The organism is Streptomyces sp. NBC_01003 (genome assembly GCF_045162695.1).
Taxonomy (GTDB): domain Bacteria; phylum Actinomycetota; class Actinomycetes; order Streptomycetales; family Streptomycetaceae; genus Streptomyces.
Window position 1 is genome coordinate 5,603,907 of the sequence record NZ_CP108707.1, and the last position, 56,052, is coordinate 5,659,958.

The following is a 56,052-nucleotide window of genomic DNA, read 5'->3' on the forward strand; positions in this document are numbered from 1 at the left end:
GGAGCGGCCGGTCCGCGCCCGGCGACCCCGGGGCCACCGGTCTCCTCCAGGCGGCCCGCAGAGCAGGCGAAGGCACGCTGCCCCGGCACGACTTCGAGGGCGGGGAGGGCGGCGCCACCCAGGTCATCCCGCGCATCGACCTCGACAGCGACCTCAGGGACGACGCCACGGGCGAACTGCCCACGGTCGCCGCGCAGGGCACCCGCCTCCTCCCGCAGATGCGCCAGTCCGGCAGCGCCTTCGAAGAGCCGTCGTACGTGGAACCCCCGTACGACGACGGCGAGTTCAGCGACGACGAGTTCGACGACGGGGCCGGGAGCAACGCCTCCCGGCGGCACGGTGCCGACCCGGTTCGGCACGCGTACTACCCCGGCCGCCGGATGAACCTCGGCGTCGTCCTCCTCCCGCTGCGCGTCTTCCTCGGCTTCATCTCCATGTACGCCGGCATGGGCAAGCTCTGCGACCCCGTCTACTTCGACGGCGGCGACCGCGGCTCCATGGTCAAGTGGCTCAACTCGCTGCACCCGTGGGCCCTCGCCGAACCTCTGCGCGACTTCGCCCTCCAGCACCCCGTCGGCGCCGGGCTGTGCATCGCCTTCCTCCAGGTCGTCGTCGGCGTGCTCACCGTGCTCGGCCTCTGGCAGCGCGTCGCGGCCGTCTTCGGCGTACTGCTCTCGGCCGCCCTCATCGTCACCGTCAGCTGGAAGACGGTGCCCGCCTACGACGCGCCCGACATCATCTACCTGGCCGCCTGGTCCCCGCTGATCATCGCGGGCGCGCCCGTCTACTCCATCGACGGACGTCTCGCGGGCGGCGCCTGGCGCCGGCTCGGCCCGCGCGCCGAACTGTGGGAGCTGCGGCGGTACGTGCTGCGCCGCGGCACCGTCGTGACGACCGTGGTCGTCGGCCTGACCCTGCTCATCGGCTCGCTGCTCGGCGGCGCCGTGCGCGAGGCGGGCCGCGTCACCGCCCCGGGACCCGGCGAGGCCCCGCGCAACGAACTGCCCGGCTCCCCGCTCCCGTCGGAGCCCGGTCGCAAGCAGCACCGCTCGCAGAGCCCGTCGGCGTCCAACGCGCCCACGCAGGGCGCCACTTCGGCGAAGCCCTCCGGCGCGGCGAGCACGCCGGGATCCGCCCCGGCCGCGGGTACCGCCGGCGGCGCGGGCCAGCCCAGCCAGACGCAGGGCACCGGCCAGGCGCCCCCGCAGTCGGCCCCGCCGGCCCAGCAGCCCCCGGCGTCCAGCAGCGGGCCCGCCTCCAGCGGCGGCACGGGCACGGCCGGCGGCACCGGTACTGGTGGTGGCACCGGCGGGTCGGGTGGTTCCGGCGGTGGCGGCGGCGGGGACGAGCCGGGGGGTCTCCTCGGCGGAGTACTCGGCGGCTGACCACACCCCGTAGAAGCCTGAAGGGGCCCGCACACGCTTTGTGTGCGGGCCCCTTCCCGTATCGGGACACCGGACATCCGGACATCCGGACATTCGGACTTCGGGAGACCGGGAGACTGGGAACGGCGGGCTCAACGCCCCAGCGCGGCCAGCTCCTTGGCGGCCTCGGTGAGGTCCTTCGCCGTGTCGATGGCCCTCCAGTACGCGCCCTGCGGGATGGGGAAGCCGGCCAGGCGCTTCGCGCGGGCCAGGCGCGGGAACGTGGTGCGCTCGTGGTCACCGCGGTCCGGGAGCCGGCCCGTGAAGTCGGGGGAGAAGACGTAGACACCCGCGTTGATCAGATACGGGGACGGCGGGGCCTCGATGAAGTCCGTGATGTGGCCGAACGCGTCGGTCTCCACGGCGCCCCACGGGATGCGGGGGCGGGCCAGGGCGAGGGTGGCGGTGGCGTCGCGCTCGGCGTGGAAGTCCGCCATCTCGCGCAGCGAGAACCGGGTCCAGATGTCGCCGTTCGTCGCGTACCAGGGGCGGTCGGGGTGCGGCAGGTGCGCGGCGGCGTACTTGAGGCCGCCGCCACGGCCGAGGGGTTCCTTCTCGACCACCGTGGTCACACGCAGCGGGAGTTCGGCGCCGTCGAGCCACTCCTGGAGCACTTCGGCGAGATGCCCGCAGGAGACGACCGCGTCCGTCACGCCCTCTTCGGCGAGCCAGGCAAGCTGATGGCCGATGATCGGGGTCCCCGTTCCGGGGATCTCGACCATCGGCTTGGGCCGGTCGTCGGTGTAGGGCCGCAGGCGCGAGCCCTGGCCGCCGGCCAGGACGACGGCCTGTGTGGGGTGGTGCTGGCTGTGCGTGTGCGGGTCCTGGGCCTGGGCGCTCGTCATGCCCGCACTGTACGTCGGCCCCTTCCCGGCCGGCCGTGAGGGCGTCAGCCGCGCGCTGCCGTGGCGACGCCCGTCGCGAACGCGGTGTCGCAGACGGGGCGGGCGAAGGACTGGGCGCGGGAGGGACCGTAGGCCTGCACGGCGGCGCGGCCCAGGGCGCGGGCGATGTTGACGCAGTGCTTGGCGAGGGACGGCCGCTCGTGCATCTCCTGCTGGAGGTGGGTGAGGGCGATACCGGGGTCCTTGTCCTGGAGTTCGAGCAGCAGCTTGTCGCGCAGGACGTCCTGGGGGGCACGCGACTTGGCGCGCGCCGAGACGTTCTGCGAGGAAGCGGTGAGGATCGAGTCCGGTGAACTCCCGGACCAGTTCACTCGGGTGACCGCGAGTGTGCCGGAGAGCACCAGCATCACCGGCAGGACGAGAGCGAGGGTGCGGCCGACGCGGCGGGCGGGGCCCCGGCCTCGGCGCGGCTTCTGGGTGTAGTTGGCGGAGTGCGTCACGCGAGTGAGCGTAGCGGTCGGTGATGATTTGGCGACATTTAGTCACTCGGTCGAGGGATGGGCAATCCGGTTTTGATTCCCGCGTGTTGACGTACGGGGTCGAAATGGCCGGTGTGCCGGGGTATTTGTCGACAACACCGGCTGCGTTTCGGGTGGGGGAGCGGCCGGGAACGCGGGGAGCCCCGCACCGAAGTGCGGGGCTCCACAGCGGAACAGGCGGTGTGTCAGTCGGTGAGGCGCTCACCGGTCGACGAGGAGAAGACGTGGGTCTCGCCCGGACGCGGCACGACGTGGAGCTGGGTGCCCTTTTCGGGGACCTGGCGGCCGTTGACCCGGACGACGAGGTCCTTGGCCTCGCCACCGACCTGCGCGGTGCCGTAGACGTAGCCGTCGGCGCCGAGTTCCTCGACGACGTTCACCGAGACGGCGAGGCCGGCGGGGGCGTCCTCGGTGTCCTTGGAGAGGGACTTCGCGGCCTCGCCGCCGCCCGCCTCGACGATGTCGAAGTGCTCCGGGCGGACGCCGACCGTGACGGTGCGGTCACCGGCGTCGGAGGCGGCCTTCAGCGCCTCGCGGTTCACCGGCACGACCGAGTTGCCGAACTTCACGCCGCCGTCGGTGATCGGGACCTCGACCAGGTTCATGGCGGGGGAGCCGATGAAGCCGGCGACGAAGAGGTTGGCCGGGCGGTCGTACATGTTGCGCGGGGTGTCGACCTGCTGCAGCAGACCGTCCTTGAGGACCGCCACACGGTCACCCATCGTCATGGCCTCGACCTGGTCGTGGGTGACGTAGACGGTGGTGATGCCGAGGCGGCGCTGCAGCGACGCGATCTGCGTACGCGTGGACACACGGAGCTTGGCGTCGAGGTTCGACAGCGGCTCGTCCATGAGGAAGACCTGCGGCTCACGCACGATGGCGCGACCCATGGCCACACGCTGGCGCTGACCGCCGGAGAGCGCCTTCGGCTTGCGGTCCAGGTACTCGGACAGGTCGAGGATCTTCGCGGCCTCTTCGACCTTCTGGCGGATCTCGGCCTTGTTCACGCCGGCGATCTTGAGGGCGAAGCCCATGTTGTCGGCGACCGACATGTGCGGGTAGAGCGCGTAGTTCTGGAACACCATGGCGATGTCCCGGTCCTTGGGCGGCAGGTGGGTCACGTCGCGGTCGCCGATGCGGATCGCTCCGCCGTTCACGTCCTCGAGACCCGCGAGCATGCGCAGGGAGGTCGACTTGCCGCAGCCGGACGGGCCGACGAGGACGAGGAACTCGCCGTCCTCGATCTCGATCTCCAGGCCGTCGACGGCCGGCTTGGTGGAGCCCGGGTAGATCCGGGTCGCCTTGTCGAACGAAACAGTAGCCATGGCTGTTAAGCCCCCTTCACCGGCAGGAACGTGCCGGACGATCCGAGTAAAGGTGGTGATCCACCGCAGCCGTTGCCGCAGTGGTGTAGTCCACACGGGTGAACTGTTTCTGGACGGTACCTGTCCGGTGTCGGGTCTGTCAGTAGCCGGAGCGAAGTGACCTTCGACGAAATATTCGACGGGGTGCCGCCCGTCGTTGGTTACACTGCTCGGGCTGCTGCCTCCTTAGCTCAGTCCGGCCAGAGCAACGCACTTGTAATGCGTAGGTCGTCGGTTCGAATCCGACAGGGGGCTCCATCGGAAACCCCAGCTCAGACATCGTCTGAGCTGGGGTTTTGCCTTTTACTGGATACGGCGGCGGCGTCGTGCACGGGCCGCGTGGCGGTCCCCAGTCTCAGTTCTAGTCTCAGTCGCGTGCCTAGCCGTCTGTTCCGGGGCGGGCAGGAAGGCGTCTCCCATGCGGCGCATGGCGTCCTTCGAGAGGTGTGACCTGCCTTTCACGTAGCGCCGTGTCTGGCTGATCTGGGTGTGTCGGAGGATTTCCATGATGGTCGGCATGTCCACGCCCAGCTCGTTCAGGATCGTTCCGGCGGTATGGCGGCTCCCGTCGTAGAGGCGGCGGTCACCGATGCCCGCCTCCGCCAGTAGCTCCTTGAACTCTCCCCAGTCGTCGCGCGGATCGATGGGGCGTCCGTCGGGGTGGGTGAACACGGCCTGGTGCTCCTGCCAGAGTTCGCCGGCCGCCACCCGTAGTTCGTCCTGCTGCGCCTTGTGGGCGAGCAGATAGGGGATGAACGCCGGCGGGATCGGCACCGGGTTCGTGCTCTTCTTGGTCTTGGGGCGAGTGAACGCCAGACCTCCGCCCTTGCGCTCGGGGCAGATGCTCGCGTGCTTGACGCACGTCTTGGTGCACGGCTTCGGGCAGCCCCGCTTGTATCCCTTGTGCGTGGCGCAGTCCGGCGGGCAGGGCGCGAAGCGGTGCAGGCGCGCTCCGCAGGCGTGAGCGTCACCGCAACCGTGCCGCCACGTGAGCCGCTGCAACTGCCACCGAGGGTGGAACAGCTCCGCCTCAAGGTCGACGTACGGCCACCGCAGTCCCAGGGTCTCGCCCTGCCGGAACCCCATGCCGACCCCGACGATCCACCGCATAAACGTGGGCCGCTTGGCCGCCGCTTCCAGGAACGCCTTTGCCTCTTCCTGAGTGAACGGGTTCGCCTCGGTCTCGTCGATGCTGGGCGGATCGACCAGGGTGGCGACGTTCTCGCCGATCATCCGCCGGCGGTGGGCAATCTTCAGGGCCCGCGACAGGATGCGGTGCACCTTGACCACGTGCGACGGGGCGCGCCCGGCATCGAGCATCGCCCGGTACATCTGCTCGAGATGCTCGGGGGCGAGCTTGTCGATGCGGTGCTTCCCGACGCCGGGGATGATGTCGTTGCGGGTCTTGGACCAGTAGTCGTCCAGCGAGCGGGGCTTGAGCTTCAGGCTTGCGATGTCGGTCAGGTAGGTCTCCATCCACTGTCCGACCGTGGGCTTACGGCCCGCCTTGGTCGCGCGACCCTCGTCACGGAGCTTCTCCAGTTCACGGACCTTGCGGCGCACTGCCGGTTGGGTGCGGGCCATGCGGTGCCGGCGGTCGGGGCTCCCGTCGGGTAGGACGCCCATGGTGACGCGGCCGTGCCACCAGCCGTCATCGCCGAAGTAGATGGTGGATTCCAGGTTCGACTTGCGGGGGCTCATCTGTTCCTCCATGCGAGAGGCGCCCCGAGCGGAGTGCTCGGGGCGCCTTTGGTGCGGGCTGTGGTCAGTTGGGCAGCGTGGCGAGGCTCTCGACGTACGCCTCGATGTCCGCACGTCGAAGACGGCGTGTGCGGCCCAACTTGATGTACTTCAGGGAGCCTTCGGCCATCAGCCCGTAGACGGTGGAGCGGCCGATGGCGAGGGCTTCAGCCGCCTCCTCGGGCTTGTACAGGAGTCGGTCGACCGGGGCGGCAATCGCGGTGCTCATCCGGGGTGCCTCCAGGGCAGTTCGGCATTGCCAAGGGGAGTTGTGGGCGGGTCCTGGACCGGTGTGTGTCCGAAGCTTGGATTTCTGCGTCACCGCGTCATCTGCGTCATTTAGGGCTTTGACCTGCGGGTTTGGGTGACACGGCAGATCGGGGCTGCGTCACCCGTGCGTCACCGGCTGCGTCACCGCTGTCGGCGCAGGCCAGCGGACGTTTTCCGGCCCGGGTGACGCAGGTGACGCAGCGTCTTCCTACTTAGGACAAAGGAAGGGGCTGCCTGTAGTACTTGGGTGCGCCTTACAGAGCGAAGAACGAGGGGTGTCCGTCGAATCGGCGCTCCTCGTCAGCAAGCCCTACGAGGAGCGGCGGGCCTACGCCACCGCGTGCAAGATCTGGCCGGACGTGACGTGGGTGAGCGCCTCTGCGCGCATGACGTTCGCGGAGTACGTCGACTCGATCCAAGACGCGCGGCTCGTCATCGACATGCTCGTCGGGGCGCAACAGCGACTCGTGGTCTATCCCGAGCAAGGGTTCATGATCTGCCAAGAGATCCCACATACCGTTATGGAGGCGTTCGAACGCCTCAGGGCTGAAGGATTCACGAGCCGACTGATCCCAGGCCGCGTCGCATGAGGCTGCTCTTCCACGACCTCACAAGCCATCTGAGGGTCAGGGGCGCCTGACGCAGGAGCGCGTCGGCGCAACGCTCTTGAGGCCTGGTCGGTGGCGCGGGCGCGGTAGAACTTTCCCTACGTCATCAAGGCCCGCGCACAGCGCGGGCGCGCGCCGCCTCTGCGGCGCGGCCTGCCTCCTGTCTCCGCCCCGGCTGGCCGCGCCCGGCGGCGCGCTCGCGGCTGCGGGCATGAAGTGGGAGACACCCTCTGTAGCTGGGGCGGTCGGCTCCACGACTTTAGCCAGCCACTTTGGCGCGAGCCTCGAAGATCATGGCCCCAACGTCGTGCTTTACCGGGCAGGTCCACAGACTGCCCGACGCGCCGGAGGCTTACGGGGCCATGATCACTCGCGCCAAAGCAGCTCCCGGCCAGAGTCGCTACGCCGACCTACGCGATACAGTGCCCGCCGTTCCGCACCAGCGACCAGGAGAATCCCGTGTCGATGTTCTCAGGCAACGATCTCGGCCCTCTGCCACCACTGGGCGGAACCGTCGACTCCCGCCCGCGTCCGGGTTCCCCAGGCGGCCTCATGCGACGCTGTGCCGCTGTCGCCATCGACCTTCCCCTCGCCATGGCCGTCGTCCTAGGCCCGCTTCTCGCGCTGGACCGGATACTCCAGGCCCTCGCCGTCCCGGACGACCGGGCGGGAACCATCTGGCTCACTGCGGCCGTCGCGTGGTCGTGTGTCTTCGTCCTGGGCTACTCGCCGGTGTGCGTCTCACGCTGGGGTGGCACCTTGGGCAAGCGTGTGATCGGTGTGGAAGTGGTCCGCACAAGTGACGGCGCACGGCTCGGCTATGGAGCCGCAGTCCTGCGGCACATCATCAACCTCGTGGTGACGACTGTGCCGGTATTCCTTGCCGCCAACGTGTCCGCGATCAACCTCAGTTCGAACCGCCAGGGCATACACGACAAGGCCGTCGGCAGTGCGGTGATCCACCGCAGGTAAGGGCGGGTCCGATCGGCGACTGTTCCAACCCAGCGGCGTGCGTTCGGGGTCGGGGAGCGTCTGGTCGGTGGATTGCGGGCGGTATGACGGTGTGTCTGTACGGCCGCCCAGGGTGCGTGTGGCTTGATCGTCGGGCGGTCCCGGCAGGGGCCTGAACACCAACCGACGTCCGTGGCACGTGCTGAGTGCCGCGCTCTGTGTCGAGGAGTCCCCATCGTGAGACCGACCCTGCAACATGCCATGTTCCCTCGACGTGGCGCGGGAGCCGCGGGTGAGCGGAGGCGCCCGGCTGCCAGGCGTGCTGCGGTCCTGCTCGCCACGGTGGCGCTGCCGGCGGCCCTGGTGGTGCCCACGGCCACGCCCGCCGCGGCGGCGCCGACGACCGTCACCTTCAACGCCGGCGCCAACCAGCCCTTCACCGTCCCGGCCGGCGTCACCCAACTGACCGTCACCGCCACAGGCGCCGCAGGCCAAAACGCGCCTAACGGTGGCACAGGCGGGAACGGCGCCACCGTCACCGGCACTGTCACCGCCACCCCGGGCAACACCCTGTTCGTGAACGTCAACACCGGCGGCGGAGACACCAGCGCCAACTACCCGGGCGGCATCGGCGGCGGTTCCAGCGACGTCCGCACCTGCAGCTCGGCCAACGTCAGCTGTGTCCTGACCGGCGTCCCCGGCACCGACCCCCGCCTCATCGTCGCGGGCGGCGGAGGCGGCGGCGGTTACGGCTTTGACCCCCCTTACAACAACCCGGAGGCCACCGGCGGAGACGCTGGCAACACCGGGGGCGACGGCGGCGACAGGCCGGAGGGCGGCGTCGGCGGTGGCGGAGGTACTCAGACCACCGGCGGCACCGGCGGAGCCACCTGCCTGATGTACCCAGGCAGCGCCGGCACCGACGGTGCGGCCGGCGCCGCCGGCACCGGCGGCACCGGCTTCGGGGGAGGCGGCGGAGGCGGCGGCTGGTTCGGAGGCGGCGGAGGCGGCGGCTGCAGCGGCATCGGCCCAGCTGGCACGCTGGGTCCTGGTGGTGGCGGTGGCGGGTCGAACCTCATGCCCGCCGCCGGTACCTCCGGACCCGCCACCGGGTCGGCGCAGGTCACCATCACCTACGAACCGGCCCCGGCGACCTGCGCGACCGCCACGGCCACCATCACCGGCACCAACCGCAACGACGTCCTGACCGGCACTCCCGGCGACGACGTGATCTTCGCTCTCGCCGGGAACGATGTGGTCGACGGCCGCGGCGGCAACGACCTGATCTGCGGTGGTGACGGCAACGACTCCCTCACCGGCGGCGACGGCAACGACCGCGTCGAGGGCGCCAACGGCAACGACTCCCTCATCGGCGGCAACGGCAACGACACCCTCATCGGCGGTGACGGCAACGATTCCTTGTCCGCCGGCGCCGATAACGACGCCAACGATGGCGGACCCGGCAACGATGCTCTCAACGGCGGTTCCGGGAGCAACACCAACAACGGCGGAACCGGCCACAACAGCTGCACCAACCCCACCACCGGAACCGGCTGCAACACCTGATCAACGATCACCAGAAACGGGCCCCGGCACGTCCCTCGCCGCAGCGGCGACCGACGCACGGGGCCCGCTTCAACGCTTTGTCCATCCGAGGCAAGTAAGCCTGCTCGCACGCGGAGCCGAGTCCAATGGCAGGCGTTCAGCAGTGAAGTACCGCAACCCAGCAGCCGCCCCCGAACGGGGCATGTTGCGTGACATCAATAGCTGACATCAACAGAGGCGTACAACCGCGCACCGCGGCACACCCGTGATCGGTGGACGAGCCGACAGATTCCGGCAGGCGAGCCGTTCGTGATGGTGCTGCACCCGCCTACGGATCAGAAGGTTGCAGGTTCGAATCCTGCCGAGTGCACACAGGTGAGAGGCCCCCGGAGAGATCCGGGGGCCTCTTGCGTTATGCCCGTACGGCGGCGAAGTCGTACACGGCCCATTCGGTCAGTGGGACGTATCCGATTCGCTGGTAGAGGGCGTTGCTGGTGGCGTTGGCCGGGTTTGCGTACAGGGCGACCTCCTTGGCGCCTGCGGCCAGGGCGGCTCGGGTCACCTCGACCGTCACAGCGCCTGCGTAGCCGCGACCGCGCAGGTGAGCCGGGGTGTAGACGGGGTCCACCCGGACCATGCCGCCGACCGGCGAGGTCATGCCCGCCATGGAGACCGGGGTGCCGTCGGGGGTCTCCCAGAACGTGTAGTGCTTGTCGCCGAAGCGGGTGCCGGCCCAGGTGTCGGCGTCGATGGTGACGTCTTCCCCGACGTCGGCGGCGAACTCGCGGTGCCAGCGGAAGAGTTGCTCGCGGTCCTGCTCGCCCACGCGTCGGCCCCGGCCCGCCGGGACCGGCTCCGGTGGGGCGCACGAACGTCCAGGCGACCGCCCCGGCCCATGGTCGGGGCGGTCGCGCGTCCCCGCCATACCGAATGTGGCGAACTGTCATAATGCGTCCAATTCTGTCAGTCCGGTCGAGAGGATTGCTGTGACTATCTGTCAAACCGTGAGGGGGGTGGGCGCGCAGGAGGCCCTCCCGTCGTCGGCGCCGCCTGGTCCTCGAGTGCGTCGCTCGTGGCGGGGTGGGTTGCTGCGGGCGCTGGTGGCAGGTCTCGTCCTGGTGGCCGGCCTGGCCCTGCCCATGGTGGCCCCACAGCCCGCCCAGGCCGTGCCGCCCGGCACCTACGCCTACGTCGCCAACTTCCAAAATGCCACGGTGTCGGTGATTGACACAGCGACGAACGCGGTGGTGGTCACGGTTCCCGTCGGCGATACCCCGTGGGGAGTGGCGGTGTCGCCGGACGGCACCCGCGCCTACGTCACCAACCGCGCCGATGCCACGGTGTCCGTGATCAACACCGCGACCGACACGGTCGTCGCCACCGTCCCCGTCGGCCTTGAGCCCCTGGGGGTGGCGGTGTCGCCGGACGGCACCCGCGCCTACGTCACCAACGGCGGAGACGACACGGTGTCCGTGATCAACACCGCCACCAACACGGTCGTCGCCACCATCCCCGTCGGCGATGCTCCCCTCGGGGTGGCAGTGTCCCCGAACGGCACCCGCGCCTACGTCACCAACTTCAGCGCCAACACGGTGTCCGTGATCAACACCGCCACCGACACGGTCGTCGCCACCATCCCCGTCGGCGACTTCCCGTTCGGGGTGGCGGTGTCGCCGGACGGCACCCGCGTCTACGTCACCAATTCCGACGCCGACACGGTGTCCGTGATCAACACGGCGACGAACACGGTCGTCGCCACCATCCCCGTCGGCGATGTGCCCCAGGGGGTGGCGGTGTCGCGGGACGGCACCCGCGCCTACGCCGTCAACGCCGACGCCGACACGGTGTCCGTGATCAACACGGCGACGAACACGGTCGTCGCCACCATCCCCGTCGGCGATGCACCTCGAGAGGTGGCGGTGTCGCCGGACGGCACCCGCGCCTACGTCACCAACGCCAACGCCGACACGGTGTCCGTGATCAACACCGCCACCAACACCGTCGTGGCCACCGTCCACGTCGGCGACCTCCCGTTCGGGGTGGCGATCGGGGTCGTGCCGGCGCCGGCGCTGACCTGCGCGACCGCCACGGCCACCATCACCGGCACCAACCGCAACGACGTCCTGACCGGCACTCCCGGCGACGACGTGATCTTCGCTCTCGCCGGGAACGATGTGGTCGACGGCCGCGGCGGCAACGACCTGATCTGCGGTGGTGACGGCAACGACTCCCTCACCGGCGGCGACGGCAACGACCGCGTCGAGGGCGCCAACGGCAACGACTCCCTCATCGGCGGCAACGGCAACGACACCCTCATCGGCGGTGACGGCAACGATTCCTTGTCCGCCGGCGCCGATAACGACGCCAACGATGGCGGACCCGGCAACGATGCTCTCAACGGCGGTTCCGGGAGCAACACCAACAACGGCGGAACCGGCCACAACAGCTGCACCAACCCCACCACCGGAACCGGCTGCAACACCTGATCAACGATCACCAGAAACGGGCCCCGGCACGTCCCTCGCCGCAGCGGCGACCGACGCACGGGGCCCGCTTCAACGCTTTGTCCATCCGAGGCAAGTAAGCCTGCTCGCACGCGGAGCCGAGTCCAGCGCCAGGCGTTCAGCAGTGAAGTACCGCAACCCAGCAGCCGCCCCCGATCGGGGCGGCGAGAACCCGGCCAGCTCTGGTAGATCTACCGACCTTCGCCGTGGGGGCTAAACAATGAAGCCGCGCAGGGACCATCCCGCGCTAGTGGACTGCCGCGGAGTGAACACACGGAGCACAGCGCCCCGAACCAAGGTCACGTAGGGGCCTCATCGCGTTCGGGACGGAGAGGTCGTAAGGGCAGTCCGTCGGCACGCCGGCAGACCGATTCGGTTTCGGGCGCTTCCCGGGGCACTCGCCGTGCTGGGCCGTCCGTGGGCCGTGACGCAACGGCGGCCGCACATGGGTCAGTCTCAGTTCTAGTCTCGATTGCTACCTAATCCGACGTGGTCTGCACCCGTCCATGAACGTCCGGCACATCACTTGACCTGCGAGGCGAGCCCCCTCCTGGACACCCCCGGACCGTCGTGGAACAAGCCCGGACAGCTTGTAATGCGTAGGTCGTCGGTTCGAATCCGACAGGGGGCTCCATCGAGGTGAAGGCCCAGGTCACAGGTGTGGCCTGGGCCTTCGTCGTTGCTTGTGCCCGGTGGGGGCTTGTCAGCTGCGGCCGGCCACCTTGTCCGCGGCGCGGGCCAGGCGGGAGGAGTCCGTCGTGTGGGTGGTGAGTTCGCGGTGGTCGGCCGCGTTGTAGGTGGCGTACATGCCGTGGACGCCCAGCCAGCGGAAGGGTTCCGGCTCCCACTTGCGGACCTTGTGGTTGACCCAGGGGAGGGTCGTGAGGTCGGTGGGGCCGGACTGGCCGGAGTCCTGCTGGACCAGGTCGCGCAGGGTGCGGGCGGCGAGGTTGGTGGTGGCGACGCCCGAGCCGACGTAGCCGCCCGCCCAGCCGAGGCCCGTCGCGCGGTCGAGGGTGACCGTGGCGCACCAGTCGCGGGGGACGCCGAGGACGCCGGACCAGGCGTGGGTCACGGCGACGCCCGCGAGCTGGGGGAAGAAGCGGGTCAGGAGCGTGGTGAGGGACTCGATGGTGGCGGGCTGGGTGCGGCCGTCGTTGTCGGTCCTGGAGCCGTAGCGGTACGGCACGCCCCGGCCGCCGAGCGCGATGCGGCCGTCGGCGGTGCGCTGGGCGTACATGTAGGCGTGCGCCATGTCGCCGAGGGTCTCGCGGCCCTCCCAGCCGATGGACTCCCACTGGGCGTCGGTCAGCGGCTCCGTGGCGATCATGGAGGAGTTCATGGGGAGCCAGGTGCGGCGCTGGCCCTTGAGGGACGCGGTGAAGCCCTCGGTGCAGCGCAGGATGTAGGGCGCGCGGACCGTGCCGTACGGGGTGACGGCGTGCTTCGGCTTGATCTCCGTGACGGGCGTCGACTCGTGGATCGTGACGCCGAGGGCCTCGACGGCCGCGGCCAGGCCCTTGAGGAGCTTGACGGGGTGCAGGCGGGCGCCGTGCGGGGTCCAGGTCGAGCCGACGGCCCCGAAGACGCGGACGCGCTCGGCGGTCTCGCGGGCGCCGTGCAGGGTGCGGTCCTTCTCGCCGTACGCGAGCTCCGCCGCGTGGAAGGCCTTGAGGCGGGCCAACTGGGCCGGCGTGTAGGCGATTTCGAGTACGCCGCCCTGGTGGATGTCGGCGTCGATCTCCTCTTCGGCGGCCGCGCGGATCACCTCGGAGACCGTGTCGTTCATGGCTTCCTGGAGGCGGACGGCCGCGTCGTGGCCGTGCAGCTTCGCGTAGCGGTCGCGGCCGGCGATGCCGTTGTAGAGCCAGCCGCCGTTGCGCCCGGACGCGCCGTAGCCGCAGAACTTCTGCTCCAGGACGGTGATGCGGAGGAAGGGCGCGGCCTTCTTCAGGTAGTAGGCGGTCCACAGGCCCGTGTAGCCGCCGCCGACGATGACGACGTCGGCGGACGCATCGCCCGGCAGGGGCTCGCGGGCGGTGGGGATGCCGTCGTCCGCGTACCAGAACGATATGCCGCCATTGACGGTGGCCTGGGTGCCGTGGGTGCCGTTCTTGCTGCTCATGGCCCCGGACGTTAGCGCTCCGCAGGGGGGTTCGGGCAGGGGGGACGGCCGCCTTCCTGGGTTTGGGGGTGGTCGTTCCGCCTCGCTGTCCGGTTCCGCCGCAGGAGCGTCAGGGGGTTCAAGGGCTCGCCCCGGTCGCGTACGAGCGGGTGGCAGGCCAGGCCGATGAGGACCGAGACGAAGTGCCCCAGGTCGGTGAAGGTGCGGCCGGTGAGCAGCGGGCCGCCGTAGACGATCAGGACGACGCCCAGATAGACGTAGCGCGAGGGCGGGGCGAGCCGGTACGTGAGGACGCCGACGACGCCCGCGAGCGCGTAACTCACCCCTACGTCAAGGGTGTCGACCGATGAGGTGGGCGCATGGCCCTCGCGGATCGCCCACAGCAGCGCGCCCTCGCTGATCAGCGTCGCGAGGACGTGCGCCGCCCCCGCGACGGCCAGCCAGCGCCAGGTGTCGAGCCAGCGCTCGGCCTGCGCGTGGAACACCGTGTAGAGGACGGCGTACGGCCACCAGCTGCTGTTGTCGATCCAGAACAAGGAGGCGACGAACACGCGGACCGGGTTCGTCGACAGCTCGTGCAGGTTCGTGGAGCGCTGGCGCAGGAACTCGTGCTCGAAGTGCGGGTCCATGTGGTGCATGGCGACCGTGGTGAAGAACAGGGCGGCCAGCCAGAGATAGGTGCCGGGGGCGTGCCGTACGTACGACCACACGGCGAGGAGGAAACGACGCATGGACTGCATTCAGACACGCACGTAGGGTCGTTCGGGTGATCGACATTCCGGACGGCCTGGTCGAGTCCCAGTACACCCACGCGGGTGACCCCGGTCGCGCCTTCATCGCCGGGCTCCCCGCGCGCGTGGAGGAGTTCGTCGAACGCTGGGATCTGCGCGTCGACGGGCCCGCGATGCATGGCATGGCCGCCCTCGTCGTGCCCGTGGTGCGGGGCGACGGGACGCCCGCCGCGGTCAAGTTCCAGGTCCTCGACGAGGAGACCGAGGGTGAGCCGGTCGCGCTGCGCGTCTGGGACGGCGACGGCGCCGTCCGGCTCCTCGACCACGACGACGCCACCGGCACGATGCTCCTCGAACGGCTCGACTCCGGGCGGATGCTGGACTCCGTGGAGGACTCCCGCAAGGCCGTCCTCGTCATCGCCGAACTGCTCGCCCGGCTCACGTCCGGGCCCGCCCCGGAAGGGATGCGGCGGCTGGCCGACATCGCGGCGGACATGCTCGCCCAGGTGCCTTCGGCGCTCGCGGCCGTGGCCGACCCGGCCGACCGCGCGCTGCTCGCGGACTGCGCGGCGGCCGTGCGCGAGGTCGCCGGCGAGGCGGGCGACCGGCTGCTGCACTGGGATCTGCACTTCGAGAACGTGCTGGCCGCCGCGCGGGAGCCGTGGCTCGCCATCGACCCGAAGCCGCTCGCGGGCGATCCGGGCTTCGACCTGAAGCCCGCCATCGACAACCGCTTCGACGCGGACGAGGTGGTGTGGCGGTTCGACGCGATGAGCGGGGTGCTCGGGCTCGACCGGGAGCGGGCGCGCGCCTGGACGCTCGGGCGGGTGCTTCAGGACTCCCTGTGGGAGATCGAGGACGGGCGGCCCCTGGCGCCGGACCACATGGAGACGGCTCGGAGGCTGCTCGGGCGGTGAGCGGACCCGTGCGGGGCGGGACGCGGTGACTGGTCGGCCTGCGTGCGGGGCGAGCCGCCGCGGTGAGGGGTGAACCGGGCCGTCCGGGCCGTCCCGCGGTGAGGGGCGAACCGGGCCGTCCCGCGGTGACTGGTTAGCCTGCCGTCATGATTCGTACCGCCACGCTCGCCGATGTCCCCGTCATCCACGCCATGGTCCGTGAACTCGCCGACTACGAGAAGGCGCTGCACGAGGCGCGGGCCACCGAGGAGCAGCTGCGCGAGGCGCTGTTCGGGGAGCGGCCCGCCGCGTTCGCCCACATCGCCGAGGACGACACGACGGGCGAGCCCGTCGGCTTCTGTCTGTGGTTCCTGAACTTCTCCACCTGGCGCGGGGTGCACGGGATCTACCTGGAGGACCTGTACGTACGGCCCGAGGCGCGCGGCGGCGGCCACGGCAAGGCCCTGCTGACCGAACTGGCGCGGATCTGTGTCGAGCGCGGTTACGAGCGCCTGGAGTGGTCGGTCCTCGACTGGAACGAGCCGTCGATCAACTTCTACAAGGCGCTCGGCGCGGCGCCGCAGGACGAGTGGACGGTGTACCGGCTGACGGACGGGGCGCTGGCGCGGCTCGGGTCGTAGCGCGCTCAGCCGGCCCAGCGCGCCCTTGGACCCGGGCTGCGGGTCACGGGATCAGGACCACCTTGCCGATCGTGCCGCGGTTCTCCAGGGCGCGGTGGGCCGCGGCCGCCTCGGCGAGCGGGAAGCGGGTCACCGCAGGACGCAGGCGGCCGGCCTCGGCCTCCTTCAGTGCGGCCAGTTCCAGCGTGCGGACGGGGTTGTCGCCGCCCGCGCGCCGCATCATCGGCGGGCCGAGGACCTGTTCCTGGGTGATGCCGCGCCGGGTGAGTTCGTCCGCGGAGAAGGTGAGGGGCTCGCCGTCGTGCAGGCCCTTGCCGGACCAGCCGAAGACGACGTGCACGCCGCCGGGGCCGAGCAGGTCCACGGCGGCCAGGCCCGCGTCGCCGCCCACCCCGTCGAAGACGACGGTCGCGGTGCGGCCGCTGAGGAACCGGCGGACCTGCTCGGGCCAGTCGGGGGCGGTGTAGTCGACGGCCAGGTCGGCGCCGTTCGCGCGGACGCGGGCCACCTTCTCGGGGCCGCCCGCGAGGCCGACGACGGTGGCGCCCGCGTGCTTCGCGTACTGGACGAGCAGGGTGCCGATGCCGCCGGCCGCGGCCGGGATCACGGCCACCGACGCGGGGCCGAGCGGGGCGAACTGCAGGATGCCCATCGTCGTACGGCCCGTGCCGATCAGGGCGACGGCCTCGGCGAAGTCCAGGCCCGGCGGGAGTTCGTGCAGGCGGGCCGCGTCGATGACGGCGAGCTCGGCGTAGCCTCCCGGGGCGAATCCGAGGTGGCCCACGACGTGCTTGCCCAGCCAGGACGCGTCGGTGCCCTCGCCGAGCGACTCGGCGGTGCCGGCGACCTCGCGGCCGGGGACGGTGGGCAGCGCGGGCGGCTCGGGCGCGGGGCCCTTCATGCCCTCGCGCAGGGCGGTGTCCAGGAGGTGCACGCCGGCCGCGGCCACGGCGATCCGGACCTGGCCGGGGCCGGGCAGGGGGTCGTCGGTCTTCTCGTAGGTGAGGTTCTCGGCGGGGCCGAAGGCGTGCAGTCGTACGGCGTGCATGGCGGGCTCCCTCGGGCGTACGGCCTCTTGCTGGGCCAGGTGTGCACCACCTTTCAACCTCAAGCTCACTTGAGGTCAAGTGCAAGGGTCAGGCCGCGCGGAGACCCGGGCGGGACGCGGTGAGCGCGAGTGTGGTCGCCTCGATGGCGCTGTTGAACGACACCTCGGAGAGCACGCCGGGCGCCGCGACCTGGTCACCCGCCAGATAGACGCCGTCCCCGCGGTCGATCGCGGGCCGGTCCCGCCAGGTCGTGCCGGGCAGGTCGACCGCCCCCGTACGCCCGTTCGCGAGCGCGTCCCTGCGCCACATCACACGGTCGCGCCAGCCGGGGAATCCCAGGTCGAGCAGGCGTTCGGCGCGTGCCGTGCCGTCGGCCTTCGACTCGTGCGGCGCTACGGGGACATGGCCCTGGACGAGCTGCTGCCCGTGCGGCGCCAGGCTCCGGTCCTGGGCCGTGAACCGCTCGAGCCAGGCCGGGAAGTCGAGCCCGGACACGGCGAAGGCGTCGCCGCGGCGGGTGCGCACGGCCAGGTCGATCAGCGTCGTACGGCCGCTGTCCCACGTCAGCGACGAGTCCCCGAGGAGGCGGCGCGCCGAGTCGAGGGACGTCGCCACGATCACCGGGCCGCCGCCCGTCGGGAGGGTGTCGACGCGGGACAGCGTCTCCACGCGCACGCCCAGATTCCAGGCGCGGGCCGCCATCCGGTCGATCACACAGGCCCAGCCGCCGCGCGGATAGTGCGCCTCTGGCGGCACCTTCGCGGCGCGGCGCAGGCGCTCCTGGACGAAGGTGGCGGACAGGGCGCCCGGGTCGTGGTGGAAGAGCGCGACGGACGTGTAGTGGGCGGCCGCGCGGGCCCCCTCCTCGCCGACGTGACGCGTCGCCCACGTCATGAAGTCCAGGTCCACGGGCGCGTGTTCGGACCGGTGGCGAAGGAGGCGCAGGAGGGCCAGGGGCGGGGTGCGGCGCAGGGCTCCGCGGTGGTGGAAGCGCAGGCGGGAGCCCTCGACGGGCGGGATCGGGGCGAGCGGGCCGAGCAGGTCGCGCTGCTTGAGCCAGGTCCAGTGCGGGCCGCCGTTGTAGAGGGCGTGCGGTCCGTCGTGCGTGCGGTACGGGCCTTCGGCGGTGCGGGCGCGGCCGCCGAGGGTGTGGTGCGACTCGTGCACGGTGACGCGAGCTCCGGCCTCGGCGGCGGTGACGGCCGCGGTGAGGCCGGCGAATCCGCCGCCGATGACGGTGAGGTCGGGCTTGGTCGTTGCCATACCGCTCTTCCCTTCGGGCTGCTTTTGTCTGTACGACGGCCGCGGGTGGCGGAATGTGACATGGGCGGGGGAGAGGCGGCGGTCACCGACTGTCAGTGGGGGCGGGCAGCATGGGGGCATGGCGGAGAAACGAGTGGTGCGGTCGGCGAAGTCGTCGTCGGCGAAACCGGCGGCGGTGAAGAGGGCGCGGCGGCCCGAGGTGCGGCTGCCCCCGCTGGCGCCCTGGACCGGCGGCGACCTCGAGCCGGACGGGGACTACGACGGGGTGGAGTTCACGGCGGCCGACTTCACCGGGCAGGACGGCGGGGGCGCCCGCTTCATGGACTGCGCGCTCGACGGGTGCGCGCTCGACGAGACGCGGCTGACCCGCGCCCGGATCCTCGATTCCACGCTGACAGGGATACGGGGTGTGGGCACGGACCTCGCGGAGGCGACGCTGCGGGACGTCGAGGTGGTGGACGCGCGCCTCGGCGGGGTCCAGCTGCACGGGAGCGTGCTGGAGCGGGTCGTGGTGCGCGGCGGGAAGATCGAGTACCTGAATCTGCGCAAGGCGCGCCTGAAGGATGTCGTCTTCGACGGGTGCGTGCTGGTGGAGCCGGACTTCGGGGGCGCGCGTCTGGACCGGGTCGAGTTCCAGGGCTGTGTCGTGCGGGGTGCGGACTTCACGGGCGCCGTTATGGCTGACGTGGATCTGCGGGGCGTGGCAGAGCTGGGGATCGCCCGCGGGGTGGACCGGCTGGCGGGGGCGGTCATCAGCCCGGCCCAGCTCTTCGACCTGGCACCGGCGTTCGCGGCGCAGATCGGGGTGCGGGTGGAGTAGCCGGGGGGGGGCTTGTGTGCGTCTTTTCCGGGGCTAGCGCTCGTCCGGGACGCGGGGGAAGCGGGCCTGCAGGTCCCAGATCGCCGGGTTGTCCGCCAGGTCCTCGTGCAGGTCGGTGAGGTCGGCGATCAGGTCGTGCAGGAAGTCGCGGGCCTCGCGGCGCAGCGCGGTGTGGGAGAACGTCAGGGGCGGCTCGTCGGCCTCCATCCAGTCGGCCTCGATGTCGACCCACCCGAAGCGGCGCTCGAAGAGCATCCGGTCCGTCGACTCGGTGAAGTCGAGCTCGGCGTACTGCGGCCTCGACGCGCGGCTGCCGCGCGGGTCGCGGTCCAGCTGCTCGACGATGTCGCACAGCGCCCACGCGAAATCCAGTACCGGCACCCATCCCCAGGCTGTGGACAGCTCCCGGTCGGCCTTGGTGTCGGCGAGGTAGACGTCGCCGCAGAAGAGGTCGTGGCGCAGCGTGCGGACGTCCGCACGGCGGTAGTCCAGCTGGATCGGGTCCGGGAAGCGGCGGGAGAGGGCGTAGCCGATGTCGAGCACGTAGCTGATGGTGTCACGGGCGGGAGGTGGTGCCGTCCATGGGCGGGAGGTGGTGCCCGCACGGCTGCCGAGGCCACCACGGTCGCCGTCGCAGCAGTCGCCGTGCTCAGCCCAGCAGCCGCTGCTCCTTCGCCACCGCCACCGCGCCCGCCCTCGTGTCCACGCCGAGCTTGTCGTAGATCCGGCCGAGGTGGGTCTTCACCGTCGCCTCGCTGATGAACAGGGCGCGGGCGATGTCCCGGTTGCCCAGGCCCTGGGCGAGCTGGGCGAGGATGTCGCGCTCGCGGTCCGTGAGGGACGGGCGCGGGCTGCGCATGCGGGCCATGACGCGGCTCGCGACCGGCGGGGACAGCGTCGTACGGCCCTCGGCGGCGGCCTGGATCGCGGCGAACAGCTCCTCGGGACGCTCCGCCTTGAGGAGGTAGCCCGTGGCGCCCGCCTCGATGGCCCGGGTGATGTCCGCGTCCGTGTCGTACGTGGTCAGTACGAGGACGTGCGGGTGCGGGCCCGCCTCGGGCGGCGCGGTCGTGATGCGCCGCGTCGCCTCCACGCCGTCGATGCCCGCGCCCAGCTGGAGGTCCATCAGGACGACGTCCGGCGTCAGCTTCGCGGCGAGCGCCACCGCCTCGTCGCCCGTGCCCGCCTCGCCGACCACCTCGATGCCGGGCGTGCTGCCGAGCAGGGCGAGCAGTCCCGCGCGCACCACCACGTGGTCGTCGCAGACGAGCAGTCGTACGGGGTCACTCACGAGGCCTCCAGCGGAATCGCCACCGACAGCACCGTGCCCTCGCCCGGCGCCGACTCGATCGTCAGGGTGCCACCCAGCTGCCGCGTGCGCGCCCGGACCGCCGGGAGGCCGTGCCCGCGCACGCCGCCCTCCCGCGGGGGCTCGGGCGTGAAGCCGCGGCCGTTGTCCGCGATGTCGAGGACGACCTGGTCGCCGAGGTGCGTCAGCGTGATCGCGGCGGCCGTCGCGTCCGCGTGCTCCCGTACGTTCGCGAGGGCGCCCTGCGCGATTCTCAGCAGCGCGGACTCGACCCGGTCGGGCAGCGGCGCCGGGGTGCCCTCCGCGTGGAAGCGGACCGCGAGCCCCGCCTCCGACTCCCGCGCCGCCAGCGTCCGCAACGCCTCGTCCAGGCCGCCGCCCGCAAGGTCCGCCGGCGCCAGGTCGTGCACGAACCGGCGCGCTTCCACGAGGCCCCGCTCGGTCACCGATTCCGCTGTCCGCACATGGGCGCGGGCCCGCTCGGGGTCGGCGTCCCACAGCCGGTCCGCCGCCTGGAGCAGCATCTGCTGGCTGGAGAGGGACTGGGCGAGCGTGTCGTGGATCTCCATCGACAGGCGCTGCCGTTCGGCGAGCGTGCCCTCGCGGCGCTCCGTCGCGGCGAGTTCCCTGCGGGTGCGCCGGAGGTCGTCGATCAGGGCGCGCTGGCGTTCCGCCTGGCGCTCCATGTGGACGAAGACGGCGGTCGCCAGGGCCGCGACGGCCGGCGGCGCGAGCAGCAGGTTCGGGTCGAAGTTCCCCGCGAGGCGCAGCTGAGCCGCGACGACGAACACCGTGAGCACGCCGATCAGGACGAGCGCGGCGCGGGCGGGCAGGGTGCGCAGGCCCGTGTAGAACAGCGGGACCGCGCACCAGGCGAAGCTCGGCGCGAGGACGACGAGGACCACCCACACGGCGACGACCAGGGCTAGCCAGGTGAGGCGGCGCGGAGTGGGACGGGTGCCCCGGCCCGGGCCGAGCGCGGGGCCGAGCACGTACAGCGCGGCCAGCACCACGGACAGCGCGATGATCCACGGGGTGCGGGCCTCGCCGGGGTGGCGCAGCAGGAACCGGGCGAGGGCTCCGCCGAGCAGCAGGAAGAACGCGGCGTGCATGACCGCGGCCAGCCAGCGGGCGTCCGGATCCCGCGTCTCGTGTCCCACGCCCGTACCCCTCTCCGCTTCCGCCGCTGCCCGGCTGTCGCGCCGCGGAAGCTTCCGCCGCTGTGCCGTGACCGCACCGCTCTCGCGCTGCTGAACTGGTCAAACACCCCCATTGTGGCCCCCTCGGGCGGTACGCGGGTCAACCGATCGGCTGACCCTGACGTCAGCCGAGCCGCGCTCCGGTCGCAGCCGGTACGTCGACGGTGCGGGCCGGTTTCCGGCCGGAGGATCGATAGCAGAGCGACTCACCGACCGCCTCTGACCGACCCGACCGCCTCCAAGGAGCACCCGTCATGAAGAAGATCTCGAAGCGCGCCCGTGTCCTGACCGGTGGCGCCGTCCTCGCCGGCGTCGTCGCCGGTACCTTCGGCGCGGTCTCGGCCAGCGCCGACGCCCCGGCCGTGGCCCCCGCCGCCGTGACCGCGGACGCCCCGGCCAAGAACCTCACCCAGTCCACGCACCTGACGACGGCCGCCGCCACGAAGGCCGCGCAGGCCGCCCTCGACGCCGCGAAGAAGGAGAACCAGCGCGTCTCCGTCGCCGTCGTCGACCGCAACGGCAACACGATCGTCACCCTCCGCGGCGACGGCGCCGGCCCGCAGTCGTACGAGTCCGCCGTGAAGAAGGCGTTCACCGCGGTGTCCTGGAACGCGCCGACGTCCGAGCTCGCCAAGCGCCTCGAGCAGGCCCCGAACCTGAAGGACATCCCGGGCACCCTGTTCCTCGCGGGCGGCGCGCCCGTCGCGGCGAACGGCGCCCCGGTCGCGGGCATCGGCGTCGCGGGTGCGCCCTCGGGCGACCTGGACGAGAAGTTCGCCCAGGCCGGTGTCGCCGCGCTGAACCGCTAGGGCCTGTCGTTCGGATCAGCCGGGCTCGCGGGGTCTGGCACGCACTCCCCCTGCTCGTCTTCGCTCGAGCAGGGGCCCCCAGCGTGTCGCCTCAATCCCCCGCCTGGCAGCTGCACGCCCCCCAAGCTCTCGACTGCGCTCGAGCAGGGGGACCTCCATGACCCCGCTCCCTGATCCAGCCCGAGCCGGACGAAGGACCCTGGTAACGCCATGACCCCCGTGGAGGCGCCTGCCTGTTGGCGGGCGCCTCCACGGCGTTCGCCCCTACGATCGCTCTGTGCCCCGTAGCCCACGAAGTGCCCCCGCCCCCGCGCTCGCCCTCGTCCTGGCCCTCGGCGCCTGTTCCGCCGCCGGTGTGCACGGCACGCCCGGTGCCGCGGGCGTGCGGGACCCGTACTTTCCGAAGCTGGGCAACGGCGGCTACGACGCCACGCACTACGACCTCACCCTCGATGCCGACCGGCACCGGCTGACCGGCACCGCCGACATCACCGCGAAGGCCACCCAGGACCTCAGCGCGTTCAATCTCGACCTCAAGGGCCTGACGGTCGACGGCGTCACCGTCGACGGTCGGAAGGCCCGGTTCGAGCGGGCCGGGCACGAGCTGACGATCCGTCCGGCCGAGACGCTGCGGAAGGGCTCCGCGTTCCGCACGGTCGTGCGGTACTCCGGGAAACCCGTGACCATCACCGACCCGGACGGCTCCGAGGAGGGCTGGCTCCCCACGCAGGACGGGGTTCTCGCGCTCGGCGAGCCGACGGGGTCCATGGCCTGGTTCCCCGGGAACAACCACCCCTCCGACAAGGCGTCCTACGACCTCCACGTCACCGTCCCCAAGGGCCTGAAGGCCGTGTCCAACGGGGAGTTGACGAAGGAGCGGACGGCCGGCGGGCGGACGACGTTCGACTGGCATGTCCCGCAGCCCATGGCCGGCTACCTGGCGATGCTGGCGATCGGGAAGTTCGAGACCAAGGCCTACAAGACGCCCGACGGGCTGCCCGTGTACACCGCCGTGGACCCGGTCGAGGCGGCCGCGAGCGCCAAGGTCCTGGCCAAGATCCCGGCCGTCATGGCGTGGGAGTCCAAGACCTTCGGCCCCTATCCCTTCTCCTCCACCGGCGCCGTCGTCGACCGGCACGGCGACGCCGGGTACGCGCTCGAGACCCAGAACCGGCCCGTCTTCCCCGGCACCCCCGGCCTCGCCACGCTCGTCCACGAGCTGGCCCACGAGTGGTACGGGGACTCCGTCACGCCGGAGTCATGGCGCGACATGTGGCTCAACGAGGGCTTCGCGACCTACGCCGAATGGCTCTGGGAGGAGCAGCACGGCGGCGACAGCGCGCAGAAGACGTTCGACTCCTACTACGCGAAGGGCCGCGGCAACCCGATCTGGGCCTTCCCGCCCGCCAAACCGTCGGGCGCGGCGCACATCTCGGATCCGCCCGTCTACGAGCGCGGCGCGATGGTGCTGCACAAGATCCGACAGACGGTCGGGGACGCCAAGTTCTTCGAGCTGCTCAAGAGCTGGCCCGCCGCGCACCGTTACGGCAACGCGGACACCGCCGACTTCACCGGGTACGTGGAGAAGGAGAACCCGGGCAAGGATCTGCAGCCGGTCTGGGACGACTGGCTGTACGGAAAGGGAAAGCCGGGCCACCCGTAGTCCGGATGGCCCGGCCGAACCTCCTTGCGGACCGGGCTACTTCACGTTCACCGCGGACCACGTCGCCGCGACGGCCTGCTGCTCGGCGCTGTTCGCGCCGTACAGGTCGCTCGCCGCCTGGAGCGTGGCGGTGCGGGCGGCCGCGTAGTTCGTCGTCGACGTCATGTACGTGGAGAGGGCCTTGTACCAGATCTGCTCGGCCTTGGCCCGGCCGATGCCCGTGAGCGAGGAGTTGTCGGAGGTCGGGGAGTTGTACGTGACCCCGTTGATCGTCTTCGTGCCGCTGCCCTCCGAGAGGAGGTAGAAGAAGTGGTTGGCGACACCCGACGAGTAGTGCACGTCGAGGTTGCCGACCTTCTTCGACCAGTAGTCCGCTGAGGAGCCGTCCTTGCTGGGCTGGTCCATGTAGCGCAGCGGGGTGCCGTTGCCGCGGATGTCGATCTTCTCGCCGATGAGGTAGTCGCCGACGTCGCTGCTGTTGTTCGCGAAGAACTCCACCGACGTGCCGAAGATGTCGGAGGTGGCCTCGTTCAGGCCGCCCGACTCACGGCTGTAGTTGAGCTTCGCGGTGGACGCGGTCAGGCCGTGGCTCATCTCGTGGCCGGCCACGTCGAGCGCCGTGAGCGGCCGCTGGTTGTTCTGCCCGTCGCCGTACGTCATGCAGAAGCAGGCGTCCGACCAGAAGGCGTTGACGTAGGCGTTGCCGTAGTGGACACGGGAGTACGCGGCCTTGCCGTCGCCCGCGATGCCGTTCCGGTTGAACGCGCTCTTGTAGTAGTCCCACGTCTCCGCGGCGCCGTACGCGGCGTCGACCGCGGCGGTCTGCCGGTTCGTCACCGTCCCGTCGCCCCACTGGTCGTCGGCGTCGTGGAAGAGCGTGCCCGTGCCGGACGTCCCGCCGTTCAGGTCGTACGTCTTGTGGCCGCCGCGCCCGCCGTCGGTGAGGTCGAACCCGCCGCCGGCCGATGCGGTGCTGCCGACCGAGACGGTGCCGCTGTACTCGCTGGTGCCGGTGCCGTTCTCGATGCCCTCGTACGAGTACAGCTTCTTGCCGGTGGCGGCGTCGGTGACGACGTGCAGCTCGCTCGGCGTCCCGTCGGCCTGAGTGCCGGTCACGACCGTCTCGTAGGCGAGGACCGGCTTGCCGGAGGCGGCCCAGACGACCTTGCGGACGTTCTTCGCGGCGGCGCTCTTGGCGTCCGAGACGGCGAGGGCCGACTTCTTGGCGGCGGTGGGGGCGAGGGAGGCGTCCGTCGACGCCACGGATATCGCGCCCTTGTGCGCCTTGGAGACGCCCTTGAGGTCGCCGTTCTTCGCGGTGTGCGTGACGAGGTCGCCGCCGAGCACGGGCAGACCGTCGTAGGTGCGCTCGTAGCGGGTGTGTGTCGTGCCGTCGGCGTCCTTGACGACATCGCGGGCGACGAGCTTCTCCCCGCTGCCGAGCCCGAGTCGGCGGGCGGCCGCCGGGGCTTCGGTCTGTGCGTCCTTGAGGGCCGTGGCCCGCTGGGAGGCGCTGAGCGGAACGGCGGTGGCGCCGGCGGTGCGGTCGGCGGCGGTCGCCGCGGTGCCGCTCTGCAGAGCCAGGACGACCATCGCGGCCGACGCGGCGAGCGCGGTGGCCCGTGCGGCAGTCCTGCGGCCGGCGGTGCGGGGAGCGGGGGAGTGGCGTGTCACTCGGAACTCCTTCTGTGTCCAACGACCCGTGGGTGATGACCCGTCGGGGGTGGGGGGCGCGGAGGAGAGAGTGACACCAGGTGCACTGTGTTTGACAGGGCGCCGTCAAAGATTTAACAGTTCGTGTCCGAATGCAGGTGGTGGCTATCCGATATTTGCCGCTTGGCAGGGAAGCGTCGGTGGGGAGAGTGCTCGCCGAGCGCACGCAGAAGGGCCCCGGCCGGATATCCCCCGGCCGGGGCCCTTCAACTGCTGTGCTGCGGCGATGACTCCGCTCAGGTCAGACGTTCACACCGAAGTCCTGCGCGATGCCGACGAGGCCCGACGCGTAACCCTGGCCCACCGCGCGGAACTTCCACTCCGCGCCGTTGCGGTACAGCTCGCCGAAGACCATGGCGGTCTCGGTGGCGGCGTCCTCGGAGAGGTCGTAGCGGGCGATCTCGGTGCCGCCGGCCTGGTTGACGATGCGGATGAACGCGTTGCGCACCTGGCCGAAGTTCTGCGAGCGGTTCTCGGCGTCGTAGATCGAGACCGGGAAGACGATCTTGTCGATGTCGGCCGGGAGGCCCGCCAGGTTGACGTTGATCTGCTCGTCGTCGCCCTCGCCCTGGCCCGTGACGTTGTCACCGGTGTGGACGATGGTCTGGTCCGGCGTCGCCTTGTTGTTGAAGAAGACGAAGTGGCCGTCCGAGTAGACCTTGCCCTGCGGGTTCACCGCGATCGCGGAGGCGTCGAGGTCGAAGTCGGTGCCGGTGGTGGTGCGGACGTCCCAGCCGAGGCCCACGGTGACGGCGGTCAGGCCCGGAGCCTCCTTGGTGAGCGAGACGTTGCCACCCTTGGACAGGCTTACTGCCATTGTTGGGAGTCCTTCCCTCGTTAGCGATGCGTGCGCTTCGTAGACGAAGCTACTCGTACCCCTATGAACGCCAAGGGGGGATCCAGGGTTCCAGGTGTCTTTACTTTCTTTACCCGCTTTACCCGGGATGGGTGTGCCGCTCCACCCGCGATGGGTGTATCGCCGGGAAAAGGGGGTGACGCGGTGCGTGTCCAGGCGCGACCATGGAACCCATGTCCGGTCCTTACTTCATCCGCGGCTCGGTGGTCCTTCCGGAGGCCGAGCTCCTCTGGCGATTCTCGCGGTCGTCCGGGCCGGGCGGCCAGCATGTGAACACCAGCGATTCCCAGGTCGAGCTCCGCTTCGACCTCGCCAGGACCGAGGCGCTGCCCGAGGTGTGGAAGGCGCGGGCCCTGGAGCGGCTCGCCTCCCGACTCGTCGACGGTGTCATCTCCGTACGGTCCTCGGAGCACCGCTCACAGTGGCGCAACCGCGAGACCGCCGCCGTGCGCCTCGCGTCCCTCCTCGCGGAGGCCACCGCCCCGCCGCCCAAGCCCCGCCGCGCGACCCGCATCCCCCGGGGGATCAACGAGCGCCGCCTGCGCAACAAGAAGGCACGGTCGGACACGAAACGGGGTCGGTCGGGGCGCGGCTGGGACTGAACGGCCTCAGGGGGTGCGGGCGTCGGGCATCAACCCAACTGCCGGTACTTCCCCTTGAAGTAGGCCAGCGGTCCGCCCTCGTCGCCGGGCAGTGACGCCGCGAGCACCCGGCCGATCACCAGCGTGTGGTCCCCGGCCGTCACCCGCTGCTCCGTGCGGCACTCGAGCGTCGCGAGCGCGCCGCCCACCAGGGGCGCGCCGGCCACCTCGCCGCGTACGTACGGGATGCCCTCGAAGAGCAGGCGGTCGCTGATGCGGCCCTTCATCGCGAAGCGGCCCGCGATGTGGCGCTGGCTCTCGGAGAGCACGGACACCGCCCACAGGGGCTGTTCGTCGAGCAGGTCGTCCATGCGGGAGCCGTTGCGCAGGCTGACGAGGACGAGCGGCGGGTCGAGGGAGACCGACAGGAACGCCGTGGCCGTCATGCCGACGTCCTCGCCCAGAGGAGCCGACGGGTCGTCCGGGTCGAGCGGCACCTCGCGCGCGGTCACCAGGACCACGCCCGCGGCCAGTCGGGACATGGCGGCGCGGAACTCGTCGTTGCTCACCCCCTCAGCATGCCCGGCCGGGGCGGGCGCGGGGACGAAAGCGCCAGTGGGGGATGTGGCGGTCGTGGGGGTCGTGCGGGCGGTGGGGGAGAGCGGGGGATTCTTCAGTGGCGGGGGAGTCTTCAGCACGTCTCGACGCTAGCTTCGGTGCCGTGCCCGCCGCATCGGGCCTTGGGCCGAGTCCGGTCCTAGGACCTGTGGTGGATCTCGTCCGGATATGGAGGTGTTCAGGGGTGTTTTCCGTTCAGGAAGTGCAGGGGGCGTGCGCCGGAGCGCTCCTCAACCCTTCATCTCCTCCTGTGACTTGAGTCACAGGAGCCATATTTTGTTGACCCTGTGTACCGGGTGGACAGCTCGCTGTGATTCAGTGGCGGAGACACTGCAACAAGAGCGTGCATACGCACGTGCGGAATCGGCGATGAGAATTCTGGAGTGCTGTCGAGGTCTCGGGGAGAGCTGAGCATGGAGACCGAGTCGGAGCCGTACGTCCGTCTTGCGACCCTGCGGCAGCTTCACCAGGTGATGGCGGACATGAACACCGCCCGCAGCCTGGCCGACACCCTGCAGACGGTCTCCGACGGAGTCGTGAACGGCCTCGGATTCGAGCTGGCCTGCGTCAATCTCGTACGCCCCGACGGTGACCTCGTCGTCGCCGCCTTCTCCGGCGACTCCTCCGCCGAAGCCCTCATCACCGGCCGGGTCGGCTCCCGCGCCTCCTGGGACCGCCGCCTGTCCATGGGCGAGGCCTGGGGCGACCTGCGGTTCATCCCGCACACCGAGGGCTGGGTCCTCGACGAGGACGACGTACCGCAGTGGTTCACCGACGGGCCGCCGCCCCGCTTCGAGGACGAGTGGCACCCCGCGGACCGCCTCTTCGCCCCGATGTACGCCACCGGCGCCTCCGGCGGCGAACTCCTCGGCGTGATCTCCGCCGACCGCCCGCGCAACGGCAGGCGCCCCGGCGCCTGGGGCCGAGAGGCCCTGCAGATGTACGCCTTCCAGGCCGCCATCGCCATCAGCAACGCACGGCTGCGCGCCAACATGCAGCGCGCCCTCGTCCGGCTCGAACGCGAGCAGCAGGCCCTGCGCGCCAGCGAGGAGTCCTTCCGCCAGGCCTTCGAGTACGCGCCCAGCGGCATGGCCATCGCCGAGATGGGCGGCGACCAGCACGGGCGGCTCCTGCGCACGAACGACGCCCTGTGCCGGCTGCTCAGCCGCCCGGCGTCCGCCATGCGCCGCTACTCGTTCTCCGACCTCGTCCACCCCGAGGACATCGGCACGCTGCTGCGCACCTCCGCCGAGGGCGGCCGCGCCGAGCTGCGCCTCGGACGGCGCGACGGCACCTATGTGTGGGTGTCCCTGCGGAACTCGGTGGTGGCCGACGCCGCCGACGGGCCGCGCTTCCTGCTCACCCACGTCGAGGACATCGAGGAACGCAAGCGCCGCGAGCTGCATCTCGCGCACCGCGCGTCCCACGACTCCCTCACCGGCCTGCCGAACTCGGCGGAGCTGCGCTCCCGCCTCTCGGCCCGCCTGTGCCGCCGCCCCCAGCTGCCCGAGCCGAGCGCCGTGGACTCCCTGGACGCGGCGTACGGGGACCGCGCCGGCGGCTCGTACGACACGAACGGGCACGGATTCGACTTCGCGGGGGCCGCTGCCGCCGTGGCCGAACAGCAGAACGGCGGGTCCGGGCCCTCCGGCGGGATCTACGACGACTATGGCTTCGATCACCACGTCCACATCGACGCGCCCGAGGGGGAGACCGACGACGGCACGAAGGGCCTGGCGGTCCTCTTCTGCGACCTGGACGGCTTCAAGTCGATCAACGACCGGTTCGGGCACCACACCGGAGACGTCGTCCTGATCGAGGTCGCACGGCGACTGACCAGCGGTGTCCGTGACGGGGACACCGTCGCGAGGCTCGGTGGCGACGAGTTCGTCGTGCTCGCCGACGGGCTCGGCCGGGCCGACGCAGAGGACCTCGCCGTCCGTCTGCGGAACGCGATCATTCCACCCATCCGGGTCGACGGAAGAGCGGTTCGTGTGGGCGCGAGTTTCGGCATCGGCTGGGCCCACTGCGGGATGACGGCCGACGAGGTGTTGAAATCCGCTGACCAGCGGATGTACATCGAGAAACGGTCGCGTGCCAAGCAGCACCGACGGGCCGGATGATCTCCTTCCGCGGGTATCGGTGAGGTCAACGCCACCCCTTCGGACCACTCCCACCGGGTACGCTCGCCGGGTAAGCGATACGTAGGGAGTGATCAGGGATGGCGCCCGCTGACAACGGCGAGGGCACGCCCGGGGACGACGATCCGTTCGGCTATCTGTACGCCGACGGGCAGGCGGCCGGGGCGACACCGCCCAGCGGGGGCGGCGGCTACGGCTACCCGGGTCCCCGGTCCTACCACCAGGTCCGGCCGGTCGGTGAGCGCCAGTACGGGCAGCAGCCGCAGCAGGCGCCGACCGCCGCGTACGGGCAGGCGCCCCCGCAGCAGCAGCCCCAGGGCTACGGCCAGCCGAACGCGCACTACTCGGCCCCCGAGACGCTGCCCGGTGGCGCGCCGACCACGGTGACGCCCATGCAGCACGGCGGTGGCGGCGGCCGGGGTCGCGGGCCCAACACCAAGGGCCTCCTCATCGGCGCGCTCGCCGTCGTGGCCGCCGTGGTCATCGGCATCGGCGTCGCGGTCCTCGGCGGCGACTCGAACGACGACGCGAAGGGCGGCGACGCGGGCGGGCAGCCGTCCGGCGGCTCCCAGTCGGTCCAGCCGAGCGAGACGGCCTCCAAGCAGGCCGACAAGCCGGTCAACCTCCCGAAGACGGACGCCAAGGCGCTGAAGCTCGAGGGCGGCACGGCCACCGCGTCGGACGTCCCGGGCGCCAAGGCCGACGGCGGCACCTATGTGGCGGGCTTCAACCAGGTGGGCGCCAAGCTCACCTGGACGGTCAACGGCATCCCGAAGGACGGCGCGTACAGCCTGCGCGTGAACTACGGCGTGCCCGGCAAGGACGCCAACGCGACCATCACGGTCAACGGCAAGGCGCAGACCCGCCCGCTGAACATGAAGAACTTCTCCGGTGCCAAGGAAGGCGACTGGGAGAAGGGCTGGACCAACACCTGGTCCGTCGTCCAGCTCAGCAAGGGCACGAACGCGATCACGATCTCGTGCGAGCAGGGCAACCAGTGCGACGCCAACTTCGACCAGATGTGGCTCGTCAAGGGCACCAACGGCTGAGCGACACAGCCGGTGACACAGGCAGGGCGGCAGCGGCCGGGGCGGGAGCCCTAGGCCGCTGTCGTCGTCTGTCGGGTCACCGCGACCCGGCCGAGCAGTTCCTCGTACGCCGCGCGGTCGAACTCCCCTGCCACCGGCGCCAGTACCGTCGCCGCGGACAGGGCGACCGCGCGGGCCAGGCGGTCCGGCCACGGCAGGTCTTCCACGTAACCCGAGAGCAGGCCCGCGACCGCCGAGTCGCCCGCGCCCGTCGGGTTGCCCTTCACGCGGTCCGGGGCCGGGGCGCGCCAGCTGCCGTCCGGGGTGACCGCGAGGAGGCCCTCCGGGCCGAGTGAGGCGACCACGGAGTGCGCGCCGCGGCGGCGGGCGTCGCGGGTGGCGCGCAGCGGCTCGTGGGAGCCGGTGAGCTCGGCGAGCTCGTCGGAGTTCGGCTTGATGACGTCGGGGCGGGCCGCGAGCCCCCGGCGCAGGGGTTCCCCGGACGAGTCGAGCAGCACGGGCACGGACGCGGCGCGGGCCGCGCGGACCAGCTGGGCGTACGCGCCGACGGGGACGCCCGGCGGGAGGCTGCCGCACAGGGCCACCGCGGACGCGGACGTGAGCAGCTCCTCGTAGGCCTCGGTGAACGCGGACCACTCGGCGGGGGCGACGAGCGGGCCCGGCTCGTTGAGCTGGGTCGTGTCGCCTGACGCGCCGTCGACGACGGCGATGGTGCGGCGGGTGGCGCCCGCGACCGGGACGAGCGCGTCCCGGATGCCGGGGGAGCCCAGGAGCTGATCCCTGAGGGCGCGGCCCGTGCCGCCGCCCGCGAAGCCGGTGACGGTCACGTCGTGGCCGAGCGCGGCGAGCACGCGCGCGACGTTGAGGCCCTTGCCGCCGGGGCGTTCGGTGACCTTGGTGACGCGGTGCGACGCGTGCGGGCGCAGCGCCGGCACGTCGTAGGTGATGTCGAGCGCGGCGTTCAGTGTGACCGTGAGGATCACGAGACCCCAGCCCACCCCTCAGTTCGGGACTACCTTCAGTAACGCGGCCTGATCATGCCAAAGACCGGGCGGTAGGCCCAGACCTCACGCGAGCTGGGGTTCCACGATCCACCGGCCCTTGCGCATGACGCCCTTGAGGTCGAAGTGCTCGTCCAGGACGACGAGGTCGGCGTCCTTGCCGGGCTCCAGCGAGCCCACCCTGTCGTCCACGCCGAGCAGGCGGGCCGGGTTGGCGGAGATCGCGCGGACGATGTCCTCGACGGGCAGCTTGTCGACGGTGGCGGCGCGCTTGAACGCGCGGTCCAGGGTGAGCGTCGAGCCGGCGATGGAGTTGCCCTCGACGAGCCGCGCGACGCTGTCCTTCACCTCGACCTCCAGGGTGCCGAGCATGTAGCGGCCGTCGCCGAAGCCCGCCGCGTCCATGGCGTCGGTGATGAACGCGACGCGCCCGCCGCCCACATGATGGAACGCCAGCTCCAGGGCGGCCGGGTGCAGATGCGTGCCGTCGTTGATGAGCTCGACGGTGATCCGCTCGTCCTCCAGGAGGGCCGAGACGGGGCCCGGGGCGCGGTGGCCTATGGCCGGCATCGCGTTGTAGAGGTGCGTGGCGACGGTGGCGCCCGCGTCGATGGCCTCGACGGTCTGCTCGTACGTGGCGTCGGTGTGGCCGATCGCGGCGATCACGCCGTGCTCGGCGAGGAGGCGTACGGAGTCGATCCCGCCGGGGAGTTCGGGGGCGAGGGTGAGCATCTTGGCCTGGCCGCGCGCCGCGTCGAGCAGCTTGCGGACCTCGGCCGGGTCGGGGTCGCGCAGGAGCGTTTCGTCATGGGCGCCCTTGCGGCACGGGGAGATGAACGGGCCCTCGAAGTGGATGCCCGCGATCTCGCCCTGCTCGGCCAGCTCGGACAGCAGGCCCGCGCGCTGGGTGAGGAAGTCCGTCGCGCCGGTGACGAAGGACGCGACGACCGTCGTGGTGCCGTGCAGGCGGTGCGTGCGGACGCCCTTGAGGATGTCGTCGATCGATCCCGAGGTGAAGGAGGCCCCGCCGCCGCCGTGGTTGTGCATGTCGACGAAGCCGGGCACGACCCAGTGGCCGGTCAGATCGGTGGAGGGGGCGCCGGCCGGCGCGCTGCCGGCGATCCTCGCGCCGTCCACGATCACGCGTCCGTTCTCGACGACGCCGGCCGGCAGGACGACGCGGGCGCCGGAGAGAACATTCAGAGCGGCCATCAGGCGACTACCTCCGTGGAATCGGTGGACTGGGCGAGCAGGTCCCAGGCGAGCAGGCCCGCGCCCAGGCAGCCGGCGGTGTCCCCGAGGGCCGCCGGGACGATCGTGGGCAGCTTCTGGAACGTCACGCGTTCCTCGACAGCGGCCCGCAGTGGTGTGAACAAGGTTTCCCCCGCCTCGGCCAGACCGCCACCGATGATCAGGGTGCGCGGGTCCAGCAGAGTGAGCGCCGTGACGAGCCCGTCGGCGAGCGCGTCCACGGCCTCCAGCCAGACCTGCCGCGCCCTGGGGTCCCCGGACTCGACGGCCTTGGCGCAGTCCGCGGCGTCCGCTTCCGGGTCGCCGGTGGCCTCGGCCCAGGCGAGCGAGACCGCCGACGCGGAGGCGTAGCGCTCCAGGCAGCCGCGCTGCCCGCAGCTGCAGTCCGTGCCGCCGGGGCGTACGACGATGTGGCCGATCTCCCCGGCCGAGCCGTGCGCGCCGGGTTCGATGCGGCCACCGATGCCGATGGCGCCCGCGATGCCCGTACCCAGCGGCACGAACAGAAAGCGGTCCGCGCCCTTGCCCGCGCCGAGCCGCCCCTCACCGAGGCCGCCGGTGCGCACGTCGTGACCGAGGGCGACGGGGATGCCGTCCAGCCGCTCGCTCAGCAGCCTGCGCATCGGCACGTCGCGCCAGCCGAGGTTCGACGCGTACAGGGCGATGCCGTGCTCGTCGTCGACGATGCCGGGCACCGCGACGCCGGCCGCGGCGGCCGGCTCCCCGAGGTGCTCCTCGCCGTACGCGCGCAGGTCGGCGGCGAAGCCGAGTATGGTCTCGACGACCGCGTCGGGTCCCCGCTCGCGGCCGGTGGCGCGCCGCGCCTGGTGGAGCAGGGTGCCGTCGGCCCCGACCAGGGCGGCCTTCATTCCGGTGCCGCCCACATCGAGGGCGATGACGTGTCTCACGGGTACAGTCTCGCGCCTCAACCCGCGAGAGGTCTAGTCCACTTGCATGGATCTTGCGTCGATGTGTACGGATGATGCGTTTCCGCTTTCCCGGCGAAGGCCCGTTGCGGGTGCGAAACCGGTGTGGTGTAGACCTTATGACCGGGCCTCGTGAACATTCCGGGTCCGAAATCGGGATGAGCGACTTCAAGAGGGTGGGAAACCGGCTGTGCAGCGGCGCATGACAGGTCTGACGGCGGCGGTGGCCGCGCTCGGCATGGCGGCGACGCTGGCCGCCTGCGGAGGCCCCGGCTCCGACGACGTGACCCTGAAGCTGGTGGCCGCCGACTACGGCGACTCCCCGGCGAACAGCTCCCAGAAGTACTGGGACAAGCTGGCCGCCGCCTTCGAGAAGAAGAACCCCGGCATCAAGGTCGACGTCAGCGTCTACTCCTGGAGCGACGTCGACGCCAAGGTCAAGAAGATGGTCGCGGACGGCCACGCGCCCGACATGGCGCAGATCGGCGCGTACTCCGACTACGCCGCGAGCGGCAAGCTCTACAGCGCGAACGACCTGCTCTCCATCCCCGTGCAGTCCGACTTCCTGCCGCAGCTCGCCGCCGCCGGAGAGGTCTCCCGCGTCCAGTACGGCATGCCCTTCGCGTCCTCCACGCGGCTGCTGTTCTACAACAAGACCCTCTTCGACAAGGCCGGCCTGACCCCGCCGCAGACCTGGGCCCAGCTCCAGGCCGACGCCAAGGCCCTCAAGGCGCGCGGCGTGAAGATCCCCTACGCGCTGCCGCTGGGCCCCGAAGAGGCGCAGGCCGAGACCATGATGTGGATGCTGAGCGGCGGCTCCGGGTACACCGACGACGTCGGCACCTACAGCCTCGACTCCCCGCAGAACGTCAAGACCTTCGAGTGGCTGAAGAACGACCTGGTCGGCCAGGGCCTCACGGGTCCGACGCCGCCCGCCAAGCTCGATCGCGCGCAGGCCTTCGCGGCCTTCACGCGCGGTGACGTCGGCATGCTCAACGGCCACCCGACGCTGATGCAGATGGCCGCCAAGAAGGGCGTGAAGTTCGGCACGGTGCCGATGCCCGGCATCAACGGCAGGACCCGGTCGACCATGGGCGTCGCCGACTGGATGATGGCGTTCCGGCAGAACGGCCACAAGGACCAGATCGGCAAGTTCCTCGACTACGTCTACAGCGAGAAGAACGTCCTCGACTTCTCCCGCGAGTACGACCTCCTGCCGGTCACCAACTCCGCGTCGGACACGATGGCCGACGACAAGCGCGACCAGAAGCTCTGGAAGTTCCTCGGCGAACTGCAGAACTCGGAGCTCTACCCCGTCGGTAAGACCTCCTGGGCCCAGGTCAGCGCCGGCATCAAGCGCGAGATCGGCACGACCGTCGGCCCCAACGGCAACCCGGGTGCCACCCTCGGCCGGCTGGAGCGGGCGGCCGACGCGGCGGAGAACGCGGAGTAGCGTCGCTGCCGTGAGCGAACCGCCGTACGCAGAGCCCGAACCGCCCGCCGAGGACGCGGCGGATGCGCCGCCCGTCGGCCTGTCCCCCCGTGAGCAGGGCGTTCTCGCCCTGGAGCGGCGAGGGTGGGCGTCGGCCGGGGCCAAGGAGCGCGCCGTGCGCGAGGAGCTGGGCCTCGCCCCGGTGCGCTACTACCAGCTCCTCAACGCGCTCCTCGACGACCCGAGGGCCCTCGCCCACGACCCGGTCACGGTCAACCGGCTGCGCCGAATACGGCAGGCCCGCCGCGAGGAGCGCTGACCCGCCCCGCGCATCGGGAGTACGGTCCGCCTCCCGCGGATAGGCTCGGCGCATGGGCAGCCCACAGCAGCACGACCTGCCGTCGCCTGTGACCTCCGCCGGGCGTGACGGCCTCGACGCACTCCTCTCGGACCCCGCGCGGGCCGTGATCGCGCTCGACTTCGACGGCACGCTCGCGCCGATCGTGCCCGACCCCGAACAGGCCCGGGCGCACCCGGACGCCGTCCGCGCGCTCGCCGCGCTGGCACCACAGGTCGCCTCCGTCGCCGTGATCACCGGCCGCCCCGCGGGCGTCGCCGTGCGCCACGGCGGTTTCGCGGGCGTCCCCGGCCTCGAACACCTCGTCGTTCTCGGCCACTACGGCGCCGAGCGCTGGGACGCCGTCACCGGCACCGTCCACGCCCCCGCCCCGCACCCCGGCGTCGCGGCCGTCCGCGCCGAACTGCCCGGAGTCCTGGAGTCCGTGGGGGCCTGGCGCGGCACCTGGGTGGAGGAGAAGGGCCGTGCCGTCGCCGTCCACACGCGCCGCGCGGCCGACCCGCAGGCGGCGTTCGAGGCGCTGCGCGCGCCCCTGTCCGACCTCGCGGCCCGCCACGGCCTGATCGTCGAGCCCGGCCGCCTCGTCCTGGAACTGCGCCCGCCCGGCATGGACAAGGGCGCGGCGCTCACGGCGTACGTACGCGAGGTGGGCGCGACGTCGGTGCTCTACGGGGGCGACGACCTCGGCGACCTGCCCGCGTTCACCGCCGTCGACCAGCTCCGCAAGGACGGGGTGCCGGGCCTTCTGGTGTGCAGCGGCAGCTCGGAGGTCACGGAACTGGCCGAACGGGCGGACATCGTGGTGGACGGGCCGCAGGGAGTGGTGGGACTCATGTCGGACCTGGCCCGCGCGATCAGCAGGCCCTAGGGCCTGTCGTCACATTCCCGCCTGCCTCGCGGCGTCTGGCACGCACATCTGCGGCGTTGTCGTCGGTTGCCGACGCTCCGCGTCGACGCCCTCCTCCGCCTTGCAGCTGCACGCACCAGACGCCGCGAGGCCCGCCCTCTGGGCGGACGACGGGAATGTGACGACAGGCCCTAGCCCCCCAGCGCCCGCAGCGCGTTCAACTGGTCGAGGAACCACTGGGCGGGCGGCAGTGCGGTCGCGGCGGCGGCGAGCCGCTTCGTGCGCTCGCCGCGCTCCCCGCCGCCCATGACCAGCGCCGCGTGCAGCGCCTCGGCCGTGGCCGACACGTCGTACGGGTTCACCACGAGCGCGTCCTCGCCCAGTTCCTCGTACGCCCCCGCCTCCCGCGACAGGACCAGCGCGCACCCCTCGTCGGAGACGACCGGGACCTCCTTGGCGACGAGGTTCATGCCGTCCCTGATCGGGTTGACCAGCGCCACGTCGGCCAGCCGGTACGCGGCCAGGGAGCGCGCGAAGTCGTCCTTCACATGGAGTGCGACCGGGGTCCAATTCTCCGTACCGAAGCGGGAGTTGATCTCCTCGGCGACCCGGGACACCTCGTCGGTGTACTCCCGGTAGACCGCCAGGTCCTGCCGTGACGGGTAGGCGAAGGCGACGTGCACGACCCGCTCGCGCCACTCGGGGTGCTCATCGAGGAGGAGCTGGTACGCGCGCAGGCCGCGCACGATGTTCTTCGACAGCTCCGTGCGGTCCACGCGGACGATCACCTTGCGGTCCGGGTCGCCGATCTGTGCCCGCAGCGCGGCCAGCCGCTCCTCGACGTCGGGGCGCCGCGACCGCTCCCGCAGGAAGTCCGCGTCCGCGCCGAGGCCGTGCACCCCGATCTCCGTACCGGACGTGCCGCCCACCACGGCCTCGCAGCACGCCGTGAACGTGTCCGCCCAGCGCCGCGTCAGGAACCCCAGCCGGTCCGCGCCCAGCATCCCGCGCAGCAACTGCCCCGCGACGTCGTCCGGCAGCATCCTGAAGTAGTCGACCGGCGCCCACGGGGTGTGCGAGAAGTGCCCGATGCGCAGGTCGTCGCGCAGCTCGCGCAGCATGCCCGGCACGAGCGCCAGGTGGTAGTCCTGCACGAGGACCGCCGCGCCCGGCCCGGCCTCCGCGGCCAGCGCCTCGGCGAACGCCCGGTTGTAGGCCTCGTACGACGCCCACCGCGCACGGAACTCGGGCCCGAAGACCGGCTCGAGAGGTGTCTGGTACAGCATGTGGTGGACGAACCAGAGGACCGAGTTCGCGATGCCGTTGTACGCGTCGGCGTACACCTCGGGGTCGATGTCGAGCATCCGCACCCCCGGCTCTCCGACGCCGCGCCGTACCGCCTCGCGGTCACCCGCGCCGAGGGCCGCGCACACCCACACCGCGCTCGTGCCGTCCGAGTCCTGCCCGATCGCGGAGAGCCCGGAGACGAGCCCGCCCCCGCCGCGCCGCGCGTCGAGCGTCCCGTCGGCCCCGAGCTCGTACGAGACCGGACCGCGGTTGGACGCGACGAGGATCTGTGCACCCTGCGTGGAAGCCATACGGGCAAACGTAGCCCGGCCCGTAAACGCTCAAACGTACGGCCGGACTCCGTGGGAGCCCGGCCGTATACGATCCGCCGTTCGTCTGTCCTGATACCTACCCCCGCGCGTCAGCCACGCCGGCTGCGCGCCGCCGCCACCGCGAGGACGCCGAGCCCCCACAGGGCCGCCGCGAGACCGCCGTACAGGAGCGTGTGCGAGCCGCCGGTCGTGGCCAGCTCCGAGCCGTGCGCAGGCCGGTGCGTCCCGTGCGACTCCCCGGGCGGGCCCGGGCGGCCCTGCTGCCGCCTGGCCGTGATCACCGACGTGCACGGGTCGTTCCCGACGCGCCGGGCCTTCGGGCAGTTGGTGCGCGGAACGTTCGCCGTCACGGTGATCACGGTGGTCCCGCCCGTCGTGCAGGACGCCTTCACACGTTGCGTGATGACGACCTTGCCGTGGGTGGCGACGTCACCCTTCCAGACGTAGACGGACCCCCGCTTCGTGACGGTCCCGGCGGAGGCGGCCGGGGCCGAGCCCGCCGTCACGGGCCACTCGACGGTGGCGCCGGTGCGGTTCCTGGCGGAGAAGTCGGCGATCGTGATGGTGTTCCCGGTCTCCTCGCAGGGCGGCACGACGGGCCGCTCCGGCACGCTCGTGATGCGCAGGGCGGGCGGCGCCGGGGGCTGCGGCTTCTCGATCCGGGGGGCGGTCCCGCAGCTCGGGTCGGTGCTGCCGGCTTCGCAGTTGGAGAGCGGTGACTGCACCTCGAAGCCGCCCGGCAGCTTCCCGTCGCCACGGACCGGGTCGTGGACCTTCACCGAGTACGTGATGGTGGCGGTCTTCCCGGCCGGGATGTCGCCGGTGTAGCCGATCCTCGGCGCGGTGTACGCGACGTGGCCGAGGTCCGTGCGCACGTCGCCGTTGTACGTCGCGTCGTCGAGGTTGCCGGTCAGGTCGTCGCTGAACGTGGCGTTCGGGTAGTCGAGCGAGCTGATGTTCTTCGCCTTCACCGTGTAGGTGATGGTGTCGCCGGGGCCCGCCGCCTTCGGGCTCGCCGTCCTGGTGACCTCCAGGTCGGGGACCGGGACGGACAGGGCGAGCGCCGAGGGGACGTACGTGTCGCCCCTGGTGGTGAACATCAGCTCGGTGGAGGTGGCGCCCGGCGGGACGGTCCCGTCGGGGAGCTCGAACTCCTTCGCGTCGACGCTCAGGTTGTTGACCGTCTTCGGAGCGACGGCGCCGTCGTCCTCGCTGGTGAAGAAGTTGTTGATGTTGCCGGTGTGGGCTTCGGTGACGTTCTTGCCGTCGACCAGGAACCGGTCGCCCGGCGTGTTCCAGTCGCCGTCGTAGGTGGTGACGCCGGCCCGCACCTTGCCGTCACCCGCGCGGTGGAAGCCGTTCACGCGGATCGTGGTCGCGGGCGAGGCGGAGCGCTGGAGGACGTGCCCGCCGTAGACGTACACGTTGCGCCGGCCCGGGGCGTACGTGGAGTTCGGGGCGTCGTACTTGTAGACGACGGTCATCGACCAGCCGGCCGCGCAGCCCTTGCCGTTGGGCGCCCAGACGCCGCCGACCGCGACGGGGACGGGCGCGCCGGTGCCGGTGACGCCGGCGAACATGCTCGTGACGTCGGCCTCGCCCGTGTAGTAGTGCGGGCCGTAGGTGGCCGCCGGGTCCCGGACCAGGTCCTCGGTGGAGACCTTCGCCGCGGCTCTGCCGTTCACGGCGATCACGGGCATGGCGGCGAGCGGGGCGCTCGGCGAGGGCTCCACATCGGCGCCGGAGATGTCGCACCGCGCGAGCTGCGCGCCGCTCGGGCCCTTGTACGTGCCGTCGTTGCCGCCGAAGAACAGGCGGGCGTACGCCACTTTCGCGCCCGGCGGGATCGTCACCCGGCCGGTGCTCGAGCCGTAACCGGCCTTCGTACCGGCCGTGTTGACGCGACGCATCACGAACGTGTTGTTGTTGTCGCTGCCCCGGCCGTCGGTGGCGGCCGCGCAGCGCGCCGCCAGGTCGGCCGGCGCGGCCGGACAGCCCATGACGGTGTTGCCGATGGTCACGAAGTCGCCGTACAGCGCTTCGACGTAGCGCTTGGTGAACGGGGTGACCACGTCGGCCGAGGCGGGGGTCGCGACGCCGAGCGCCGTCAGCGCGCTGGCCGTGGCGACGAGCGCCCCGGCGGTGCGGGTCGCGGCTGCGCGCAGCCGTCGCCCACCCGAAACTTGTCTGAGCCACATAAAGGGCAATGTAGGCAAAACATACGATTGTCCCCGGCTACGCCACGCGGCGCTCCGCGTACTCGGTGATTTCGGTCATCGGGGGGCGTTCCTCGGTGTCCACGTCGTGCGTGCGCGGCTCGAATCCCTGTTCCCCGCGCTCGAACTGGGTGAGCACGGGACGTACGAGGTGACCGCGCGCGAGCCGCAGCTGTGCTGTGCGGTAGATGGCCGCGGCCATACGCCCGAGCGCCTGCCCGTCCTGGTGCCGGTGCTTGCGCACGCCGACGTCGACCTGCCCGAGCGCGTCCAGGCCCACCGTGTGCAGCGCGTCGACGAGAAGGCCCAGCTCGACCCCGTAACCGACCGGGAACGGCAGGCGCTCCAGGAGCGACCGGCGGGCCGCGTACTCGCCGCCGAGCGGCTGCACGAACCCCGCAAGGAGCGGCCAGTGCAGATTCAGGAGCGGGCGCGCCACCAGCTCCGTGACCCGGCCGCCCTGACCCGCGGCGGACCCGAGCGGACGGTCGTACATCGCCTTCACGAAGTCCACGCCGGGATCCGTGAGCAGCGGACCCACGATCCCCGAGACGAAGTCCGCGGAGAACTCCTTCAGGTCCGCGTCCACGAAACAGACGATGTCGCCGCTCGTGACGAGCAGCGAGCGCCACAGCACCTCGCCCTTGCCGGGCACGGCCGGGATCCTCGGCAGGATCGCGTCCCGGTGCACGACCCGCGCCCCGGCGGCCCGCGCGACCTCGGCCGTGCGGTCCGTCGAACCCGAGTCGATCACCACCAGCTCGTCGACCAGCGGCACCCGCTCCGTCATCAGGGCGCGCCGGATCTCGGCGACGATCTCGCCGACCGTCTCCTCCTCGTTCAGCGCGGGCAGCACCACGCTCACCGAGGTGCCCGAGGCGCGCTTCGCGGCGATCAGCTGAGGGAGCGGGCGGTCCGACACCGACCAGGAACGCCTGCTCAGCCAGCGCTCTACTTCTTCCAGCACGGTGCGCGGCTCCTCACTGTCTGAACTGTCTGATCACGAACTGTGATCCATCTCGCGGTTCGGACGACTATCTCAAGCGTCCAGGCCTTCGGTTACAGTCTTGAACAACGCCGGTGACCATCGCATGTCGGGGTCGCCGCCGCGCTTGAGTGATCAAGCGTCAGCTCAACAACCGAATAGCGCTCATCCAGAGGGACAGAGGGATACGGCCCGTTGAAGTCCCGGCAACCCTCCCGCCGACCTTGCCGAGGTCCAGGTGGGGAAGGTGCCAATTCCGTCTCGTGGCGAGATGCGCCGCGAGGAAGATGAGGAGAAAGGGCCTCGCCATCATGGCTGCGCAGACTGTCGCCACCACCACTTCCGTTGATCTCGGACCCGCCTCGGCGCTTTCCTGCCGCGAGTGCGGCACCAGCTTCCCGCTCGGACCGATCTTCGCCTGTGCCGAGTGTTTCGGGCCGCTCGAAGTCTCCTACGACCTGCCGACGGGCGACCCCGAGTCGCTGCGCAAGGAGATCGAGGCCGGACCCGCCAACATCTGGCGCTACGCCCCTCTCCTGCCCGTCCCGGCCGACGTCGCCGAGAAGCCGAACCTGAACCCCGGCTGGACCAAGCTCGTCAAGGCCGACAACCTCGCCCGTGAACTCGGCGTCGAGCAGGGCAAGTTGTTCGTCAAGGACGACTCCGGCAACCCCACGCACTCCTTCAAGGACCGCGTCGTCGCCCAGGCCATCGAGGCCGCCCGCGCCTTCGGCTTCACCACTCTGTCCTGCTCCTCCACCGGCAACCTCGCCGGCGCCGTCGGCGCCGCCGCGGCCCGCGCCGGCTTCCGCTCCTGCGTGTTCATCCCGCACGACCTGGAGCAGGGCAAGGTCGTCATGGCCGCGGTCTACGGCGGCGAACTCGTCGGCATCGAGGGCAACTACGACGACGTCAACCGCTTCTGCTCCGAGCTCATCGGCGACCCGCTCGGCGAGGGCTGGGGCTTCGTCAACGTCAACCTGCGCCCGTACTACGGCGAGGGCTCCAAGACCCTGGCGTACGAGATCTGCGAGCAGCTCGGCTGGCAGCTCCCGGACCAGCTGGTCATCCCGATCGCGTCCGGCTCCCAGTTCACGAAGATCGACAAGGGTCTCCAGGAGCTGATCAAGCTCGGCCTCGTCGAGGACAAGCCGTACAAGCTCTTCGGCGCCCAGGCCGAGGGCTGCTCGCCGGTCTCCGTCGCCTACAAGGGCGGTCACGACGTGGTGCGGCCCCAGAAGCCGAACACGATCGCCAAGTCGCTCGCCATCGGCAACCCGGCCGACGGCCCGTACGTCCTCGACATCGCCCGCCGCACCGGCGGCGCCGTGGAGGACGTCAACGACGAGCAGGTCGTCGAGGCGATCAAGCTCCTGGCGCAGACCGAGGGCATCTTCGCGGAGACCGCGGGCGGTGTGACGGTCGGCGTGACGAAGAAGCTGATCGAGGCCGGCCTGATCGACCCGGCGCTCACCACCGTCGTCCTCAACACCGGCGACGGCCTCAAGACCCTCGACGCGGTCGCCGAGACGTCCCAGGCGACCGCCACCATCCGCCCGAGCCTGGACGCGTTCCGCGACGCGGGCCTCGCCCACTGAAGACCCCGCGAAGACCCGCGACACCCGCGACACCCGCACGGAAAGGCTGCAGCCCGACATGAGCGTCAACGTCCGCATCCCCACCATCCTGCGCACCTACACCGGCGGCAAGGCCGAGGTCCCCGCCGAGGGCGCCACCCTCTCCGAGGTCATCGCCGACCTGGAGAAGAACCACACGGGCATCGCGGCCCGCGTCCTGGACGACCAGGGCAAGCTGCGCCGCTTCGTCAACGTGTACGTCAACGACGACGACGTGCGCTTCGAGCAGGGCCTCGAGACGGCGACGCCGGCAGGCGCGGGCGTCTCGATCATCCCGGCCGTCGCCGGAGGCTGACCGTCGAGCACAGTGCCGGCGGCTGATCGCCCGGCCTGACGAGGCCACACAGAGTTACCTGAATTGCCCCCTCCGCAAGAGAAGCGGAGGGGGCAATTCTGTAGGGTTGAGCGCGGTAGAGTTGGGAACCGCGCTTCGTGCTTGTGCCGAGCGCATATATGAAGTCGGCCCCGGTCCGACAAGAAGTAGCCAAAGTGCCCAGCCCTTATCGGGTGTTCGTGGCATTTGTCGGGCCCGAGTTGCCCCGGAATCCAATGGCTCCGCCGCTTTCTACCGCTCTGCCGTGCCCAGATTTCTCGTCCGATTGACCTGTTGCAGACGGCAGTTGGGCAGATACATTCAGCCGCGGTCGACGCGTTCCGGCGCACACCCCCAACCAATGGGGGGTGAGGTCTGACCCGGGTCCGCGAAGTGCGGGCCTGTGCAAGGGCCAGTAATAGGGGAGTTAGTCATGGCTCAGGGCACCGTCAAGTGGTTCAACGCGGAGAAGGGGTACGGCTTCATCGCGGTCGACGGTGGTGCGGATGTATTCGTCCACTACAGCGCCATCCAGATGGACGGATACCGCACCCTTGAAGAGGGTCAGCGAGTCGAATTCGAGATCTCGCAGGGCCAGAAGGGTCCGCAGGCGGACATGGTCAAGCTCGCCGTCTGATCTCGGCGCGATCGGCCACCGACACACTCACGCCGAGAGGCCCGTACCCCGCGAGGGGTACGGGCCTCTCGTGCGTGCGCGCACACCCCGCGCACGCCGCCCGCGGGGACCGCGCGTCTGCCGGAGGCGCTTGCACTCTCCTAGGTCGAGTGCTAATCATTGCGTTAGCACTCTGAAGGTGAGAGTGACAGAACTTGGATCGGGTCGGTGAGGCTCGCAGGCCGGGTGGGGCAAGGAACCACACGGCACGCAGGCCGTCCGTCGCGGGCACCAGCACGGTCCGTTTGCGTTTCCACCCCGTCCGGGAGGACCACTTCACATGGCCAAGATCATCGCGTTCGACGAGGAGGCACGGCGCGGCCTCGAGCGCGGCATGAACCAGCTCGCCGACGCCGTCAAGGTGACCCTGGGCCCCAAGGGTCGCAACGTCGTCCTCGAGAAGAAGTGGGGCGCCCCCACGATCACCAACGATGGTGTGTCCATCGCCAAGGAGATCGAGCTCGAGGACCCGTACGAGAAGATCGGCGCCGAGCTGGTCAAGGAGGTCGCGAAGAAGACGGACGACGTCGCCGGTGACGGCACGACGACCGCGACCGTCCTCGCTCAGGCGCTCGTCAAGGAAGGCCTGCGCAACGTCGCGGCCGGCGCCAACCCGATGGCCCTCAAGCGCGGCATCGAGAAGGCCGTCGAGGCCGTCTCCGCCGCCCTGCTCGAGCAGGCCAAGGATGTCGAGACCAAGGAGCAGATCGCTTCCACGGCCTCCATCTCCGCCGCCGACACCCAGATCGGCGAGCTCATCGCCGAGGCCATGGACAAGGTCGGCAAGGAAGGCGTCATCACCGTCGAGGAGTCCCAGACCTTCGGTCTGGAGCTCGAGCTCACCGAGGGTATGCGCTTCGACAAGGGCTACATCTCGGCGTACTTCGCCACCGACATGGAGCGTATGGAGGCGTCGCTCGACGACCCGTACATCCTGATCGTCAACTCCAAGATCGGCAACGTGAAGGACCTCCTTCCGCTGCTCGAGAAGGTCATGCAGTCCGGCAAGCCGCTGCTGATCATCGCGGAGGACGTCGAGGGCGAGGCCCTGTCGACCCTGGTCGTCAACAAGATCCGTGGCACCTTCAAGTCCGTCGCCGTCAAGGCCCCGGGCTTCGGTGACCGCCGCAAGGCCATGCTCGGCGACATCGCCATCCTCACCGGTGGCACCGTCATCTCCGAGGAGGTCGGCCTCAAGCTGGAGAACGCCGGTCTCGACCTGCTCGGCCGCGCCCGCAAGGTCGTCATCACCAAGGACGAGACGACGATCGTCGACGGCGCCGGTGACAGCGACCAGGTCCAGGGCCGCGTCAACCAGATCCGTGCCGAGATCGAGAACTCGGACAGCGACTACGACCGCGAGAAGCTGCAGGAGCGCCTGGCGAAGCTCGCCGGCGGTGTTGCGGTCATCAAGGCCGGTGCCGCGACCGAGGTCGAGCTCAAGGAGCGCAAGCACCGCATCGAGGACGCCGTTCGCAACGCGAAGGCGGCCGTCGAGGAGGGCATCGTCGCCGGTGGCGGCGTGGCCCTGCTCCAGGCCTCCGCGGTCTTCGAGAAGCTCGAGCTCGACGGTGACGAGGCGACCGGCGCCAACGCCGTGAAGCTCGCGCTGGAGGCCCCGCTCAAGCAGATCGCCGTCAACGGTGGTCTCGAGGGTGGCGTCGTCGTGGAGAAGGTCCGCAACCTTCCCATCGGCCACGGCCTGAACGCCGCGACCGGCGAGTACGTCGACATGATCGCCGAGGGCATCCTCGACCCGGCGAAGGTCACGCGCTCTGCCCTGCAGAACGCCGCGTCGATCGCCGCGCTGTTCCTCACCACCGAGGCCGTCATCGCCGACAAGCCGGAGAAGGCCGCCGCGGGCGGCGCTCCGGGCGGCATGCCGGGCGGTGACATGGACTTCTGAGCCTGACGGTTCAGCCTGTCCTTTCCGAGGGCGGCACTCCTCTTCACGAGGGGTGCCGCCCTCGGGCGTTCCCCGGTCGGTTTTCCTTGCCCGCCCGGTGATCACGGGTTAGGGTCCCCGGGCATATGTCAGGGGATCGGGGCGGGTGGGGGACATGACCGACAGCGACGACGTGCCCAAGAAGGGCATGAACGAGTGGGGACAGGCGATATCGGCCGTGGCGCTGGTGGCCGCGCTCGCCATCGGGTTCTGGGCGATCGCGAAGACGGACGCCGAGAGCAGCGCCGAGCCGAAGCCGGCGACCTGCTCGGGCGGGGAGGCCGAGAAGGGCGCGAAGGCCGGTGAGACGGCGGGGCAGGTCTCCGGCGCCCGACTGTGCGGAGTGCTCAACCGGCGGGACCTCGCCGAACTGCTCGGCACACCGACGGAGATCGCGAAGTCCGCGTCGGGCAGCGCGAGTTCGATCAAGACGGCCGGTGGACGCGAAATTGCCACGCCCTCGGCGCGGGTCGAGTTCGAGACGTACACCGTGACGCTGGAGGGCACCTACGACGGCCATCCGGTCGCCGACACCGCCGGTCTCTTCGGGGACACGCAGAAGCGGCGGACGTTCCTGGGCCACCGGGCGGTCCTCTACTCGGACCGCACCATCAGCATCAGGTTCCGCCTCGACGGCAGCGATTCGAGCAGCGCTCCCGGGGTCCCGGCCCGTGTCCTGTCCGTGGCGCAGCACGCGAAGGACAAGGGTGGCTCCTTCGAGCTGTCGCTGTGGCGCTCGGACGGTGCGGTGCCGGACGACACGGTGCTGTTCCAGGTCGCCGAGAAGGTGCTGCCGAGGATCCCGGGGTGGGCGGCCGCCGAGTGACGGCCCGCGCACGGTGAGCTTCGTTCGGTCGGTGCAGGTCGGCGTGTGCGTGCCAGGCCCCGCGACCGTGACACGATCCGCCTGACAGGCCCTAGAAGCGCGGGACCGGCGATTCCTCGTAGCTGGTCCAGGCTTCGCGGCCGGCCTGGGCCGCGCTCTGGGCGGCGGTCTGCGCCTGGTGGAAGGTGCGGGACGCCAGCTTGGTGGGCGGCACCTCCCAGGTGCCGGTCCAGTTGCGGCCCGCGCGGACCAGTTCGAACACGAGCAAGCCGACACCGGCCGCGCCGATCAGCATCCCGGCGCCGGTCAGCGCGGCGCCGATGGTCAGCCGCCCCTGATCGGGACGGAACTCGGTCCAGGAGATCTTCGAGAACGTGCTCTCAGCCATAAATTCAGGATGCGGGAGTGTGCGCGCGGGCGCATGTGGAGCGCCGGGCGCCGTCAGGGCGCCTCAGTGGTCTCTCCAGGGCAGCTCCCGTCGTCGACGGTGAAGTCCACGGCGTCGTACCCCATCGCCTTGGGCCGCTGCACCGCATGTACGTGCAGGCAGAAGGCGATGTCGGTGCCGCGGGCCTTGACCGAGAAGTCGGCGTCCTCGGTGCCGCCGTACCAGATCGTGGATTCGGGCGGGTCGGAGGCGAGGGCGACGGTGAGGGCGTCTTCCGGGCCGTGCCCGTGCTGCGCGATGTCCTGCGTCAGGATGTCCTCGTAGAGCCCGGTGTCGGTCCCCGGCCCGGTCCTGTCCTCCGACAACTGCGCCGTCGCGCCCGTCACCGCGGTCCGCAGGTCGTCACCCTCCCAGCCGCCCCGGAAGAGGTCCGGGTGGTACAGCGCGTAGAGCCCACCCGCCGCGAACAGCAGCGAGCCGACGATGAGAACGCGGCCGACGGGGTTGTGCGGGTTGTAGACGTACCGATTGGTGCCCCAGCTGCTCCGGACGAGGACGCGATCGTCGTCCGGGTGTTCGCGGTCGTGGCTCATGTGGCCATTCTGGTACAGCAGTTGAGGCCGGTTCATCCCCGCGCCCGGGGCAGCGCCGCGCGCAGTGCTGCCGCGCGGGCGTGGACCTGGGTGGGTGGCAGGTGGACCGGAGGGCGGGCGGGCGCCGTTTCGCCTCTGCACGGGCCGCACTCGCCGCCGCGCAGGGCTTCCGGGCGGCCTGGCGCTCCGCACTTGCCGCATTCCAGTACGCGCAGTGCCGGACGGGGAGTGGGGCGTTCGGGCGGCAGCTTGGTCGTGAGGCGGCTACGGATCAGGGCGGCCGGGCTGTGGACAGGGGCGGGGAGGCCCGCGGTGAGGGCCTGGATCAGGTCCCGTTCCGTCGCCCCGCTCTCGAACCAGCGGTCCGCCAGCGGCTCCAGCTCCGCGCACTCCGCCGCCGAGAGGGAGAGTGCGCCGTTCTCACGCCCCAGCGCGGCCAGGAGGACGAACGCGCGGCTGCGGGTGGGGGGTTGGGGCGGGCTTCCGCCATGGTCCGTTACGTCGCCTGCGGCGAAGCTTGCCCACCAGTCATCCGTGCGGGGTGTTCGCGAGAACCACGTTCGGGTCACCCAGCGCGCGCTGCCGCTGCCCACGATGTGCTCCCGGCCCCGGCGCAAGTGCCCGGCCCGGCGCAGGTTGTTGAGCGCGGCGCGCAGGGCGCACTGGCCGTACGGGAGGTGCTTGGCCAGGGTCTTCACCTCCTTCTTGCGAGGATGCCCAGGCGTTCACGCCGGGGAGGGATCGCATCCCGGTGCCGATGCGCGGAGCGCCCGCATGGCCGCCCGACGGAGCCGGGGCATGCGAACACGCGTACCGGTAGTCGCTGGTTGGAGTGGCGATCGCGGGATCGAGGTACGGGTGTGCGGCCGTCGTACGTACGGTCTCACCGCAAGGCGTCGGCGGGCTGCGGTCTTTCGGTCCGAGGGTCGTGGAGGGGGTGAGGGTGTGACGGGATCGGTGGCGGAGGAGGGTGGGCATGTCCGGTGGACGTTCCGCCTGCGTGTGTCGTCCACCGCACTGGCCGCGCTGAGGGACGAGTGGGACCGGTGTCGGTGGGTGTGGAACGAGTGCGTGGCCAAGTCACAGCAGGTCCACGCCTGGAACAAGACCCTGTCTGCGGGCGCCGGCATCCAGACGTGCGGTCCGGCGCAGCTCGACAAGATGCTGACCGCGGCCCGCGCCGGGACTCGTTGGCTGGGTGAAGGCAGCTCGGTGCCGCAGCAGCAGATCATCCGCGACTTCGGGAAGTCGCGGGCGAAGGCGCACAAGGACATCCGTGAGCGCCTTCCCCAGCGGCAGCGGGCCGGGATGCCGGGGTGGAAGAAGAAGCGCGAGGCCGCGGTGAGCCTGAACTATACGAAGCGCGGATTCCGCCTGAAGGGCGGCCGTCTGCATCTGGCCGGGGGTATCGTCCTGACGCCTGTGTGGTCGAGGGACCTGCCCGCCGAGCCCTCCTCGGTGCGTGTGTATCAGGACACGGTGGGGCACTGGTACTGCTCGTTCGTTGTCCCTGCACCGGCGCAGCCGATGCCGGAGACCGGCCGGGTGATCGGTGTCGACTGGGGCGTGAAGGAGACCGCGACCACCACCTCCGACGCCCACGACCTCCCGCACGCCCAGCACGGCAAGAAGGCCCAGGGCAGACTGTCGCGGTACGACCGCATGATGGCCCGCCGCAAGCCGAAGAAGGGGCAGGCCGGATCGAAGGGCTACCGGGAGGCGAAGAAGTGGCGGGCGAAGACCTACGCGAAGATCGCCCGGCAGCGGCAGGACACCGGCCGCAAATGGGCCAAGCGCATGGTCCGCGACCACGACGCCATCGCGGTGGAAGACTTCCGGCCCAAGTTCCTCGCGAAGTCGACGATGGCCCACAAGGCCGCTGACGCGGCGATCGGCGCCACCAAACGGGCCCTGACCGAGATGGCCCGCAAACATGGCCGGATCGTGCACCTCGTCCACCCGGCCCACACCACCATGGACTGCGCGCACTGCGGAGCGAGAGCCAAGCACGCACTGCCGCTGTCGGAACGAACGTATACCTGCACCGCGTGCAAAACCGTCTCCCCCAGAGACAAGAACTCCGCCCGCGTGATGCTCGTCCGGGCTGGTCTCAACCCGGCTGACACTGACGGCGTAAGACCCCCGGGAGCACTGCTCCCGGAGGCCGCCCGAGTCAGGAATCCCCCTCATTCATGAGGGGGGGGATTCAAGCTAGAGCGTGGTCACCCTGCGTGGCAAGCCGGACCCGAAAAGTGATCGCGTCCGCCAACTCGCAGAGAGGGAAGGTGGGTTGAGACCCGCCTCCCGTTCCTTGAAAAGAGCGCTCGGGGCTGGTGGCTTGAGCTCCGAGTGAGCTTGTGGCCCGAATCTGCCGAACTTTGCCGAGATCGGCCGCAGATAGCTGTGAACCGGGGGGTCGGCCCTGGCTGACCCCGCCCTCGACCAAAACATTGGCAGATCCCGGCCAATCAGCCTCGCTTCTGGGGCAACTCCTCTGGCACCCCAACCCCCGCTCGCCCGCGCCCTACCGCGACCGCAGCCTCCCCCGCCTGTCGCTGCCGCTTCTTCTTTGTGGTTGGTCATCTGCGTTGCCGCGAAAGAGACCGGGTTGCTGAACTCGTACCCCCCCAGCCACGCAATCTGCTTGTGATCTTGCGCCACTGCCGGGGCGGGCGGGCGGACACGCCCTAGCGCTCTCCCTTGAGATCCGCGATGAACGCGGACCAGGCGTCCGCCCGGAGCACGAGCTTCGGGCCGTCGGGGTTCTTGGAGTCGCGGACGGGGACGAGGCCGGGGTGGTCGTGGGTGACTTCGAGGCAGTTGCCGCCGTCGCCAGCGCTGTAGCTGGATTTGCGCCAGCTGGCCGAGGCGAGATCAGGCTCGGGGTTCGTGATCTTCATGCGTGTAATCCTCTGCCACTGAGGAGATCAGGGCCAGGGACTGCCTCGGGGTGAGTGCGTTGGCCCTCAGTAGATCGTAGGACAGTTGGTGGCGGGCAACCGTGGCCGGATCGTCCAGGAGTAGGCCGACAGCGGGGGCCTCGATGTAGGTGAGCGGGGGTGCGTCGTCAAAGTGCATCAGCTTGAGCGGGCCGTGTAGAGAGGCGTGGCCGCCCGCTGTGAACGGGAGCACTTGGACGACGATCCGGCGCTTGCGCATCAGGTCGGCGATGTGGCGCAGATTGTCGGCCATCACAGCGGCTCCGCCGACCCGTCGGCGCAATGCGGCCTCGTCCAGAACGGCCCACAACACAGGCTTTGTTGGATTGTCGAGGAGGCGAGTGCGCTCCATGCGGGCGGTCAGGAGCTTCTCGATGACCTCGTCCGGCGCCGTGGGCTGGAAATCGAGGAAGACTGCGCGGGCGTAGCCCGGGGTCTGGAGCAGGCCGGGGATCAGCATCGCCCCGTACTCCAGGATCGAGGTCGCCAGGGCCTCTGCCTCAGCCGTCTCCGCGAACTGAACAGGGTGCTTCGACTCGTTCGCCTTCACACCGTGCCGGACGAAGAACCCCGCCGTCCCCAGCGCCTCGTCCAGCCGTTCCGCCATGTCCGGCAGGATCCTGCGCGTACCCGCCTCCATCTGGCCGACGTACGACCCGCTCACGAACAGCAGCTCGCCCAGCGCCTGTTGGGTCAGGCCCGCCCGCTCTCTCGCGTGGCGGAGTTCCTCGCCGACCATGACGCGGCGGGAGGCGGGGTCGAGGTCCTTCGGTCCGGTCACCTGCATCGACTCCCAGAGCAACAAAGGGTTTGTTGGGCCGGTGGCTCTGGAAAGCGTAGAGCCGATCCCGTCACGCTGGGTGGTGAAAGCGGAACTTGGCGTGAAGGAGCGGGCGATGGTGGTGCGGGACGCGGAGCGGCTGCGGGTGGTCGAGGAGACCATCGCTCAACTGCGGGCCGAACTGGGGGTGTTGGGCGTGCTGCTGCCGTCCCTGCGGGTCGACCCCGTGTCGGCGGCGGGGGAGGTCGGCTATCCGCTGGTGGACCTGGGGTGCGTGAACCTCGATACGGCGATGCGGCTGGTCGCCGTACTGCATGACAGGCGCGGCGTGTGAACATCGGCGCGTACGTGATCGACGTACGGGACGGACGCGTCGGGCAGGTCATGGGGCGCGAGGGCGGTTACGTGCAGTTGCGGCCGCCCGGCGGCGGGCGCGAGTGGGACTGTCCGCCGGAGGCGGTGGAGCCGGCGCCCGTCGCGGAGGAGCTGCGGGCGCGGGTGCGGGTGGTGAACCGGGAGGGGCGACTGCCCTGATCAGTTACGAGCCTCTTCGGGCGCGGGGATGAGGCTGTGCAGCGCCTCCTGCTGGGCGGCGCCGACGAACTGGGCGATGGCGTCGGTGACCGTGGTGGCCAGGGCGGCCGAGGTCTGTCGCAGGAGGGTGCGGGCCTTGTCGGTGAGGGCGACCTCGACGCCGCGCTTGTCGCCGCAGGCCGAGGCGCGGGTGACGAGTCCGGCGCGCTGGAGCAGGGCCACCTGGTAGGTGAGGCGGGTCTTGGGGCGGCCGAGCAGGTCGGCTATGCGGGTCATGCGGACGCCGCCTTCCGTGGACTCGCCCTTCTCCTCCGCGAGCAGGCACAGGATGAGGAACTCGTCGTGGGAGACCCCGAGTTGCTCCTTGACGACGGAGCGCAGCCGCTGTTCCACGCCTCCCGTGGCCGCGAGCAGCAGCATCCACGCGCGCAGCTCGGGCGGCAGCAGGCCGGCGCCCGCGCTCGGACAGCCGGACGGGCTCTCGTCGGGTTCTGCCGCGTCGTCGCTCATGGGGTCAGAGTTTACCGGTTGTCCAAATTTGCCCTACCGGTTGTGCAAATTTGGATCAGTGGCTACCGTGGGGCACGAGTGGTCCAAATTTGGATTACTGAGCTCGGTGATCCGTGCTCAGTGATCAGCAACCGAGTGATCAGCAACCGGGAGAAGTCATGACCGTCGCCGTGGAAACGGGGCAGTGGCAGCTCGACACCGACGCCTCCACCGTCGCGCTCAAGCACCGCACCATGTGGGGGTTCGTCACCGTCAAGGGCGCCTTCGGTGTCGTCGGCGGGGGCGGTGAGGTCCGGACGGACGGGACCGTCACCGGAGCCGTGGCCCTGGACGTCGCCTCGCTCGACACCAAGAACGCCAAGCGCGACACCCATCTGCGCTCGGCGGACTTCTTCGACGTCGAGAAGCACCCCGAGATCACCTTCGAGGTGCGGGGTGTCGAGACCAGTGCGGACGCCACGGCGCAGGTGGACGGGCGGCTGACCGTGCGCGGTGTCAGCAGGCCGGTGTCCGTACCGGTGCGGCTGACCCGGGAGGGCGCGGACGCGGTCACGCTGGCGGCCGAATTCACCGTGGACCGGTCGGAGTTCGACATGGGGTGGAACCAGCTGGGGATGCTGCGCGGGCTGACCGCCGTCGCCGGGTCGCTCCGTTTCACGCGGGTGCCGGGCGGCGTACAGGAAAGCTGAGAGCCGGGGCCCGTGCGGGCCCCGGCTCTCAGGGAGTGAGTGGCCGGTCAGACCTTCGCGGGTTCCTTCGGTTCCGTCGTGCCCGCGAGGGCCGGGGCCGGGGACTCGCCCGCGGCGGCCTGGGAGTCCACGTTCAGCTCCACCAGCATCTGCTTGCTGAAGCCGAAGAAGTACGTGGCCGCGAAGCCCACGATGTAGCCGACCAGGAGGCCCGCTCCGTAGATCGCGACCGTCGTGCCGAGGCCCTTGTTGCCGTCGAGGAGGGGGAACAGGGCCCAGCCCGAGGGGCCGATCGCCGTCGAGCCGACCTTGTCGCCGATCATCGAGAAGAAGCCGACGAACGCGCCGCCCGCCGCGCCGCCCACGCACGCCGTGATGAACGGGCGGCCGAGCGGGAGCGAGACGCCGTAGATCAGGGGTTCGCCGACGCCGAGGAAGCCTGCGGGGAGCGCGGACTTGATCGTCGTACGGATCGACTTGTTGTGCTTGAGGCGCTTGAACACCGCGATCGCACAGCCGACCTGGCCCGCGCCCGCCATGGCCAGGACGGGGAGGAGGACGGTGTAGCCCTGCTGCTCGATGAGCGTGGTGTGGATGGGGATGAGGGCCTGGTGCAGGCCCAGCATGACCAGGGGGAGGAAGAGCCCGCCGAGGACGAGGCCCGCGAAGGCGCCCGTGTTGTCGAGGAGCCAGTTCGCCGCGGTGCCGATGCCCGTGGAGATCTCACCCGCCACGAACATCAGGCCGAAGATCGTGACCAGGCCGGAGACCAGGACCGTGACGGTGGGCGTGACCAGCACGTCCACCGCCTCCGGGACCCACTTCCTGCACCACTTCTCGACGTACGTCGCGAGAACCGCGGCGCCCAGCGCGCCCAGCACGCCGCCCTGCCCGGGCGAGAGCTTCTGGCCGAACGCCTCGATGTTCGCGACGCCCGCGTACACGATGATCGCCGCGACCGCGCCGCCCAGGATCGGCGTACCGCCGAACTCCTTCGCCGTGTTGTAGCCGACGAACACCGCGATCAGCGCCATGAAGCCGGAGGCGATGGCGGCCAGGGCGGGGGTGACGCCCGGCAGCCAGTGCAGGTTGATCAGCAGGCCGTTGATGCCGGCGATGATGCCGCAGCCGATCAGCGCGGGGATCAGCGGCACGAAGATGTTCGCGATCCGGCGCAGGAACAGCTTGAACGGGGTGGCGTTCTTCGCCTTACGGGCCGCCTTCAACTCGGCGCCCTGGGCGGCGAGTTCGTCGGCGGTCACCGCGTGCGGCTCCGGTGCGGCCGTCTTGCCGTCCTGCACCAGCTCCTCGAACTCCGGGGTGACCCGGGAGACCTTTCCCGGTCCGAGGACGATCTGGTACGTCTCGTCGTCGACCACGCCCATGACGTCGGGCAGCGCCTTCAGCGCGTCCTCGTCGACGAGAGCACGGTCGGCGAGACCGAGACGGAGCCGGGTCATGCAGTGGGCTACGGACGTGATGTTCGATGCGCCGCCGACGAGAGGAAGGATCGCGGCGGCGATGGCGCGGTTCTTGGAGTCAGCCATGGTCGTGGTGCCTTGCTGTGCGTGGTGCGTGGGGGGTGGAGCCGTACGGGACTACGGGGTCTTGGCCGAGGCCTGGAGCGCGGCGCGCAGATGACCCTTGCTGTCGGTCAGGAGACGGGCGGCCGTCGGGCCGTCGACCGAGCCGAGGATCACGAGGATGGCGTTCTTCACCTCCCCGTCCGTCGCGGCGAGCGCGGCCTCGATGGCGGCGTCGTCCGCGCCGGTGGCCAGGGCGACGATCCGGCGGGAGCGGGCGCGCAGCTTCTCGTTCGAGGCGCGCACGTCCACCATCAGGTTCCCGTACGTCTTGCCGAGCCGGATCATGGTGATCGTCGACAGCATGTTGAGGACGAGCTTCTGGGCCGTGCCCGCCTTCAGCCGGGTCGAACCGGTGAGGAGCTCGGGACCGACGACGACCTCGATGCCGTGGTCCGCGGCCGCCGCGAGCGCGCTGTCCGCGTTGCAGGACAGGCCGATCGTGAGGGCGCCCCGGCCGCGCGCGTGCTCGACCGCGCCGATCGCGTACGGGGTGCGGCCCGAGGCCGAGATGCCGACCACGACGTCGTCCGCCGTCAGACCCAGCGCGTCCAGGTCCTGGGCCGCGAGCTCCTTGGAGTCCTCGGCGCCCTCGACCGCCTTGACCATGGCGCTCGGGCCGCCCGCGATCAGGCCGACGACCTCGCTCGGGTCGGTGTTGAAGGTGGGCGGGCACTCGGACGCGTCCAGTACGCCGAGCCGGCCGGCCGTGCCCGCGCCCGCGTAGACGAGGCGGCCGCCGCGGGCCAT

53 protein-coding genes, 1 tRNA gene, 2 pseudogenes and 1 riboswitch (2 of these 57 running past the window's edge) are annotated in these 56,052 nt (G+C 70.8%); of the genes and pseudogenes, 26 read left to right on the top strand and 30 right to left on the bottom strand.

The window, feature by feature from the left end:
• Positions 1-1,385: the 3' portion of a DoxX family membrane protein gene (locus tag OG698_RS25740; RefSeq protein ID WP_406111275.1), read on the top strand. It extends 280 nt beyond the left edge of the window; the window shows 1,385 of its 1,665 coding nt (coding positions 281-1,665); its start codon lies off the left edge, out of view; the stop codon is at positions 1,383-1,385.
• Between the two features lie 131 nt (positions 1,386-1,516).
• On the opposite strand, the gene OG698_RS25745 is transcribed toward OG698_RS25740, so the two are convergent.
• The 3 genes from OG698_RS25745 to OG698_RS25755 all read right to left on the bottom strand — a co-directional run bounded on the left by OG698_RS25745 (position 1,517) and on the right by OG698_RS25755 (position 4,133).
• Positions 1,517-2,269: an NDP-sugar synthase gene (locus OG698_RS25745; RefSeq protein ID WP_399974883.1), complete on the bottom strand. Its 753-nt coding sequence runs from the start codon at positions 2,267-2,269 to the stop codon at positions 1,517-1,519.
• Positions 2,270-2,313: 44 nt separating this feature from the next.
• Positions 2,314-2,769, bottom strand: coding sequence for a hypothetical protein (locus OG698_RS25750; protein WP_406105701.1), 456 nt, complete (start codon positions 2,767-2,769; stop codon positions 2,314-2,316).
• 224 nt (positions 2,770-2,993) lie between these two features.
• Positions 2,994-4,133 carry an ABC transporter ATP-binding protein gene (locus OG698_RS25755; RefSeq protein ID WP_100595673.1) on the bottom strand — a complete coding sequence of 380 codons (1,140 nt, stop codon included), beginning with the start codon at positions 4,131-4,133 and terminating at the stop codon, positions 2,994-2,996.
• 219 nt (positions 4,134-4,352) lie between these two features.
• Here OG698_RS25755 and OG698_RS25760 point away from each other — a divergent pair.
• A tRNA-Thr gene (locus OG698_RS25760) sits at positions 4,353-4,430 on the top strand.
• A gap of 45 nt (positions 4,431-4,475) precedes the next feature.
• Here OG698_RS25760 and OG698_RS25765 read toward each other — a convergent pair.
• Both OG698_RS25765 and OG698_RS25770 read right to left on the bottom strand, forming a co-directional pair.
• The gene (locus tag OG698_RS25765; protein ID WP_406105703.1) at positions 4,476-5,873 is read right to left on the bottom strand and encodes a tyrosine-type recombinase/integrase; all 1,398 of its coding nucleotides are present in this window, start codon (positions 5,871-5,873) and stop codon (positions 4,476-4,478) included.
• A 64-nt stretch (positions 5,874-5,937) separates the two neighbouring features.
• Positions 5,938-6,141: a helix-turn-helix domain-containing protein gene (locus OG698_RS25770; protein ID WP_406105705.1), complete on the bottom strand. Its 204-nt coding sequence runs from the start codon at positions 6,139-6,141 to the stop codon at positions 5,938-5,940.
• Positions 6,142-6,445: 304 nt separating this feature from the next.
• Between OG698_RS25770 and OG698_RS25775 the strand changes: the two are divergent.
• The 3 genes and pseudogenes from OG698_RS25775 to OG698_RS25785 all read left to right on the top strand — a co-directional run.
• Positions 6,446-6,772 (top strand): annotated as a pseudogene (locus tag OG698_RS25775) (YdcF family protein); the annotation flags it as partial.
• A gap of 570 nt (positions 6,773-7,342) precedes the next feature.
• On the top strand, positions 7,343-7,762 hold the full coding sequence (locus OG698_RS25780; protein WP_406105707.1) for an RDD family protein: 420 nt from the start codon (positions 7,343-7,345) through the stop codon (positions 7,760-7,762).
• Between the two features lie 240 nt (positions 7,763-8,002).
• Positions 8,003-9,307, top strand: coding sequence for a calcium-binding protein (locus OG698_RS25785; protein WP_406105708.1), 1,305 nt, complete (start codon positions 8,003-8,005; stop codon positions 9,305-9,307).
• 391 nt (positions 9,308-9,698) lie between these two features.
• Here OG698_RS25785 and OG698_RS25790 read toward each other — a convergent pair.
• Positions 9,699-10,148, bottom strand: a pseudogene (locus OG698_RS25790) (GNAT family N-acetyltransferase); the annotation flags it as partial.
• A 238-nt stretch (positions 10,149-10,386) separates the two neighbouring features.
• Between OG698_RS25790 and OG698_RS25795 the strand changes: the two are divergent.
• Positions 10,387-11,772 (top strand): beta-propeller fold lactonase family protein, encoded by a 1,386-nt coding sequence (locus OG698_RS25795; protein ID WP_406105709.1) that lies wholly within the window; start codon positions 10,387-10,389, stop codon positions 11,770-11,772.
• Positions 11,773-12,493: 721 nt separating this feature from the next.
• Here the strand turns inward: OG698_RS25795 and OG698_RS25800 are convergent.
• Both OG698_RS25800 and OG698_RS25805 read right to left on the bottom strand, forming a co-directional pair.
• Positions 12,494-13,915, bottom strand: a complete 1,422-nt coding sequence (locus tag OG698_RS25800) for an NAD(P)/FAD-dependent oxidoreductase (protein WP_406105711.1) — start codon at positions 13,913-13,915, stop codon at positions 12,494-12,496.
• 11 nt (positions 13,916-13,926) lie between these two features.
• Positions 13,927-14,655 carry a rhomboid-like protein gene (locus OG698_RS25805; RefSeq protein ID WP_406105713.1) on the bottom strand — a complete coding sequence of 243 codons (729 nt, stop codon included), beginning with the start codon at positions 14,653-14,655 and terminating at the stop codon, positions 13,927-13,929.
• A 26-nt stretch (positions 14,656-14,681) separates the two neighbouring features.
• On the opposite strand from OG698_RS25805, the gene OG698_RS25810 reads away from it, so the two are divergent.
• Positions 14,682-15,563 carry an aminoglycoside phosphotransferase family protein gene (locus tag OG698_RS25810; RefSeq protein WP_406105714.1) on the top strand — a complete coding sequence of 294 codons (882 nt, stop codon included), beginning with the start codon at positions 14,682-14,684 and terminating at the stop codon, positions 15,561-15,563.
• Positions 15,564-15,709: 146 nt separating this feature from the next.
• The gene (locus OG698_RS25815) at positions 15,710-16,183 is read left to right on the top strand and encodes a GNAT family N-acetyltransferase (RefSeq protein WP_406105716.1); all 474 of its coding nucleotides are present in this window, start codon (positions 15,710-15,712) and stop codon (positions 16,181-16,183) included.
• A 43-nt stretch (positions 16,184-16,226) separates the two neighbouring features.
• On the opposite strand, the gene OG698_RS25820 is transcribed toward OG698_RS25815, so the two are convergent.
• Positions 16,227-17,231 carry a zinc-binding dehydrogenase gene (locus OG698_RS25820; RefSeq protein WP_406105718.1) on the bottom strand — a complete coding sequence of 335 codons (1,005 nt, stop codon included), beginning with the start codon at positions 17,229-17,231 and terminating at the stop codon, positions 16,227-16,229.
• An 88-nt stretch (positions 17,232-17,319) separates the two neighbouring features.
• The gene (locus OG698_RS25825; protein WP_406105720.1) at positions 17,320-18,495 is read right to left on the bottom strand and encodes an FAD-dependent oxidoreductase; all 1,176 of its coding nucleotides are present in this window, start codon (positions 18,493-18,495) and stop codon (positions 17,320-17,322) included.
• A gap of 118 nt (positions 18,496-18,613) precedes the next feature.
• Between OG698_RS25825 and OG698_RS25830 the strand changes: the two genes are divergently transcribed.
• A complete protein-coding gene (locus tag OG698_RS25830; protein WP_406105721.1) occupies positions 18,614-19,315 on the top strand; it encodes a pentapeptide repeat-containing protein in 702 nt (233 codons plus the stop codon).
• A 33-nt stretch (positions 19,316-19,348) separates the two neighbouring features.
• On the opposite strand, the gene OG698_RS25835 is transcribed toward OG698_RS25830, so the two are convergent.
• From OG698_RS25835 to OG698_RS25845, 3 genes are all read right to left on the bottom strand, one after another.
• On the bottom strand, positions 19,349-19,858 hold the full coding sequence (locus tag OG698_RS25835) for a hypothetical protein (RefSeq protein WP_406105723.1): 510 nt from the start codon (positions 19,856-19,858) through the stop codon (positions 19,349-19,351).
• 106 nt (positions 19,859-19,964) lie between these two features.
• Positions 19,965-20,606 carry a response regulator gene (locus OG698_RS25840; protein WP_399974911.1) on the bottom strand — a complete coding sequence of 214 codons (642 nt, stop codon included), beginning with the start codon at positions 20,604-20,606 and terminating at the stop codon, positions 19,965-19,967.
• Complete coding sequence (locus tag OG698_RS25845; protein ID WP_406111277.1) at positions 20,603-21,736, bottom strand: sensor histidine kinase; 1,134 nt, start codon at positions 21,734-21,736, stop codon at positions 20,603-20,605. The genes OG698_RS25840 and OG698_RS25845 overlap by 4 nt, the downstream gene beginning before the upstream one ends.
• A gap of 341 nt (positions 21,737-22,077) precedes the next feature.
• On the opposite strand from OG698_RS25845, the gene OG698_RS25850 reads away from it, so the two are divergent.
• On the top strand, positions 22,078-22,632 hold the full coding sequence (locus tag OG698_RS25850; RefSeq protein WP_406105724.1) for a heme-binding protein: 555 nt from the start codon (positions 22,078-22,080) through the stop codon (positions 22,630-22,632).
• A 277-nt stretch (positions 22,633-22,909) separates the two neighbouring features.
• Positions 22,910-24,295 carry a M1 family metallopeptidase gene (locus OG698_RS25855; protein WP_406105726.1) on the top strand — a complete coding sequence of 462 codons (1,386 nt, stop codon included), beginning with the start codon at positions 22,910-22,912 and terminating at the stop codon, positions 24,293-24,295.
• A 36-nt stretch (positions 24,296-24,331) separates the two neighbouring features.
• Here OG698_RS25855 and OG698_RS25860 read toward each other — a convergent pair whose 3' ends face one another.
• Positions 24,332-25,969 (bottom strand): M4 family metallopeptidase, encoded by a 1,638-nt coding sequence (locus OG698_RS25860; RefSeq protein WP_406105728.1) that lies wholly within the window; start codon positions 25,967-25,969, stop codon positions 24,332-24,334.
• 280 nt (positions 25,970-26,249) lie between these two features.
• Positions 26,250-26,825 carry a TerD family protein gene (locus tag OG698_RS25865; RefSeq protein ID WP_100595698.1) on the bottom strand — a complete coding sequence of 192 codons (576 nt, stop codon included), beginning with the start codon at positions 26,823-26,825 and terminating at the stop codon, positions 26,250-26,252.
• Between the two features lie 203 nt (positions 26,826-27,028).
• Here OG698_RS25865 and arfB point away from each other — a divergent pair, with 203 nt between their 5' ends.
• Positions 27,029-27,466, top strand: coding sequence for an alternative ribosome rescue aminoacyl-tRNA hydrolase ArfB (gene arfB, locus OG698_RS25870; protein WP_100595699.1), 438 nt, complete (start codon positions 27,029-27,031; stop codon positions 27,464-27,466).
• 29 nt (positions 27,467-27,495) lie between these two features.
• Here the strand turns inward: arfB and OG698_RS25875 are convergent, their stop codons facing one another.
• Positions 27,496-28,014, bottom strand: coding sequence for a flavin reductase family protein (locus tag OG698_RS25875; RefSeq protein ID WP_406105731.1), 519 nt, complete (start codon positions 28,012-28,014; stop codon positions 27,496-27,498).
• 462 nt (positions 28,015-28,476) lie between these two features.
• On the opposite strand from OG698_RS25875, the gene cdgB reads away from it, so the two are divergent.
• Together cdgB and OG698_RS25885 are read left to right on the top strand one after the other, a co-directional pair.
• Positions 28,477-30,186: a diguanylate cyclase CdgB gene (cdgB, locus tag OG698_RS25880; protein WP_406105733.1), complete on the top strand. Its 1,710-nt coding sequence runs from the start codon at positions 28,477-28,479 to the stop codon at positions 30,184-30,186.
• 98 nt (positions 30,187-30,284) lie between these two features.
• Entirely contained in the window at positions 30,285-31,253 is a 969-nt protein-coding gene (locus OG698_RS25885) for a carbohydrate-binding protein (protein ID WP_406105735.1), read from the top strand.
• A gap of 50 nt (positions 31,254-31,303) precedes the next feature.
• Here OG698_RS25885 and OG698_RS25890 read toward each other — a convergent pair whose 3' ends face one another.
• The 3 genes from OG698_RS25890 to OG698_RS25900 form a co-directional block, all read right to left on the bottom strand.
• Positions 31,304-32,236: a 1-phosphofructokinase family hexose kinase gene (locus OG698_RS25890; protein ID WP_406105736.1), complete on the bottom strand. Its 933-nt coding sequence runs from the start codon at positions 32,234-32,236 to the stop codon at positions 31,304-31,306.
• An 84-nt stretch (positions 32,237-32,320) separates the two neighbouring features.
• Entirely contained in the window at positions 32,321-33,466 is a 1,146-nt protein-coding gene (nagA, locus tag OG698_RS25895; RefSeq protein WP_406105738.1) for an N-acetylglucosamine-6-phosphate deacetylase, read from the bottom strand.
• Positions 33,466-34,413 (bottom strand): ROK family protein, encoded by a 948-nt coding sequence (locus OG698_RS25900; RefSeq protein ID WP_406105740.1) that lies wholly within the window; start codon positions 34,411-34,413, stop codon positions 33,466-33,468. Before OG698_RS25900 ends, nagA begins: the two co-directional genes overlap by 1 nt.
• Positions 34,414-34,633: 220 nt before the next feature.
• On the opposite strand from OG698_RS25900, the gene OG698_RS25905 reads away from it, so the two are divergent.
• The 3 genes from OG698_RS25905 to otsB all read left to right on the top strand — a co-directional run bounded on the left by OG698_RS25905 (position 34,634) and on the right by otsB (position 37,089).
• Positions 34,634-35,884, top strand: coding sequence for an ABC transporter substrate-binding protein (locus OG698_RS25905; protein ID WP_406105742.1), 1,251 nt, complete (start codon positions 34,634-34,636; stop codon positions 35,882-35,884).
• 79 nt (positions 35,885-35,963) lie between these two features.
• Complete coding sequence (locus tag OG698_RS25910) at positions 35,964-36,182, top strand: DUF3263 domain-containing protein (protein ID WP_406111279.1); 219 nt, start codon at positions 35,964-35,966, stop codon at positions 36,180-36,182.
• Positions 36,183-36,234: 52 nt separating this feature from the next.
• Entirely contained in the window at positions 36,235-37,089 is an 855-nt protein-coding gene (gene otsB / locus OG698_RS25915; RefSeq protein ID WP_406105743.1) for a trehalose-phosphatase, read from the top strand.
• 170 nt (positions 37,090-37,259) lie between these two features.
• Here the strand turns inward: otsB and OG698_RS25920 are convergent, their stop codons facing one another.
• The 3 genes from OG698_RS25920 to OG698_RS25930 form a co-directional block, all read right to left on the bottom strand.
• Positions 37,260-38,666, bottom strand: a complete 1,407-nt coding sequence (locus tag OG698_RS25920) for a trehalose-6-phosphate synthase (RefSeq protein WP_406105745.1) — start codon at positions 38,664-38,666, stop codon at positions 37,260-37,262.
• Between the two features lie 110 nt (positions 38,667-38,776).
• Positions 38,777-40,885, bottom strand: coding sequence for a hypothetical protein (locus OG698_RS25925; RefSeq protein ID WP_406105747.1), 2,109 nt, complete (start codon positions 40,883-40,885; stop codon positions 38,777-38,779).
• A 37-nt stretch (positions 40,886-40,922) separates the two neighbouring features.
• A complete protein-coding gene (locus tag OG698_RS25930; RefSeq protein ID WP_399974944.1) occupies positions 40,923-41,870 on the bottom strand; it encodes a glucosyl-3-phosphoglycerate synthase in 948 nt (315 codons plus the stop codon).
• 180 nt (positions 41,871-42,050) lie between these two features.
• Positions 42,051-42,182, top strand: a riboswitch (SAM riboswitch).
• On the opposite strand from OG698_RS25930, the gene thrC reads away from it, so the two are divergent.
• From thrC to OG698_RS25955, 5 genes are all read left to right on the top strand, one after another.
• The gene (thrC, locus tag OG698_RS25935) at positions 42,176-43,486 is read left to right on the top strand and encodes a threonine synthase (protein ID WP_399974946.1); all 1,311 of its coding nucleotides are present in this window, start codon (positions 42,176-42,178) and stop codon (positions 43,484-43,486) included. (Overlaps the previous riboswitch by 7 nt.)
• 58 nt (positions 43,487-43,544) lie before the next feature.
• Positions 43,545-43,820, top strand: a complete 276-nt coding sequence (locus tag OG698_RS25940) for a MoaD/ThiS family protein (RefSeq protein WP_399974949.1) — start codon at positions 43,545-43,547, stop codon at positions 43,818-43,820.
• A 451-nt stretch (positions 43,821-44,271) separates the two neighbouring features.
• Positions 44,272-44,475, top strand: a complete 204-nt coding sequence (locus OG698_RS25945; RefSeq protein WP_005315736.1) for a cold-shock protein — start codon at positions 44,272-44,274, stop codon at positions 44,473-44,475.
• Positions 44,476-44,794: 319 nt separating this feature from the next.
• On the top strand, positions 44,795-46,420 hold the full coding sequence (groL, locus tag OG698_RS25950) for a chaperonin GroEL (RefSeq protein WP_116512355.1): 1,626 nt from the start codon (positions 44,795-44,797) through the stop codon (positions 46,418-46,420).
• A gap of 154 nt (positions 46,421-46,574) precedes the next feature.
• On the top strand, positions 46,575-47,285 hold the full coding sequence (locus OG698_RS25955; protein ID WP_406105748.1) for a DUF6215 domain-containing protein: 711 nt from the start codon (positions 46,575-46,577) through the stop codon (positions 47,283-47,285).
• 91 nt (positions 47,286-47,376) lie between these two features.
• Here the strand turns inward: OG698_RS25955 and OG698_RS25960 are convergent, their stop codons facing one another.
• From OG698_RS25960 to OG698_RS25970, 3 genes are read right to left on the bottom strand one after another with little or no spacing between them, the layout of a single operon-like run.
• The gene (locus OG698_RS25960; RefSeq protein ID WP_406105750.1) at positions 47,377-47,673 is read right to left on the bottom strand and encodes a hypothetical protein; all 297 of its coding nucleotides are present in this window, start codon (positions 47,671-47,673) and stop codon (positions 47,377-47,379) included.
• A 53-nt stretch (positions 47,674-47,726) separates the two neighbouring features.
• Positions 47,727-48,266, bottom strand: coding sequence for a hypothetical protein (locus OG698_RS25965; RefSeq protein ID WP_406105752.1), 540 nt, complete (start codon positions 48,264-48,266; stop codon positions 47,727-47,729).
• A gap of 32 nt (positions 48,267-48,298) precedes the next feature.
• A complete protein-coding gene (locus OG698_RS25970) occupies positions 48,299-48,964 on the bottom strand; it encodes a hypothetical protein (protein WP_406105754.1) in 666 nt (221 codons plus the stop codon).
• 247 nt (positions 48,965-49,211) lie between these two features.
• Between OG698_RS25970 and OG698_RS25975 the strand changes: the two genes are divergently transcribed.
• Positions 49,212-50,462, top strand: a complete 1,251-nt coding sequence (locus OG698_RS25975; protein WP_406105756.1) for an RNA-guided endonuclease InsQ/TnpB family protein — start codon at positions 49,212-49,214, stop codon at positions 50,460-50,462.
• A gap of 491 nt (positions 50,463-50,953) precedes the next feature.
• Here OG698_RS25975 and OG698_RS25980 read toward each other — a convergent pair whose 3' ends face one another.
• Together OG698_RS25980 and OG698_RS25985 are read right to left on the bottom strand one after the other, a co-directional pair.
• Complete coding sequence (locus OG698_RS25980) at positions 50,954-51,166, bottom strand: DUF397 domain-containing protein (protein WP_406105757.1); 213 nt, start codon at positions 51,164-51,166, stop codon at positions 50,954-50,956.
• On the bottom strand, positions 51,141-51,986 hold the full coding sequence (locus OG698_RS25985; RefSeq protein ID WP_406105759.1) for a helix-turn-helix domain-containing protein: 846 nt from the start codon (positions 51,984-51,986) through the stop codon (positions 51,141-51,143). The genes OG698_RS25980 and OG698_RS25985 overlap by 26 nt, the downstream gene beginning before the upstream one ends.
• A 40-nt stretch (positions 51,987-52,026) precedes the next feature.
• Here OG698_RS25985 and OG698_RS25990 point away from each other — a divergent pair, with 40 nt between their 5' ends.
• Both OG698_RS25990 and OG698_RS25995 read left to right on the top strand, forming a co-directional pair.
• Complete coding sequence (locus tag OG698_RS25990) at positions 52,027-52,320, top strand: hypothetical protein (protein ID WP_406105760.1); 294 nt, start codon at positions 52,027-52,029, stop codon at positions 52,318-52,320.
• Positions 52,317-52,520, top strand: a complete 204-nt coding sequence (locus OG698_RS25995) for a hypothetical protein (protein ID WP_100595718.1) — start codon at positions 52,317-52,319, stop codon at positions 52,518-52,520. The genes OG698_RS25990 and OG698_RS25995 overlap by 4 nt, the downstream gene beginning before the upstream one ends.
• On the opposite strand, the gene OG698_RS26000 is transcribed toward OG698_RS25995, so the two are convergent.
• Positions 52,521-53,030, bottom strand: coding sequence for a MarR family winged helix-turn-helix transcriptional regulator (locus OG698_RS26000; RefSeq protein WP_406105762.1), 510 nt, complete (start codon positions 53,028-53,030; stop codon positions 52,521-52,523).
• A 158-nt stretch (positions 53,031-53,188) separates the two neighbouring features.
• On the opposite strand from OG698_RS26000, the gene OG698_RS26005 reads away from it, so the two are divergent.
• Complete coding sequence (locus OG698_RS26005) at positions 53,189-53,719, top strand: YceI family protein (RefSeq protein WP_406105763.1); 531 nt, start codon at positions 53,189-53,191, stop codon at positions 53,717-53,719.
• Positions 53,720-53,766: 47 nt separating this feature from the next.
• Here the strand turns inward: OG698_RS26005 and OG698_RS26010 are convergent, their stop codons facing one another.
• Both OG698_RS26010 and murQ read right to left on the bottom strand, forming a co-directional pair.
• Positions 53,767-55,266, bottom strand: coding sequence for a PTS transporter subunit EIIC (locus OG698_RS26010; protein ID WP_406105765.1), 1,500 nt, complete (start codon positions 55,264-55,266; stop codon positions 53,767-53,769).
• 51 nt (positions 55,267-55,317) lie between these two features.
• Positions 55,318-56,052, bottom strand: the 3' portion of a protein-coding gene (murQ, locus tag OG698_RS26015; protein WP_406105766.1) for an N-acetylmuramic acid 6-phosphate etherase. The gene runs 219 nt beyond the window's last position; only the last 735 of its 954 coding nucleotides appear in the window; the start codon falls outside the window, past its right edge; the stop codon is at positions 55,318-55,320.

Coding starts and splice junctions, on each gene's coding strand:
- OG698_RS25745 (WP_399974883.1), bottom strand. CDS start 2,269: ATGACGAGCGCCCAGGCCCAGGACCCGCACACGCACAGCCAGCACCAC.
- OG698_RS25755 (WP_100595673.1), bottom strand. CDS start 4,133: ATGGCTACTGTTTCGTTCGACAAGGCGACCCGGATCTACCCGGGCTCC.
- OG698_RS25765 (WP_406105703.1), bottom strand. CDS start 5,873: ATGAGCCCCCGCAAGTCGAACCTGGAATCCACCATCTACTTCGGCGAT.
- OG698_RS25770 (WP_406105705.1), bottom strand. CDS start 6,141: ATGAGCACCGCGATTGCCGCCCCGGTCGACCGACTCCTGTACAAGCCC.
- OG698_RS25780 (WP_406105707.1), top strand. CDS start 7,343: ATGCGACGCTGTGCCGCTGTCGCCATCGACCTTCCCCTCGCCATGGCC.
- OG698_RS25785 (WP_406105708.1), top strand. CDS start 8,003: ATGTTCCCTCGACGTGGCGCGGGAGCCGCGGGTGAGCGGAGGCGCCCG.
- OG698_RS25800 (WP_406105711.1), bottom strand. CDS start 13,915: ATGAGCAGCAAGAACGGCACCCACGGCACCCAGGCCACCGTCAATGGC.
- OG698_RS25805 (WP_406105713.1), bottom strand. CDS start 14,655: ATGCAGTCCATGCGTCGTTTCCTCCTCGCCGTGTGGTCGTACGTACGG.
- OG698_RS25815 (WP_406105716.1), top strand. CDS start 15,710: ATGATTCGTACCGCCACGCTCGCCGATGTCCCCGTCATCCACGCCATG.
- OG698_RS25820 (WP_406105718.1), bottom strand. CDS start 17,231: ATGCACGCCGTACGACTGCACGCCTTCGGCCCCGCCGAGAACCTCACC.
- OG698_RS25825 (WP_406105720.1), bottom strand. CDS start 18,495: ATGGCAACGACCAAGCCCGACCTCACCGTCATCGGCGGCGGATTCGCC.
- OG698_RS25830 (WP_406105721.1), top strand. CDS start 18,614: ATGGCGGAGAAACGAGTGGTGCGGTCGGCGAAGTCGTCGTCGGCGAAA.
- OG698_RS25845 (WP_406111277.1), bottom strand. CDS start 21,736: ATGCACGCCGCGTTCTTCCTGCTGCTCGGCGGAGCCCTCGCCCGGTTC.
- OG698_RS25850 (WP_406105724.1), top strand. CDS start 22,078: ATGAAGAAGATCTCGAAGCGCGCCCGTGTCCTGACCGGTGGCGCCGTC.
- OG698_RS25865 (WP_100595698.1), bottom strand. CDS start 26,825: ATGGCAGTAAGCCTGTCCAAGGGTGGCAACGTCTCGCTCACCAAGGAG.
- arfB (WP_100595699.1), top strand. CDS start 27,029: ATGGAACCCATGTCCGGTCCTTACTTCATCCGCGGCTCGGTGGTCCTT.
- cdgB (WP_406105733.1), top strand. CDS start 28,477: ATGGAGACCGAGTCGGAGCCGTACGTCCGTCTTGCGACCCTGCGGCAG.
- OG698_RS25885 (WP_406105735.1), top strand. CDS start 30,285: ATGGCGCCCGCTGACAACGGCGAGGGCACGCCCGGGGACGACGATCCG.
- nagA (WP_406105738.1), bottom strand. CDS start 33,466: ATGGCCGCTCTGAATGTTCTCTCCGGCGCCCGCGTCGTCCTGCCGGCC.
- OG698_RS25905 (WP_406105742.1), top strand. CDS start 34,634: ATGACAGGTCTGACGGCGGCGGTGGCCGCGCTCGGCATGGCGGCGACG.
- otsB (WP_406105743.1), top strand. CDS start 36,235: ATGGGCAGCCCACAGCAGCACGACCTGCCGTCGCCTGTGACCTCCGCC.
- OG698_RS25920 (WP_406105745.1), bottom strand. CDS start 38,666: ATGGCTTCCACGCAGGGTGCACAGATCCTCGTCGCGTCCAACCGCGGT.
- OG698_RS25925 (WP_406105747.1), bottom strand. CDS start 40,885: ATGTGGCTCAGACAAGTTTCGGGTGGGCGACGGCTGCGCGCAGCCGCG.
- thrC (WP_399974946.1), top strand. CDS start 42,176: ATGAGGAGAAAGGGCCTCGCCATCATGGCTGCGCAGACTGTCGCCACC.
- OG698_RS25940 (WP_399974949.1), top strand. CDS start 43,545: ATGAGCGTCAACGTCCGCATCCCCACCATCCTGCGCACCTACACCGGC.
- OG698_RS25945 (WP_005315736.1), top strand. CDS start 44,272: ATGGCTCAGGGCACCGTCAAGTGGTTCAACGCGGAGAAGGGGTACGGC.
- groL (WP_116512355.1), top strand. CDS start 44,795: ATGGCCAAGATCATCGCGTTCGACGAGGAGGCACGGCGCGGCCTCGAG.
- OG698_RS25955 (WP_406105748.1), top strand. CDS start 46,575: ATGACCGACAGCGACGACGTGCCCAAGAAGGGCATGAACGAGTGGGGA.
- OG698_RS25960 (WP_406105750.1), bottom strand. CDS start 47,673: ATGGCTGAGAGCACGTTCTCGAAGATCTCCTGGACCGAGTTCCGTCCC.
- OG698_RS25965 (WP_406105752.1), bottom strand. CDS start 48,266: ATGAGCCACGACCGCGAACACCCGGACGACGATCGCGTCCTCGTCCGG.
- OG698_RS25980 (WP_406105757.1), bottom strand. CDS start 51,166: ATGAAGATCACGAACCCCGAGCCTGATCTCGCCTCGGCCAGCTGGCGC.
- OG698_RS26000 (WP_406105762.1), bottom strand. CDS start 53,030: ATGAGCGACGACGCGGCAGAACCCGACGAGAGCCCGTCCGGCTGTCCG.
- OG698_RS26005 (WP_406105763.1), top strand. CDS start 53,189: ATGACCGTCGCCGTGGAAACGGGGCAGTGGCAGCTCGACACCGACGCC.
- OG698_RS26010 (WP_406105765.1), bottom strand. CDS start 55,266: ATGGCTGACTCCAAGAACCGCGCCATCGCCGCCGCGATCCTTCCTCTC.